Consider the following 45,218-nt stretch of genomic DNA (forward strand, 5'->3'; position numbering starts at 1 on the left):
TCCATTAGGTGATGCTACAGTAGATGTAGAAGAGAATACATTACCAGCAGATATTGATCCAACATTAACAACAACCGGATCAGATCCAGAAACGGTAACAGTAGTTGATGGTACAACAGCATCTACAAACGATGGATATGCACCAATAATGATAGATTCTGATGGTGATGGAGTTTTAGATAGTGTTGAGATTATGAATGGAACAGACCCATCAAATCCATGTAGCTACAATCCGGAAGATGTGACTGAAGTTCAAACCGAACCGTTTTTATCTTTAGATTGTGATGGTGATGGAGTACCTAACGGAGATGAGTTATTCCCACCAGATGGAGAAGAACCAACAGACCCAACAAATCCTTGTGATTTCTTAATAGCTGATGTTTCTCTACCTCAATCACCAGAATGGGTAGAAGGAGATTGTGACAATGATAATGTAAGTAATGGAGATGAATTACCATTTGGTGATACAGATGGAGATGGTTTACCTAACTTTAATGATCCAGATGACGATAATGATGGTGTAGATACTATTAATGAAGATTATGGTAACACAAATCCTGATAATGGTCCTTTTGATCCTACAGGAGATGATGACCCAACAAATGATGATACAGATGGAGATGGTATTCCAGATTATTTAGATGTTGATGATGATAATGATGGTATTCTAACTATGAATGAAGGTCCAGATCCTGATGAAAATGGAATAGGTTTCGGAGGAGATGCTATAGATAGTGATGGTGATGGTTTACCAGATTATTTAGAAGTTCATAACTATGATCCTAATGCAGAAGATGATTTAGAAATCTTTAATTCGGTAACACCAAATGGTGATAATGATAATGATGTGTTTGTAATAAGAAACATAGAGTTATTCCCGAATAATACATTAAAAATCTATAACCGTTGGGGAGTATTAGTGTATGAAACCGAAGGTTACGGCCAGAATGGTGAGTATTTCAGAGGTGAATCTAATGGAAGAGTAACTATCCAGAAAGAAGAGCAATTACCAGTAGGAACTTACTTCTATGTACTAGATTATGTAGTACCTTCAAGTGGAGAATCTAAGTGTAGAGCAGGATACTTATACATTCAACGATAAATAATATATTTTGGAGGTAGTAGTACACTACCTCCAATAAATTTAATTATATACCTAGTTATAATGAAAAATAAAATTTTAATATTAGTAATCATTATTAGTTCTACATTTTGTGTAGACTCTTATGCACAGCAAGATGCACAATATACTCAATACATGTATAATACAATGAGTGTTAATCCTGCTTATGCTGGATCTCGCGATCTATTAAGCTTTACAGGTCTTTACAGAACGCAATGGGTTGGGTTAGATGGAGCACCAGACACATTTACATTTAATGTGCATTCACCAATTGGTCAATCCGAAAAAGTTGGTCTAGGTCTATCTGTAATTCATGACGAAATTGGACCTACACAAGAAACTAATATAGATATCGCTTTCTCTTACAGAGTAAATACTTCAGAATTAGGTGAATTGTTTTTCGGTATAAAAGGAGGTGGACATTTATTAAATGTAGATTATACTAAATTAAACACTTATAATCCTAGTGATGTTTTATTGCAAGAAAATATTGATAACAAATTTTCTCCAAATGTTGGAGCTGGTGTATATTTTAGGCATAATGATAAATTTTATATTGGATTATCTGCACCTAATTTATTAGAGACTAAACATTTTGGAAACAACGATCAACAACAAGCTTCAATAGCAAAAGAAAGAATTAATCTCTATTTAATTAGTGGTTATGTTTTTGATTTAAACGAAGATTTAAAATTTAAGCCAGCTGTATTATTTAAAGGTGTACAAGGAGCACCTTTACAAGCAGACTTAACAGCTAATTTTTTACTGAAAGAGAAATTAACATTGGGAGTTGCTTACAGATGGGATGCTGCATTTAGTGGTTTAATTGGTTACCAACTTTCAGATGATTTGATGTTAGGATTTGCATACGATAGAGAAATTACAGAACTGGGTCAAACTAAATTTAATGATGGTTCATTTGAAATTTTCTTGAGATTTGAATTAAATAAAATTAGTAAAATATTATCACCAAGATTCTTCTAATTATTAAGATAGCATATTATGAAAAAAAATATATTTATATTAACAATAATTTCTTTCTGTCTTGTCTTTAGTACATATGCACAAGATATTCCTAAAAAGACAAAACAGGAATACGAAACCTTGTCTTATGTAAAATCTACTAAAAAGCTTTTAAATTTAGTAGATCAAGGTATAAAAACACAAGAAGTGCTTCAAAAGCTAGGAAACGCTTACTATTTTAATAGTAAAATGGAAGACGCCTCTAAGTGGTATGGAGAACTTTTATCTACTTATGAAGACGTAGATTCAGAGTACTTTTATAGATACGCAATGACACTTAAAGCTATGGGAGAATATACCAAAGCAAATGAGTGGATGGAATATTTTGCACAGTCTAAGCCAGACGATAAAAGAGCAATTTTATACTCTCAATCGCCAAATTACTTATCTACAATCGATAAGATTTCAACTCAATTCGAAATTGAAAACCTAAGTACAAATACAAAATATTCTGATTTTGGTACATCATTCTATAAAGATGGAATTGTTTTTGCTTCTTCTAGAGGAACTGGCGGAAAACTCTATTCTTGGAATGAGCAACCTTTCTTAGACTTATATTATAAAGAGTTTAATAGTGATAAAGTTGTGCCTTTAGATGAGGATGTTAACACAAAGTTTCATGAATCATCAACTTCTTTTACTAACGATGGTACTACAATGTACTTTACACGTAATAATTACTACAGAGGAAAAGAAAGAAAAAGTAACGAGCGAGTTAACGGTTTAAAAATCTATAAAGCTACATTAGAAAATGGAAGTTGGGGAAATATAGTACCAATGCCATTTAATAACGATGATTATAATGTTGCACATCCAGCATTAAGTGCAGATAATAAAAAATTATACTTTGCATCAGATATGCCAGGAACATTAGGTAAATCAGATTTATTTGTTGTAGATATAAATGATGATGGATCTTACGGAGAGCCAAGAAATTTAGGTCCAAGTATAAATACTGAAGGACGAGAAAACTTTCCATATATTAGTAATAATGGAACATTATACTTCTCTTCAGATGGACGCTTAGGTTTAGGTGGATTAGATGTTTTCTTTGTAGATTTAGAAAGCTCAAATTTAGAAGTTAATAATATAGGTAAACCAATTAATGGTCCTAAAGATGATTTTGAATATATAATTGATGAAAATACTTTAACAGGATATTTCACATCTAACAGAAGCGGAGGAAAAGGAGATGACGATATTTATAAATTTGGTCAAATCCCTTGCGATCAATTTGTTTCTGGTACAGTAGTCGATAAAAATACAAATGAAATTATTCCAAATGCAAACGTTATTGTTTACGATTCTGATAGAGTTGAAGTACAAAATATGACTTCAGACGAAAACGGAGCATTTAGCTATGAGTCTAATTGTAAAAAAGAAAATTACCTTGTTATTGCAACCAAAGGAGGATATTTCCCAGATGAAATTCTATTCGAAAACAACACTAATGATGATGTAGTGTTAAAATTAAATTTAGAACCTAAAGTTGTCGCTCCAGTAGAAACAGATTTAGCTGTTTACTTAGATTTAGATCCTATCTATTTTGATTTCGATAAATCGAATATAAGAGCAGACGCAAGAATAGAAATTCAAAAAGTAATTGATTATATGAATGCTTACCCAACAGTTAAAGTTGATGTAAGATCTCACACAGATAGTAGAGCACCAGACCTTTATAACGACGCACTTTCAGAAAGAAGAAACAAATCTACAATCCAATACTTAATCAATAGTGGTATTTCTGCTAGTAGATTAACAGGAAGAGGTTATGGAGAAAACGTTCTAGTAAACGAATGTAGTAATGGTGTTAAGTGTACAGAAGCGCAACACCAAGATAATAGACGTAGTGAGTTTATAGTTATTTCTAACTAATTTATTGCTTCTCTTAAAATTATAAAAAGTGCTCTCCAAACGAGAGCACTTTTTTGTTTTAGTATTTATAACAAATCCTTAACCTATTTTATTAAATTTGTTTAATAATTTTGAATTATAAATGACAGAAGAAAAAGTAATTTTAGTAAACGAAAAGGATGAACAAATTGGCTTAATGCCTAAAATGGAAGCACATGAAAAAGCGCTGCTCCATCGTGCATTCTCAGTTTTTGTTTTTAATAGTAAAAACGAACTTATGCTACAGCAAAGAGCTTTAACTAAATATCACTCTCCTGGACTATGGACCAACACTTGTTGTAGCCATCAACGCGATGGAGAAAGCAATTTAGAAGCAGGTAAACGCCGTTTAAACGAAGAGATGGGATTTATAACACCACTAAAAGAAACTACATCATTTATATATAAAGCACCTTTTGATAATGGCTTAACAGAGCACGAATACGATCATATAATGATTGGCTATTACGAAAACGAACCAATAATTAATACAGAAGAAGTTGCAAGTTGGAAGTGGATGCCGTTAGAAGACGTTAAAAAAGATATTATTACAAATCCAGAGGAGTACACAGCCTGGTTTAAAATAATTTTCGATAAATTTTATAATCATATAAACATTAAAAATGAGAGTGACAGTTAGTAGGAGAGCACATTTTAATGCAGCACATAGGTTGTACAGAAAAGATTGGGATATGGCAAAAAACAATGCTGTGTTTGGTAAATGTAACAATCCTAACTTTCATGGTCATAATTACGAACTTATAGCTAGTGTAACAGGAGAAATAGATCAAGAAACAGGTTTTGTAATAGATGTAAAAATTTTAAAAGACATTATAAAATCTGAAGTCGAAGACGCTTTTGATCATAAAAACTTAAATATAGACGTGCCAGAATTTAAAGACTTAAATCCAACGGCCGAGAATATTGCTGTAATTATTTACAATAAAGTAAAAGCTAAATTAGACAATCACTTAGATTTAGAAATTACACTTTACGAAACACCGAGAAATTTTGTATCCTATTCAGGTAAATAATGACATCTACAAAATTATATCCTCTAAAGTTTCAGCCTATTTTAAAAGAAAAAATTTGGGGTGGAACAAAGCTTAATTCTATTCTTAATAAAAACAGTACATCTAAACGTTTAGGGGAAAGTTGGGAAATTAGCGATGTAGAAAATAGCATTTCTATAATAAGCAACGGAGAACTTAAAGGCACTAGTTTAAAAGCGTTGTTAAAAGCATTTAAAAGCGATTTAATAGGCAAAAAGAATTATAAAGTATTTGGAGATGCCTTTCCTTTATTAATTAAGTACATAGACGCTAAAGAAAACCTATCTGTACAACTACATCCTAACGATGAGTTAGCTGCAAAACGCCATAATTCTTTTGGCAAAACCGAAATGTGGTACGTTATGCAAGCAGATAAAGATGCTGAATTAATAATAGGTTTTAATAAAAAAATACATCAAAAAGAGTATTTACAGCATTTAAAAACAAAAACATTAACTAAAATCCTTCATACGGAACAAGTAAAAGAAGGCGATGCTTATTTTATAGAAGTAGGCAGAGTACACGCTATTGGAGCAGGTGTTTTATTAGCAGAAATTCAGCAAACAAGTGACATTACCTATCGTGTTTACGATTGGGATAGAAAAGACGACTCTGGTAACTCAAGAACATTACACAACGACTTAGCTATTGATGCTATTAATTTTGAAATGAAAAACGATTTTAAAGTTAATTATAGTCATACACCAAACCTCTCCAATCACATGGTTAGCTGTCCTTATTTTACAACGAATATAATTCCTATTGAAGATAAAGAAATTACAAAAACAAACACTTTCGATTCTTTTATAATATATATGTGTGTAGATGGCGAGGCAGAGTTTAATACAGAAATAGGCTTAGAGAATATAAAACAAGGGGAAACCATCTTGTTACCAGCAAAAATAAAGTGCTTTAAAATTAGTGCGAAAAAAGCAAAACTATTAGAAGTTTATGTTTAATTTTGCGAACTATTAAATTATAATATTATGGCAAATAAAAGAGACCTAAAAAAAGACATTAATTATGTTTTAGGTGATATTATCGAAGCAGTTTACGTTTGGGAACTTACTAATCCGGATAAAGACACAAAAAAGAGTGAAGCTATTATAGACGAAGCTATTACTACATTCGATGACTTAATTACTAAGGTAAATGACAAATCTGTAGAAAACAAAAAGGCACATTTTAAATCAATTAATGCAGAGCTTGAAACAAAAGGTAGAGCGTTAATTGATAAAATTAATGCATTGAGCTAATAAAAGTTTGCAAATTAAATTTCAAAATTTATATTTGCACTTCTTTTTTGCCGATGTAGCTCAGCTGGCTAGAGCAGCTGATTTGTAATCAGCAGGTCGTGGGTTCGAGTCCCTCCATCGGCTCTTAAAGCTTTTTCTTAATTGAAGAAGCTTTTTTTTATTCCTATTTTTCTTAAATTATGATATAAAAAAAACACCAATCTTAACAGATTGATGTTCTTCTTTTATATTGTATTATCGTGATAATTTTACTGTTCTTCAGCTTTAATCTTTTCAATAAAATTTTGTAGCTCAATACCATACTTACTAGTTTTAACCTCTTTAGTTAAAGAGTTATTTATACTATCTAACCATGTAATGTTTGCATTGTAGGCTTCAGTTAATGCTAAGTAAGGTGCAACTTCACTATCCTTATTGGTTAAAGCAAAATTAATTGTGTATCTATATTTTTGTTTAATGAGATTTTCTGCTTGTTTTAAAGTATTATTAGCTAATACAGTATCATTATCTTTTTGAGCTTCAAAATTTTCTTTAATGAGGTTCAGGTTTTTATTATTAAATTGAGACATCATTCTTAAATAATCATCTAATAATTTCTGCTGCTTGGAGCCATTTATTTTAGCATCAAATGGAAAGTTCTTTAAAGTCGATTTAATTTCAGTAATCCCTTTATCTGCAAAAAAAGTCACTCTGTTTTCTTCTCCTGTTTGTTTATTTAGATATAAATAATAAATTTCTGGACTTTCTATGTCGCTTTTTAAAGTAAATTGAGAATCCCCTTTTATTACCAAACTATCTACAGTAATAGTTGTGCTATCATTATTTTTTTTAAGGTAAACTGTTCCTTTTTGTAAACCTTTAATATGTCCATTTACAATAAGTTTATCTGTATCTTTTTCGCAGGAAAATAGAACGACTACACAAAGTAAAGCTAATATATTTTTCATATTTAATAAGAAGAATTTTAAGAGCGCAAATATCAAGTATTTTTTAAGAATATACTAACCTCCAGCAGCTAATTGCATTAAAATTGTACAACCAATTGCAGCCAGTGTTCCTACTGCATATCCAAAAACAGCAAGTAAAACACCTACAGTTGCTAAAGAAGGATGAAATGCAGAAGCAACTATTGGAGCAGAAGCAGCACCACCAACATTGGCTTGGCTACCAACTGCTAAAAAGAAATAAGGCGCTTTTATAATTTTTGCAACGCCAATTAATAAAAGCGCATGAATACTCATCCATACCAAACCAATTGCAATTAACCCAACATTGTCGAAAATAGAAGTAATGTCTATTTTCATTCCAATAGAAGCTACTAAAATGTAAATAAAAACACTTCCAAACTTACTGGCTCCAGCACCTTCGTAGTTTTTAGCTTTGGTAAACGACAATAGTATGGCAATTAAAGTGGCAATACTTATCATCCAGAAAAAGGTACTGTCTAAAAATGTAAGTGTATTTTTTAACGTTGGCGACTCAATATCTTTTAAAACATCGGCAAAAAATGGCGCTAAATAATTTGCACCTAAATGTGCCATACTAACAGTGCCAAAGGCAATAGCAGCCAAAATCATTAAATCTGTTAAAGATGGATTTCTTTTTACACTCTCCGAGAATTGAGATACTTTTTCCTTTAAAGCTTCAATAGAAGAGGTGTCGGCTTTTAGCCATTTATTTATTCGATCGCGTTTTCCAATACCTATTAATAAAATAGCCATCCAAACATTAGCAACAACAATATCTACAAATACCATTTTACCATATTCTGCTTGGTTATAACCATAAATCTCTAACATTGCAGTTTGGTTTGCTCCACCACCAATCCAACTTCCTGCAAGAGTAGATAAGCCTCTCCAAACCGCATCTGGACCAACACCACCAACTGTTTCTGGAGAAACTGATGCGATTAATAATATGGCAATTGGACCACCAATTACAATGCCTAATGTACCAGTAAAAAACATTACTAGCGCTTTCCATCCTAAATTAAAAACTGCTTTTAAGTCTATACTCAAGGTCATTAATACTAATGCAGCAGGTAATAAATAACGACTTGCTACGTAGTATAAATTGGTTTTGTGCTTTATTACCTCGCCAGCATCACTAGTTGTTTCCCACTCAGGAGAAATTAAACCAATAGTGGTTAAAAGTGCTGGTAGCATATAAGCCATAAATAAACCAGGAACTATTTTATAAAATTTTTCCCAAAAACCACCTTTTAAGGATTCTGTATAAAATATTAAGCCAAGTGCCAGCATTAATACTCCAAATACTATAGTGTCGTTTGTAAATAAAGGTTCGCTCATTGTATAGGTTTTATTTTCAATGCAAAATAATCAAATATTATGGTTATAAAAAGATTTATAAAATAAGTTTGGCACGAGATTTGTTTAATACTAAACGTAATTACTTACAACGACAATATTTAGAGTGTGGTTACTTTAATATTAGAGTAGTAATTAACATATTTTTGGTTGGTTAGTATGAAAAAGCATCCTTTTTAGGATGCTTTTTCTCGTTATATCATTTTTTAATTAAATTTTAATCTGAAAAATTGAATGAATAAATGTGTTTTTTCTTGTTAACAAAAAGTGCATTTCGTCGATAATTGTATTATTTTCGACTTTAAATGTTAAAAAATAATGTATTTCATCGATTTATAATGTTTTTTAACGTGCAAATTGAAAGATAGTTTTATATTTGAAGTGTACTAAAATAAAATACTTTTTAGTTCAATGGATTAATTAATAATATTTGCAAATTGTTAAATAAATAGACCTAAATCTAAACTAACTTAACACGCAAATTACAGAAAACTGAGGTTGAGGGACCTCAGTTTTTTTGTTTCTAGACCTTTCCTATTTTACAACTCTTGCTATTTAATAATTCTAAAGGTTAAATTTAATCGAGGAGAAATTTTCTTTTTTGTTTTTGCTATTTGATGTAGCCAAAACTCTTGTGTTTGACCTTTCATTATTAATAAGCTGCCATGTTCTAACAAGAGCTTCGCTTTTTGCGATGTGTTGTGCCTATGCTTTAACTGAAAAAATCGTGGTGCTCCAAAGGTAACCGACGCAATTACTGGGTTTTTACCTAATTCTTTTTCATTATCTGCATGCCAACCATTGCTATCATTTCCATCTCTGTATAAATTAGCTAAACAAGTGGTAAAGCTTACATTCTCTATATTTTCAATTTTAGATTTTATAGCTAACAATTCTGGAGTAAAACTATGTGGTTGCATAGTAATATTGGAGTAGGAGTAAGTTTTTCCGTTATTGCCAAATAAGGCTGTTAAACGAGGCTGATTGTAAGTTTTTCCAAATACTGTAATTGTATCTTGTTGCCAAGGAATTGTATCTTTTAAAGTTTTATAATACATATTTGCTTCATTTAAACTAAAAAAATTAGGATAATATATTACCGAAGCATCTTGTATATTAAGTTGTATTTCTTCTGAAGGAAACATAAATTATAAATGGCTATAAGCCCAATACATTAATCCAAATTGTAATGGGATTTTTAAAATTAATATCCATTTTGGCAGTCCTACGGAAGCTTTTTCGCTACTCAACATATAAAAGTGAACTAATAAAAACACAACTAGCATTGCAATAATGCCATAAATAGCACTATTTTTTAATGCAGGAATGCATATTGCTATACCTAAAATAATTTCAGCTAAACCACTTAAATACACTAAAGTTTTGTGTTTTGGCAAATAATGAGGCATTACACGTAAATACAGTTTTGGTTTTACAAAATGCATAACTCCAGCAATTATATAAAGGCTAGCCATTAAGTAAATGTGCCAAGGTGAATCCATAATTAAAAATTATTTTCTCTAAATTAGCACTAAAGTTATAGGTTATGAAATTTAAATTCTTCTATTTACTAACAACTTTATGTTGGTGTGCTTTTGGACAATTACCAGAGGGTTTTGTTTATGTAAATAAATTGATACCAGATATTAAAGTAGAATTGCGGTATTGCCAAGGTAATAATTTTGTTGGAGAGCGAATAGATGGTTATAATGATGAAGTGGTTATACTTACCAAAGAAGCTGCAGTTGCACTAAAAAACGTGCAAGAGGCACTAAAACCAAAGGGATTAGGACTCATGGTTTACGATGCCTATAGACCACAACGTGCTGTTAATCATTTTGTGCGTTGGGCAAAACAGGTTAATGACACTGTGATGAAACAGCAGTTTTATCCTGCTGTAAATAAACGAAATTTGTTTAAACAAGGGTATATTGCCTCAAAATCTAGGCATAGTAGTGGCAGCACAATAGACCTTACAATTGTAGATTTAAAAACAGGTACGCCTTTAGATATGGGAACACCTTACGATTTTTTTGGACAGCAGTCTTGGGTTGCGTATAGCGAAATTAATAAAGAACAACAAGCCAATAGACAATTGTTGCAAGATGTAATGTTAAGTAATGGATTTAGGAATTATCCAAAAGAATGGTGGCATTTTACATTAAGAGGCGAACCTTATAGAAATAAATATTTTGATTTTTTAGTGGAGTAATTTTCTTAGACTACTAGGTATTGTTTAGTGTGCTTTCTAATGCGTCTTTAAATTCATTTTCGTTTTCGTTATTGTAAAAAGGAACACCTGTTATTAAATAGTTGTCTGTATCCAATTTTATAATTTCTTTTTTTGATTGTAATGTTTTTAAAAAATCTTCCTTCCACTTATCGTGTGCTTTTAAATGCTTGCCTTTTGGCTCTATAAATACTTGATATGTGAGCTCTTGTCCCGATTTTTGTTTGCAAAACAACAGGAAATCTGGCTCTAATGCTCTGCCTAGTTTATCAATTATTTTTAATGCTCTTTCGTTTCTAATTAAATAGATGTTTTTAAAATTTGGCTCTATTTTTTCAAAACGTTTGGCAAACATGTTTACAAATGCTTTTTCTTCGCTGGTTCCGTAGTTAGCGTTAAAAACATACCAATCTTTATTAGCTATAAGTGCTTCTTGTCCGTTTGCACGTTCGCTATTTTTGTACACTTTTATTTCTTTATCTTTAAACACCTCGTGTATATATTTGCTTGTGTATTCTGAGCCTTCGTATTGAGTTAGGTTTGTCTTAATTTCAGATTCTATGCTTTGAAGCAATTTTTGAGTAGCTTGTAAATAATCGAGATTTGAAAGTTCTAAAAGCCTTATTTTAGTACCATTAAATGTGATACTTAAACCACCTAAATACGCTTCACTTTCTATAAAGTTTGTAAGCGAATTTAAGTTTGGGAAATAGTGCTCTAAATTAGCAAAATAGAAAAACGGATTTTGAGATAAAGCGTGTCTAACAATATGTTTTGGAATGTTTAAAACGTCTATAGCTTTAGCTTCTGTTTTTTCAGTTGAAGTGTTTTTTTCTTCAGTACTAAAAATAGCAGATTTAACGCCAATACCAGAAGAAAGATTGAATTCAATATTGCGTTTTGCAACACCTAAATCTGAAAAAGACTTTACATTGTTATAACTTTTTTCAATTTTTTTATTGAAGATAACTTTCCCTTTTTTATAAAATTCTGTAGTTTTAAATGAAGGCTTCAACATGAGTTTTTTAGTCTCTAACTTGTCTTCATCTTCATAAATTCCTGATTCTATTAATGCCTTTTTTAGTTCAGAAATGTAGCGGTTATCTTCTTTGGTATGGTAATATAATTCTTCTAAAATTTTTAAATCGTTTGAGGAATCATCGTCATATTTACGTTTATATACGTTTTGATTTTCTTCTATTTTAAAAGGAAAATATCTTGCACCACGACCAATTAATTGTGCTTCAGAGAGTGTTGTTTTACCAATTTTAGTGTTAGAACCACCAGTATTTTGACCTTCGTATAAGCGTACAATGTCAAACAAGTTTAACACATCCCAACCTTCGTTTAATTTTTGTACTGCAAATACTGCTCTAATAGGATTATTGCTGTCTTCTAAGGTGTTTAATTTAATCTGGTTTAACTCTGCTTCCTTGTCATTATTGGCACTAATACAATTTTCTTCTTTAAAATTAGATTGAATGCGTTTAGCAATGTCAACCGAAGAAAGCTTTTTAGCCTTAAAAAACTGAAATGCTTTTTGAACAATTTGCACAGTAGAAGTGTTTTTAATGGCATCAACCATTTCTGCCGAAAACGCTTCTATTAATAGATGAAAGTTCTCTTTGTTTTGCTCAGATTCCTTAATGGTTCGTTTGGCTTTAAAAAGTATTACAGGTTTTAAGTTAATGTTATGTGAGGTGGCTAATTCTTGGCGATATAAATTTAAAATTAAGGCTTGTATAATGCGTTCTTTTTCATCGTAAAGTGATCTTATAAGATTTATTTCTTTTGAATATTTATCGATTCTAAATTGAGCTAAATCGTATTTATAAATTACTTTATCTTGATATTTATTGGTAATGTCTCTACTTTCATAATCTAAAGTTGCTGTAAATTCTAAAAGCAAATTATTTTTATTTTGTTTTAAAATTTCTTCGACAGTGCCTTCCCAGCTTCCAAATAATTTTCCATTGTTTTTTGTAGCAGAACTTAGGTGGTGTGCTTCGTCTGCAATTAATGCGATTTTTTTATCCTTAAAATCTTCGTAAGTAACGCTATTTTCTTTGGTGTTATTTAAATCTAAATGGAGTTGTTGTATAGTAGTGAAATTTATATTTATGTTCTCGTTATCTGCTTCTTCAAAATTTGAAACCTCTTTTATTACTACTTTTTTAGCATCAAAAACTATTGTGTCACTAAATAGGTATTTGGATGCTTGCGGATTTAAAAAATTGTCTTTTGTTTTAGTTATAATAGTGTTTGAATTCACAAAAAATAAAAAGTTTCGATATCCTTTTTTATATAAATAGAGCATTAATCCAGCCATTACTAATGTTTTGCCACTACCAGTTGCCATGTTGTAGAGTAGGTGATAAGGTTGGTTTGGCTTGGATTCAAAATCCTCGTTATAAGTTAGTATAAACCGTTTAAAAGCCTCGGTTTGGTATGGTCTTACCTTATATTTAAGATTGTTTGTAATATCATGAGATACTATAGTTTTAGCCAATCCTCGTTTGCCGAATTCTTGTATTAAGGATTTATATAGAAATGCCATACCTATAAAGTTACTGGTTGAATAGATTGATTAAATGGGTTGTAGAAATTTTTTCTACTTTAAAAGGTACCATTTTTCCCCAACCGCTAATAGTTTCAGATTTACTGCAATCTACAGTTTTTAAATCTCCTATAAAATACTCAGTATCGTTGGTGCAAACCAATAACAATTCTAATCCAGAAAAAATATCTAAAACAATTTCTTTAAAAGAGATGCATTGTCCAATACCAATATAACCAGTAGAGTTGTTTACAAAATTCTTTTCTTCTACAAATAATTTTTTCTTTGTTAAATAAAAATCGAGGTCTGTAAGCGCAAACCCTTTTCCCATATTTTCTCTAAAAAACCGACTTAATGGCGAGGAGTCTTTACTACCTAAGGCGAAGGAATCCACAAATTTACATTGAGTTAATGCTATAATTCTATTTTTAAACTGGCTGTAAGTGATGTTGCCTTTCTCCTGCGTTTTTATATTGTGGACTGAAATGCTTTTTTCATCTTCGGAAAACTGGACGTTAATTACAGAAATCTCAGGGTTTATTTGAGATAAAATTTGCTTGTAATCGTCATTATATTCGCCCTCTATAATCACTAAGTATCGAGAATCTTTATCTTTATTTATGGCTTGTCTACACGTCACAACCCAAATATTTGAAATAAAATTGATGTTATGTTCTATTAAAACAGATGCCAATGTGCTTTTTCTAGAACCAAATATTTCTTTTTTGACGTCTTTCATTCTAGTTGTAAAAACTGTTAGTTATCTTTTTATCTTCTTCAGAAACTTTATAATCTGAATCATTAATAGAAGACACATTAACATACAATTGATTTTTATCTAATAAAGAGATTAAATGCTGTTTTTGAAACTGTAATTCTAAAGCGTTAAAGGCGTCTATATTTTCGTTTTGTTTTTTTAAATCTACATTATAATTTAAAAACGATTTTGCTTTCATTTCTTCCCAAATGCTAAGTAAATCCTCTTTGCTTGTAGCCTCTTTAATACGATCTATAAAATTCTGGTTGTATTTTTTTAATTCAAAATAAACAAAAGTGTCTTTTAAATTATTTTGTTGTAATACGTTTTGATTTCGCTCAATACAAATGTTAATATGGTCGTTTAATTGCTCCACAAGAATAAATTTTCTATTTCCATTATCTACTTTGTTTAATTCTAAAACAGCGTGACCAGTTGTGCCACTTCCTGCATGAAAATCTAAAATAATATCGTTTGGACCAGACATTAGTTTTATGGTGTCTAAAACGGTATAAATAGATTTAGGGAAGCTAAAGTTTTTTCGACCAATTATTTTTTCTAATAAGCGAATACCATTGTGATTGGCATTGTACTTTTTATCGCTCCAAACCGTTGGTACTTTTTGGCCTTTTTCAATTCTATATTTTTCAAAAATAGTAATAGATTCATCTTTGTTTTTTACAGCAATTAACTCGTCTAATTTTTGTTCTGTAGATTTTTTAGACAGTTTCCAAGTTCTTTTTTGTCCTGTTGCAGTAATTGGAAACACTTCAATTGTATTGTCTGTTTTATGTAATGTGATGTTTTTTAAATCTTTACTTACATATAAAGGATACCAAAATGTTGGTTTATTTACTTTAAGATTTGCATTACCTCCTCCAACACGTATAAACTGTTTGAGTTTGTATTTTCCTTTTTGGTCTTCTTTATCAAAGGTTTTTAAAAACTCATCATTTAAAACCACATTATTAAATGTTGCAAATTCATTATTCTTTGCATAGATGAGCATAAAATCGTTAACAGTAGAAAAATACTTGGCTTGGTTTCTACCCATTGGGTTATTTACAACCGAGATGATACCTATTCTATTTTCTTGTCCAAAAATTTCATCTGCAAGAGTAATTAAATACCCTAATTCGTAATGATCAATAGCTATTGCAATAAACCCATCTTGTTTTAAAAGGGTTTTTGCGATGGTTAATCTGTTTTTCATAAACGTTAACCAGGTAGAATGATTAAACGTATTGTTATAGGTAAAAATATTAGCGTCGCCTCCTGTATTATAAGGAGGATCTATGTATATTAACTTTACTTTTTCTGTAAATTCTTTTTTTATGGAGTGTAGTGCGAGTAGGTTATTGCCTTTAATTATTAGGTTATCTGTAATTGTGTTTTTTGGGAGGTTTCTTTTTTTGTTGAGTTCAAGATTTCTTGAAAAAAGAGATTCTTCGCTACGCTCTGAATGCCATAGTGATTCTACAGTATCTTTACTGAAGCATTTAGCATTGGTTAGGACTTTTGGTTCTAAAAGCTGTGTAATTTCGTCTTGAGCCAATATTTCATTAAAAAATATCTCGTCGCGTTTGTCCTCTTCTGTGCTTTGTCCTCCCTCTAAAACACAATCTTTAAATGGCCAAACTAAAGCCACATCGTTATTCTGTTTTAAGTATTTTTGGTTTACAGTAAGTCCTACTTTGTTTTTGTATTGCGTATAACTATCGTTTAAATAATTTTTTTGTTCTAAAAACTGTATAAATAGGTTTTGATTAAAAACTAGCGCATCTTTTATTTTAATGAAAAATTTTTCTTTTAAATCTTTATTATCGAGCAATAATTCTAATAAAACAGGATCAAAATTTTGAGCTTTATGTATTACAACCCATTTTTTTAATTGGTTAGTATCCGAAACAAAGTCGTTTACCTTTTTGAGTTGATTTTCTAATACGTCGTATAGTTTCATTCTTTCTGCTTTCAATACACGAAACTACCCTTTTTTAGCCTTAAAAACAAACTCAATTAGGCTTCTAAATTCTTAATACGTTGTAAGAGTGTTGGATGCGAATAATGCATAAAAACATAAGCAGGATGTGGTGTTAAATTGCTTAAACTGTTTTTGTTTAGTTTTTTTAAACCACTAATTAAAGGCGCTGATTTATAGGTGTTTTTAGCATAATCATCGGCTTGGTATTCAAAAACTCGAGACATATAGTTCATTGCTAACCCTGTAAGTTCAGAAAAGGGAGAGTATAAAATACCAAAAGCAATTAATCCAATATGAAAACTAGGTATTTCTATACCTAAAGCCTGTGAAAGCAATGGATTGGAAATAAACAATGAGAGTAAAAACAACATTAAACCTGTAAGTAAAACGGAAGCCACTAGATTGTAAATAATATGTTTTCGTTTATAATGGCCAACTTCGTGCGCCAATACCGCAACTATTTCATCTTCTTCTAAGTCATTAATTAAGGTGTCGTAAAGTGTCACGCGTTTTTCGCTACCAAAACCAGAAAAATATGCATTGGCTTTGGTGCTACGTTTAGAGCCATCAATCACAAAAATTTTATCTAAATTAAAACCTACTGTTTTGGCATAATTAGCAATAGCAGTTCTTAGGTTGCCTTCTTCCAAAGGTGATTGTTTATTAAATAGCGGGACAATTAATTTTGAGTAAAACAAATTCATAAAAAGGGTAAATACTGTAACTAAAATCCAAGCATAAACCCAAAACTTATTTCCTGTTTGTTGGTAAAACCAAGTTAATAGAGCTAATATACAGCCTCCAACAATAATTGTCATTAGCCAGCCTTTAAGTTTATCGATAAAAAAAGTAGCTATCGTGGTTTTATTAAATCCAAATTTTTCTTCAATAACAAAAGTTTTGTAGTAAGAGAAAGGAGTTGTAATAATGTCGCTACCCAACATAATTATACCAAAGAAAATTAATGTAATTAGTATAGAATTGTCGCTAAGTGAACGTGCTAAATTATTGACATAAGCAAAGCCATCAAAAAAGAAAAAGGCCAACGTTAAGAGTAAAGAAAACGTAGAGGTTATTATGCCAAATTTATAGTTGGTTTTTTTATAGTCTTGCGATTTTTTATAGTCTTCTTCTGCATAAACATCTTTAATGTCTTCTGGTATAGCATCATTAAAATGTTTAGCATTTAGAGCGTCTATAATTTTATCTATTATAAAGCTAATCACTAAAATGGCTATAAATATGTAAAATAGAGTAGTTGGTGTCATTTATTTTTGCGTAATTTCTTGTCCAACACGTTGGTATTCTTCTCTTATAAATGTTGGCATATTTCTGGCTCCAATAGAGTTAGAATCATCAAAACCACTTGGCCAAAAGTACCCAATTAAAGCAATTGTTTTTGGTTCTGTTTTAGCCAATTCATAATAACTAATAAATACATCTTTCATTTCTAATAATGAAATATTAGCCAAGTCTTCATGTATGCTTTGTATAAAATGTGTGTCTATTATGAAAACTATTTTTTGATTTGCATTAGAGAGTTTGCTTTTTAAAATAGTCAATTCGTTTAAAAATACTAGATCATTTTTTGGGTCTTTAATAAAATAATGATCAAATGCTACCCAATCTACACTTGTAGGAATAATTAATTCATTTAAAGCTGGATATGCCTCTACAATTAAAATTGGTATTTGAGAAAGTGTTGATTTTATATAATCTGTTGCTGTTTTTAAATCTGTGAATGAAATGCCATTCCAGGTTGGTTCTTCTCCAACATAAAAAGCTTGGATTTTGTTGGTATTGTTTTGTAAATTATTTGTGGTAACAAAACTGTTCCAACGCTGTTGGTAATCAGTTCTTAAATTATAATTAGTACCACTTGGAGCATTGGTTCCGGATTGTTCAAAGAAAAGTTCACTAATATGTAAATATGCTTTTACATCTTGATTGTTCATAATATCTAATCTGTTTACAATATTATCTGTTGGATTTAAAACAAGAATATCTGCAATATTAGAAAATGCTGAAACTTCATTAATATAATTTGTTGTTGTCGAAGGATCGTCTGTTGGGTCATCCCAAAAAACATCTATTAAACTAAAACCAAAATATTTTATATGCGATTCTGGTTGACTGTTATTTATGTTATTGTTATTATCACAACTAAAAATAGCAGCAAGAAAGAATAATAATATAGTTTGTTTTTTATTCATTATTATTTAAAGTTTCGTTGCCTTTTGGCTTCAAAAATTAAAATTCCAGCAGCTACAGAAACATTCATAGAATCTATTTCGCCTTGCATTGGGATTTTAATATTTTGTGTAGAGGCTGTTCGCCAAGCGTCGCTTAACCCTTCAGCTTCTGTTCCAACAACCAAAGCACAAGCTTTTGTGTAGTCTTGAGTATGATACTCTTTGGCTTCTTGCAAAATAGCGCTATAAATAGCAATGTTTTTTTTGTTTAAAAAGTTAATAATTTCGCTAGTAGTTCCTGTGGCTATTTGATTTGTAAATACACAACCAACACTAGAGCGAATAATATTAGGGTTGTACAAATCGGTTTTAGGGTTTGCAATAATTACTGCATCTACATTTGCTGCATCTGCAGTACGTAAAAATGCACCAATATTGCCTGGTTTTTCAGGTGCTTCTGCTACTAAAATCAATGGATTTTTTGTGTTAAAAGCTAAAGCTTCAATGGTATTAGATTTACTTTTTGCTATGGCAATAATCCCTTCAGTAGTACTTCTGTGTGCTAATTTTTGAAACACAGGTTTAGAGATTTCAATAATTTCAGTGTTAGTACTTACTAAAGTACGAATGTTTTCTTCCGAAATTAATTCAGCATAAAACAAGATTGTAGTAATTGTATAGTTTCCTTTTATGGCTAAGGTTAATTCGCGTTGTCCTTCAATTAAAAACGTTCCGGATTTTTTACGATCGCGCGCTTTTTCTTTTAACTGAAACAATTCTTTAATAAATTGATTTTGAACACTTGTAATTTCTTTAACCACTTAAATAGAGTACTTTTGGATTTTAAATACAAATTTACAGCATCATGACACAAAAACTACTTTTTTTTATTACTTTAATTTTATCTTTTTCGGCTTTTGCTCAAGACGACGCCTCTTTTACATTATCACCAACTTGCGATGGCGCTATTGTACTTACTGTAGCAACTCCTGGAGGAACTTACATGTTTAATCCAGAGCCAACAGATGGAGCTATTATTAATACTAATACAGGCACAGTAATTAATGGGACTTCCAATGTAAGTTACACTATAGAGTACACAACTAATGGCTCGCAACCTGCAACGAGTTCAGAAACATTTACTGTATTAAATTCTCCAGTAGCTGGAGCACCTATTAGCAACGAAGTTTGTGATGATAATAATGATGATTTTGCCATATTTGATTTGACTACAAATGATGCGTACTTTTCAGGAGGTTCATCTAATTTCATTGTGAGTTATTTTGTATCTCAAGCAGATGCCAATAGTAATTCTAGTCCAATTATAAATTCAAATACTTATACAAATATTACTAACCCTCAAACGTTATTTGTTAGAGTGGAAGATGCAACAACAAACTGTTTCGTGACATCTACATTAACAATTAGTGTTTTACCTTTACCTACGCCTTCTCAAAACATACCAGTTCTGGAGGTTTGTGATGATGATAATGATGGGTTTTCAACATTCGATTTAACCATCAATGAACTTTATATAGCAAATGGAGAGCCTTACTCTTTTTCTTACTTTGAAAGTTTAGCTGAGGCTGAAGGAAATTTTAATCAAATATCAAATCCAACTAATTATTTTAATACAGCAAATCCACAAACCATTTTTGTAAGAGTAGAAATTAGTAATTCAGGTTGTTTTACAATTGTAGATTTTGATATTGTTGTAAATCCAATTCCTTTGCATTCGGTAATTACAGATTTTATAATTTGTGAATTGAATACAGATGGATTTGCAAACTTTGATTTAAACACTAAAACAAATGAAGTTTTAAACAGTCAAGATCCTACAATACACTCTGTGAGTTATTACGAAACTCAAGCAGATGCAAATAATGGAACAAATTCTATTTTTAGTCCATATTTTAATGTGAGTAATCCACAAACTATTTATGTAAAAATCACAAATAATAATACAGGATGTAGCAGTACAGTATCAACTTTTGATTTAGTTGTAGCAGAAACTCCACAAGCAAATTCTGTTTTTTACGAATTATGCGATGATAATGTTGAAACAGATAACGACCCAACAAACAATAGCTCTCAGTTTGATTTAAGCACGCAAAATGCAATAATTTTAAATGGTCAAGATCCATCTGTTTTTAACATAAATTATTTTGAAACTCAAGCAGATGCCGATTTTAATGTCAACCCTTTACCATTATTATATTCAAACACTACAAACCCACAAGTTGTTTTTGCACGTGTTGATAATTCTCAATGCTATGAAGTTACAACACTTACATTAAATGTAAATGCCTTACCAGCTTCAATGCTTCAAAACGAAGTAGAATATTGCGCAGGAGAAACCACTGTATTAAATACAGCTTTAAACACTAGTAGTTATGCTTTTGAGTGGGCTTATAATGGTGTTGTTTTAATAGATGAAACTAACGAAACCCTTACAGTAAACCAAGCAGGAGTTTACGATGTTGTTATTTTTGATTTAAATACAGGTTGTTCTCTTTCTAACACTGTTTCTGTTACCGAAGTTAATTGTGTAGATTCTGATGGAGATGGTGTTGATGATAGTGATGAGGATGTAAATGGAAACGGAAATTTAGACGACGATGATACAGATATGGATACGATACCTAATTATTTAGACGAGGATGATGATGGCGATAATGTACCTACAAGTATCGAGGTTGAAGCAGCATTTGGTAGAACCACTTTGCACATTTTTATTGATACAGATAATGATTTAATTGAAAATTATTTGGACGATGATGACGATGGAGATGGTGTTTTAACCATTAACGAAGATTACAATAACAATGGAGATCCAACAGACGATGATACCGATTTTAGTGGAGCACCAGACTACTTAGAAGCTAATGTGGCATTAAGTATTAACGAGTTTTCTAGTTATAATTTTAAATTTTATCCAAATCCTGCAAATAACCAAATTACTATACAATTAAATACTAATTTAAATGAAGAATGCTTAGTAGAAATTATTAATCTTCAAGGCAAGAAAATTATAGAGAAAAATATAAAAAGCGAAACATCAAACATTAATTTAAATGTTTCTAATTTACAATCTGGTTTATACTTTGTTAAGCTGAAGCTGAAGAATAAGCAAGCAATTAAAAAACTAATAATTGAATAGAAGTATAAGTACCTATTACAAAAGCTTCAGTTTTAAACTGAAGCTTTTGTAAGCTAATTTTAAAATTTCCGACCTAAGAATCTTATAAAATTAACTTTAAAAATAAATGAAAAACCTTAGTGTTATTGCCTTGTTAATATTTACTATAACAGCTTGTAAGCAAAATGAAAAGCCTGTTGAAGTTGTTGACTATTCAAAAGAAAACCTAGAAATTACCACTTCAATTTATCCAGAAAATATTACTAAAGTGTTTGAAGCTCATGGAGGTTTAGAGCAGTGGAATACTATGCAGTCCTTAGCCTTTACTATGGAAAAACCAGATGGAGATGAACTAACAATAACTAATTTAAAATCTAGAGAATCGTACATAGACATGCCAAAACATACTATTGGGTTTGATGGAGAAGAGGTTTGGATACTAAATAAAGGAACAGAAGATTATAAAAGTAACCCTAAGTTTTACTATAATCTTATGTTTTACTTCTATGCCATGCCTTTTGTATTGGCAGACGATGGGATTATATATACTGATGTGGAGCCTTTAGTTTTTGAAGGCGAAAGCTATCCAGGAATTAAAATTAGTTACGAAAGTGGAGTAGGAGAGTCTCCAGAAGATGAGTATATACTTTATTATAATCCAAATACGTTTATTATGGAATGGCTAGGTTATACAGTGACTTATTTTTCTAAAGAAAAAAGCAAAGAATTTCATTTTATAAAGTATAGCGAGTGGCAAACTGTAGAAAATTTAAAATTACCTAAGGTTTTAACGTGGTACCATTATGAGAATAATAAACCTACCAAAAAGCGTAACGATTTACTGTTTAAAGATATAAAAATATCTATAGAAGCGCATTCAATAAATACGTTCAAAAAGCCAGAAAGCGCTACAGTAGTGGAGTAAAAAAAGAGAGCTAATAGCTCTCTTTTTTTATTTAAAATATAATTAATTATATTATTTCTTTTTATTATTTAGTATAAGTTGGTTATCCTGAAACGGATTTATAGAATTGCCAGTAAACATAATACGTTGCATTTCTAGATTTAAACTTGGTCTTGAATCTAACTCTAAGCCTTCAAACGATTTCCCTAAATTTCTGGTATCCACTAAAATTTGACCTTGTCGCATTTCATCAAAACCTCTAATTACAGTTGTAGTTTGATTTATGTTATTACTAAGCGCTTTTAGATTATCATAAACTGAATTAAATCCTTTGTAGTTTAATTTTTTATAATCAAATTTATAATTATTAGTTGTTGTAGTATTTTCCTGCGAATAGCCTAAAAAACTTATAAATAAAATACTAAGTGTTATAAATGCTTTCATAGTTATAATTTTTTAAATTGTGACTAAAATTATTTTTTATACTTATTAGAGTAACGCTCATATAGCTTGGTTTGGTGTGTGTCTAAACTAATATTGCGACCTTGTACAAAGGCCTGTATTAATTTATTAGTCCTCATATCTAAAGCATCACCTTCACTAATAAATAGTGTAGCGTCTTTACCTACGTCTAAGGAGCCACAAAACTCATCGATACCTAAAATTTTTGCTGTATTGAGTGTAATTAACTGTAAAGCTTCTTCTTTACTTAAGCCATACGCAACACAAGTTCCTGCTAAAAAAGGAAGGTTTCTTGTATTCATACGTTCCATACTTCCAGAATTTTCTAAACCTACTAAAACACCACTTTTAACTAGTTTGTTAGCTAGCTTAAAAGGCAGGTCATAATCTTCGTCTTCGTTTTTAGGCCTAGAGTGTACACGTTGTAATAACACAGGAATATTATGTTGTTTTAGTAAATGTGCAACGTTATTAGCTTCATAACCACCAACTATTACTTTGTTTTTAATATTTTGATTATCACAAAAATTTACAGCATCTATAATTCCTCTTTCGTTATCTACATGAATAAATAAAGTTTTTGAGCCATCGAATATGCCTTTTAAAGCTTCAAAAGGTAAGTTTTTGGTTTCACCACTTTTAGCATACGCTTTACTATTATTAATAAATGAGTGGAGTTCTTCTACTTGTTTTGTGTAGTCTTTGTTTTCTTTTAAAACATTAGGTTCTCCAAGCCACCAACGACCACGAGAATAGGTGTTTGGCCAATTAATATGTATGCCATCATCCTCTTTAATTACAGCATCTTCCCAATTCCAAGCATCGAGTTGCACAATGGATGAAGTGCCAGAAATACGACCACCACGAGGTGTAATTTGAGCCATTAACACACCATTTGGTCGCATAGATTCAACTACCTTAGACTCTGTATTATAAGCTATTAAACTACGAATGTGAGGATTCATAGCGCCAACTTCATCTACATCATTTGTTGCGCGTACAGCGTCCACTTCTACTAAACCTAATGTAGAATTTGGTGCTATAAAACCAGGATAAACGTGTTTGCCTTTAGCGTCTATAATTTTTCCTTTTCTAGCAATTTTGGTCATTGCAGAGCCAACGAAAGTAAGTTTGCCGTTTTCAAACATTATGAGAGAATTCTCAATAACCTGACCATTACCTAAGTGAGCCGTTGCACCTTCGATACATATAGGACCACTTTGTTTAGATACTGGTGTTTGTTGTGCATTAGCAGAATAAAGAGCTAATGTAAATACAGTAATTATATATAGTTTTAAAGTCTTCATTATTCTAGTGGTTTTCATTATCAATTGTATCGCAATGCATTACTTCTTTTTCTTTTTTCTCTATAGGTTTTGTTTTTAACCCATCGTTTTTTGCCTGTAACATTAAGTTTGTAAGTTCGTTTTTTTCTTTTTTAATAGCCTCTCTTAATTGTTGGTCTCTTTCTATATCAAAATAAACAACACCTTCTATAATTGTTTTTTCTGCTTTGGCATAAATAGACATAGGATGGTCGCTCCATAGTACAACATCTGCATCTTTACCAACTTTTATACTACCAACACGATCGTCTAAGTGTAATAGTTTCGCAGGATTTAGTGTTACGAATTTCCATGCTTCTTCTTCGCTTATGTTTCCATATTTAACAGACTTTGCTGCTTCTTGGTTTAAACGTCTAGACATTTCGGCATCGTCACTATTTATAGCTACTGTAACTCCTGCATTATGCATAATTGCAGCATTATAAGGTATGGCATCATTAACTTCGTATTTATACGCCCACCAATCACTAAATGTAGAGCCACCAACACCATGAGCCACCATTTTATCTGCTACTTTATAGCCTTCTAAAATATGAGTGAATGTATTGATGTTAAAATTGAATTGTTCTGCCACCTTCATCAACATATTAATTTCACTTTGTATGTAAGAGTGGCAACTAATAAAACGCTCTTTATTTATAATTTCGGCTAGCGTTTCTAACTCAATATCTTTTCGATAGGGTTTGCCACTTTTCTTTAAAGCATCGTATTCTTTTGCACGCTGAAAATAATCGATAAAAACTTGCTCAACTCCCATTCTTGTTTGTGGAAAGCGTACTTTGTTATTGTCGCCCCAATTTGATTGTTTGACGTTTTCACCTAAAGCAAATTTTATAAATTTTGGACTGTTTTTATATATTAACCCTTCTGCAGTTTCACCCCATTTTAGTTTAATTATTGCAGAGCGTCCACCAATTGGGTTTGCAGAACCATGTAATATTTGAATGCTGGTAACTCCTCCAGCAAGGTTTCTGTAAATATTAATGTCTTCAGCATCGAGAACATCTTCAATAGTGACTTCTGCTGTACTATTTTGTCCTGCTTCGTTAACTGAAGAAGTTGCAATATGCGAATGCTCATCTATAATTCCTGCTGTTAAATGTTTGCCAGTACCATCTATTATTTTTGCACCAGAATTGGATAAATTAGATCCTATTTTACTAATTTTTCCATTTGTAATTAAAACGTCTGTATTTTTAATAATTCCTTCTTTTTCATTAGTCCAAACGGTTACATTTTTAAACAGAAGGGTTTCTTGTTTTGGTAAAGATGTAAAACCATAAGCCGAATTTGGAAATGTAACAGGATAAATTTTATTTACTTTATCGTCGTCTTTTTTGTCTTTCTTTTTGTCGTCTTCAGCTTCATCATCTTTGTCTTCGGAAATAGCACTGTTTGATTTTGTTGCAAAAAAAGTGGTTTCATTTCCATTTGGAAAATAGGCTTTACCATTAATATTGTTTTCATTTTTAACATTAGCAATTAGTCTAATAAACTCTTGTTTGGTAGTGTCTGTTGAGGTTATTGTGAGGTTTAGCCAATTGTCTTTAAAACTTATTTTGGAACCTAGTTTTTTATTATCTGCCTTAACTTTTGATTTTAGTTTTTTTGCTTTGCCAGAAATTTCTAATTCGTAGTCTATATTAGCGAGCTTAAACGTATAGTTTCCTTTTAAATCCTTTACATCTTTGTTTTCGTAAACTGTTTTGTTACCTAAAACCCAATGCTCATAAATAGTAGTTTTTTTATCAAATACATCTCCAGAGGTGATTATGAAATTAGCATAAGCACCTTTGTTTAATGAGCCTATTTCATTTTGTTTACCTAAAATTTTTGCAGGTACTGTAGTTAAAGCTTCTAGTGCTTTAGTTTTGTTTAAACCATATTTTATTGCTTTTAATAAGTTAGGCATAAACTCTTCTGGTTTTTTTAACTTGTGTGTGGTTAGTGCAAATAACACGTTATTATCTGCTAAAACCTTAAGGTTTGTTGGGCTTTGATTCCACGCTTTTAAATCTGCTAAACTCACTCCTTTAGCTAAATACGGATCTGTCATATCAAAAGCATCAGGAAAATCTAAAGGGATTATATATGTGGCATTTGTGTTTTTAATAGCATTAATACGCTCGTACTCATCTCCACCACCAACAATAGTGTATTGGATATTAAATTCGTCTCCAAGTTTATCAAAACGCAAAGCGTTAACCTTACTACCTGCTTCTAATATTTGAGGCTTATTTTTATTTGTTATATAGGCTTCTAAAGCTCTATCTTTTCTGTCGGACAGTCCTTTTGCATACCATTTCGCATCATGATTAACTTGCCTTAAAAGTGCCATAGTTCCCATTAAGGAAGTAGGATAGGCTTGTCTAGAGGTTTTACTCTTACTAGTCCCTAAATATTGAGCAGAATGCATGTCTAAAATGCGTTTTGCATTAGAGCTTTCTTCGTCTAAAGCCACTAGAGTTCCTGTACCTCTAATAATTCCATCTTCAATGTGCGTATTTACAACACCAAAGCCAGCTTTTTTTAAAGCCTTAGCTTTTTCATTATCAAATTTTAGGTGGTCGATTGCATTTTGGTCTGGCCTAATATGGTCGTTCCAATAAAATCCATCCCTTCCTGCATCATATTGCGGTCTATTAGAATGGTCAGAATCTGCTTTTGGAGTTGCCACTCCAAACGTAGAGTACACATCTATAAACGAAGGATAAATGGATTTACCACTTAAGTCTATTGTAATACTGTTTGTTGGAATTGATATGGATTTTCCAACTTGCACTACTTTGCCATCTTTAATTAATAATGTGCCATTATCAATTAGTTGTGTTGGTGTGACATAGATTTTAGCGTTTGTTAATGCTGTGTAATTAGATGTGGAAGTTTTTACACCATCGTTTTTTGGGAAATAGTCTTGTGCACTAACAATAATAGAACACAAAAATAAGGTGATTAGAAAAAAGCGGTTTTTCATATTTTTTTTGATGTTTAAGCATTAAAGATACTAATAAGCTTAAAGTGAAAAAAAAATAGAGCTAAATTTTAACGTTTAAAGCGATTTGTTTTTTAGGTGATTTACTAACAACGCAACTACATAGCTGTAGCTTTGCATGCCTTTTTCTTGATTGTTTGCTTTTAGATAGCCATTGTAGGTTTTCTTAAAATAAGGTTCTGTTGGGTTTTTATAACTATTCCAAAACGCTTGTACATCTTTGTAATTAAGTATTATACCTGTATTTATACTTTCTAAAAGTTCAAAATAGAGTGTTTGGTCACGCTTATAAACCTCTCGAAGACAGTGTTTTAATCCGAAAGTGTAGCCAGAATATTTAAAATATAAGTTTGGATTGTGTGTTGCTGCCAAATACCCAATAAAATTAGCTTCGTTTTCGGCTGCGTAACCTAATTGGTGGGCGATTTCGTGCGATGTTGTGGTTGGTAATTTATATTTTGGGATTAAACTATTTACCTGTGCTTCGTTTGTAATGGGATTTAAATAACCACTAAAACCCATTATGGAAAGTGGATAGGTTAATAACGATTTTTTAATACTTTTTGGACTGTATTCCAACTGTGGATATTCGGTTTGTAAATTCTTATAACCTTCAGGAGCACTTGCTAACAACTCATTTTTGCTAAACGGAAATGTGATTTTAATCGAATCATGTTCAGCTAAATTATTATGAATACTATTAGATTTACTAATAAGCTTTTTAGTAACTGCAACTAACTCTTGGGTAGTATATTCTGCACTTAAATTTAAGTTTATGTGTAAAGGTTGTCTGTAATAATTAAAAGCCCAAAATAAGTGAAACGCAAAATAGATAATTGTTACAGCAGAAATGACATCAATTAGCCAATTAAAGAAGTCTTTATAGAGGCGTTTTACATTTAATATTATCCATCGTAAACAGTATAGTATTAAGACTATGTACATTACATCACCAAACGAAAAAGGCAACCAGCCTAAAGTATAACGTGTAAGTTTAGAGGTGTAAATATAAAGACCATTACTATAATAATTTTCAACAAACTCAGGATATAGCTTTAGTTGCTTTGTTAATAAAATTAAAGGAATAATTAACAAAGCAATAACCGCTTTTTTGTTTTTTAGCATAACCAAAAATAATAAAAAGAATGTACCTTTGCTAAACTAAAAATTTACAAAATGAGTTCAGAAATAAGAGAATTACAACCTAAAGCACTGTGGAATAAATTCGCAGACTTAAATGCAGTCCCAAGACCTTCTAAAAAAGAAGAACGCGTGATTAAGTTTATGAAGGATTTTGGAGCAAGTTTAGGTTTAGAAACAATTGAAGATGAGGTAGGAAATGTAATTATTAAAAAGCCTGCAACGGCTGGAATGGAAGACCGAAAAGCCATAGTTATGCAATCGCATTTAGATATGGTACATCAAAAAAATAACGATACCGTTTTTGATTTTGATACCCAAGGCATAGATATGTTTGTAGAAGGCGATTGGGTAAAAGCAAAAGGGACAACTTTAGGAGCAGATAATGGCTTAGGTGTTGCAACTATAATGGCAATTTTAGAGAGTACAGATATTGCACATCCTGCAATTGAAGCCTTATTTACTATTGATGAAGAAACTGGGATGACAGGAGCAATGGGTTTAAAAGGAGGTTTGCTTAATGGCGAAATACTTTTAAATTTAGATACTGAAGAAGACGATGAAATTGGAGTAGGTTGCGCTGGTGGAGTAGATGTTACAGCAACTAGAACGTATGAAGAAGAAGAAACACCTGAATTTAAAATGGGTTTTAAAGTTACGGTAAAGGGCTTACAAGGTGGTCACTCCGGAATGCAAATTCATGAAGGTTTAGGAAACGCAAATAAAATAATGAACCGTTTATTATTTGATGGTTTTGAGAATTTTGGTTTGCGTATTTCGGAAATTGATGGAGGAAGTTTACGTAACGCCATTCCAAGAGAAAGTAATGCTACTGTAGCCATTGATGCTGTGCACGAAGCGGCTTTTAAAAGCGAAATGAATGACCTTGCAGCTACCATAAAAATAGAGTACAAAACAATGGAGCCAGATATGGTTATAGAGGTGACTAAAGTTGATGCGCCAAAAAAGATAATGAATCTTGGTGTACAAGAAGGGTTAACTAGAGCGCTATATGCAGCATTAAATGGTGTATATAGAATGAGTGCAGATATCCCAAATTTAGTTGAAACTTCAAATAACATTGCACGCGTAATTGTAAAAGAAGGCAATATAAAAATTGGTTGTTTAACCCGAAGCTCTGTAGAAAGTTCTAAATGGGATTTAGCAAATATGTTACGTGCTACTTTTGAGTTAACAGGTTGTGAAGTAGAGTTTAGCGGAGATTATCCTGGTTGGAAACCAAATATGGATTCCGATATTTTAAAAGTTATGGTGCCTATTTACAAAGCATTAAATAATAACGAAGAGCCTTATGTTGCTGCTTGCCATGCAGGTTTAGAATGTGGAATTTTAGGCACAAACTACCCAGAAATGGATATGATAAGTTTTGGTCCTAATATTAAAGGAGCGCACTCTCCAGATGAAAGAGCACAGATTTCTTCTGCTCAAAAATACTGGAAGTTTGTTTTAGAAATTTTGAAAAACATACCAAAGAAATAAGACTCTATATGGAGATTGTAGAATAAAAAAAAGCATCTATTTTAATTTAAAATAGATGCTTTTTTATGAGTTATAGTTTAAAGTATTATTTAATACTTACTAATTCCACATCAAAAACTAAATTTGAGTTGGCAGGAATTGGACCATTTGGTTTAGAACCATAACCTAAATAAGAAGGGATAAACACTCTCGCTTTATCTCCAATATTCATTTTTAGAAATGCTTCTCTAAATCCTGGTATTAATCCAGCACTAGTGTTGTATTTTCTATCAAAAGGTTTGTAAGCACCTTGCTCATCTGCACGCTCATCATAAATTCCGTTAGCTTTAGCAACATCTTTCCAAGTGGTGTAAAATAGTTTTCCATCTTCTAAATAACCAGCGCAGTGAATGTAAACATTATCTGAGGGTTTTGGTTTAGCACCATTTCCTTTTTTAGTAGAAACCATTATCATTCCAGTAGGAGATTCAAAAACTTCTCCTTTATCTTTATTTTCTTTTAAAAATTGTTGTGCAGAAGCTTTAGATTGTTCTTTTAAAACCTCTAGTTCTTTAGCTCTGTTTTCTTCGGCAATTTTTTCTTGTTGCTCTCTAAGTGTTTTTAATTTCTCTAAAAGTAAAGGCTCTTGGTTATTAAATACAGCAACAGCATCAAAGGCTTTTGCATTTGCTCCTTTTCTAATTATATTTATTTTTTGAATCACAACATCCTCTAAAGGTTTGTTTAATGTTCTACGTTCTTTAGAAACTGGAACATTAGAGATGCTGTCTTGGACTTCTAATCCTAAAACTAATTCTCCAAAAACACTGTGACAACTCACACCTCTTTGTTCGCAAGGCTTTACGCTTCCGCTAGAATCAAAAGCATCTCCTCTAGGATATGGTACTTCAGTTATAAAAAACTGACTTCCATTAGTGCTAATTCCTCCAGAATTTGCCATGGATAATATTCCTGCTTTATCGTGTTTTAATGAAGGGTCAAATTCGCTAGTAAATTTGTATCCAGCACTTCCCATTCCTGTTCCTGTTGGATCTCCTCCTTGAATCATAAAATTATCCATAACTCTGTGAAAAATAATTCCGTTGTAAAATGGTTTTCCTTTTAAAGAGTCGGCTAGTTTTGGGTGGTTACCTTCGGCTAAGCCAACAAAATTAGCAACAACAACAGGAACTTTATCATAATGTAGTTTAGCAACCATTGTGCCTTTGGTGGTTACAATTTCGGCATATAATCCATCTTCTAAATTTGGATATTGACTTTGGCAAGCGTTAAGACTTAGTAGTAGTGTTAAGAAAAAAATCTTCATAGTAATTTTTAAAATATTCATAATTAATTATTTGTCTTGTTTTGATATAGAGTTTACTGTCACATCACATATTAATGGAACACTAGTTCCAATCTTATTTTCATCGCCATAATAACCAAAGGCTTTTTGCGAGGGAAATAAAAAGGTTATAGATTCTCCTGGTTTCATTAATTTTAAGCCTTCTCTTAAACCAGAAAACAATTCTTGCTTATCCATAACATAGTCTCTGTCTTTGGATTCGCCATAAACAGATTGTTCATTTAAAGTTTTTAAATTGTATTTAAAATTTACAATATCTCCAAAATCTGGTGTTGTTTTTGTACTATCCACTTGGGTTTGATATTGGTACCAAAATCCATTTTCAGAAGCAATAAAATTACTGTTTGGTTTAGACTCTATATAATCTAAAATTTGTTGAGTTTCTGCTTCGTTAAGTTTTTTATTTCTTTCTACAGAGGCATCAATAAAAGATCCTGTTTTTACAGAAACGGGTTTACGTGCTTCTGGTGTTTTGCAACTTATTGCAAATAATATAATTAGTAATAACGATACTTTGTTACGCATTATTTAGAGCTTTAGAATAGTCTGGTAATATACTAATAAATTTTTCAATTGTGGTTTTAAGGTCATCATCACTCTTGCCTCCAGCAGCATTAGTATGGCCTCCACCACTAAAGTGTGCTCTCGAAAATTCGTTTACAGAAAACTCACCTTTACTACGTAACGAAATTTTTATGATTTGATTTTGTTTGTCTTCAATAAAAATAGCTGCAAACACAATATTATTTAAGGAGAGTGCGTAATTTACAAAGCCTTCAGTATCTCCTTTTTTGTAATCAAAACGTTGCAATTCGTCTTGCGATAAAGTAATATAAGCTGTTCTATGCTCTAGAAGTACTTTTAAATTACTTAAAGCACAACCTAATAATTGCATACGATTATAACTATTAGTATCGTACACATTATTATGGATTTCATTATTTTGTGCGCCTTTATCTATTAATTCGGCTACAATGCGATGTGTAGTACTTGTTGTAGATTTAAACCTAAAAGAGCCAGTATCTGTCATAATACCAACATATAAACAGGTGGCAATAGTTTGATTAATACTTTTAGTTTCGTCTAATTTATCTAAAAAGTGATACACCATTTCGCAAGTAGAACTCATAGAGACATCGCTAAACATATACTTAGCATAATCATCTGGTTGCTGGTGATGATCTATCATTATTTTAATAGCATTACTTTGTGCTAAAATAGATTCCATATCGCCTGTTCTATGCAGTGCATTAAAATCTAAAGTAAAAATAATATCTGCAGAGTTAATTAGTTGTTCTGCATCCTCTTTTTGTGTGTCGTATTTTAAAATAGAATCTTCACCTGGTAACCATTTTAAAAAATCCGGATAATCATTTGGTGCAATTATAGTTGCTTGATGCGAGTGTTGTTTTAGAAAATGATATAAACCTAAAGTAGAGCCAATAGCATCTCCATCTGGGTTTTTATGAGGTACAATCACAATTTTTTTTGCAGAAGAAAGTAATTTTTTTATGTCTAAAATATCTTGTTTTGTCATAGCGTACGAAGATACAATTTTTTAATATTGGTTTATATGGTATTTATTTAGAAATGCATTACTTTTGCCAAAATTTAAAATAATACAATGGCAACAAATAGAACATTTACAATGCTTAAGCCAGATTCTGTTGAAAAAGGGAATATTGGTGCAATACTAGAAAAAATTACAGCTTCAGGATTTAGAATCGTAGCTTTAAAATTAACACAAATGACAAAGGCAGATGCTGAAGCTTTTTATGCTATACATAACGAGCGTCCTTTCTTTGGTGAGTTAGTAGAATATATGACTAGAGGTCCAATAGTCGCTGCAATACTTGAAAAAGAGAATGCAGTTGAGGATTTTAGAACGTTAATTGGAGCAACTAATCCTGCAGATGCTGCAGAAGGTACTATTCGTAAACTATATGCAGCTTCTATTGGAGAAAATGCTGTACATGGTAGTGATAGTGACGAGAATGCAGCTATTGAAGGTGCTTTCCATTTTTCTGGAAGAGAAATGTTTTAAACATTTTAACCGATAAATAATACACTTAAACCTGAATTTTAACAAATTCAGGTTTTTTTATACCTGATAATCAACTAACTTAACGCTTTTAGAAAAATAATATAAAATGAAAAAAATTACTTACCTCTGCGCTTTTACTTTGCTTTTTGTAACTAGTATTTTTGCGCAATCTAATGCTAAAACCATTGAACGTTTTTACAATAAAACAAAAGCTACTATCAGTTTTAACGAAACTAATACTACCATAAATTTTATTAAATTTCCTAATCAAAACCCCTTTGAGTCTAATGGGAATAGTCTAAAAGATAAAGTAAGTAATTTTTTAGATACTAACGCTTCTCTTTTTAAAATGCCTAATGGTAATGCCTTTGTTTTCGATAAACAAAATACAGATAGTTATGGTTTTAATCATTTAAATTACCAACAGCATTATAATGGAGTGCCTGTTTTTGATGCAAAGCTAAAGTTTCATTTTAATAAAGATGGGAAAATAACTGCTATTAATGGTAACGTAATTCCTAATATAAAAGTTAATCCTATTCCAACAATCAACTCTTCTTCAGCAAAAAATAAAGCAATAGAGGTTATTAATAAGCAAAATTTAAATTATTCAGGAACAGACTTGTTTATTGAGCAAAGTAAATTAGTTATTTATCCAAAAGGCCTTATTCAAAATAAAACGATTATAAATCACTTAGCCTATTATATTGAAGTAAGAAATAATGTCGATGTTAGAGAGTATGTGTTTATAGATGCGCATACAGGAAATCTTATCGAACAGTTTACAGGAATAGCTCATGCGTTAGATAGAGTAGTTTATGAAGGAAATACCAGTACTGTTGTTTGGCAAGAAGGCGATGTTTTTCCTGGAGACTTAACTGTTTGGCAACAAAATGAAGTAGAAACTTCTGGGCACATGTATTATTTTTTTAATAATACTTTTGGTTATGATTCTTATAATGGTTCTGGTGCACAAATGAGAACTATAAATAATAATCCTAATGTGGGAAATGCAAGTTGGAATGGAGTAACTACAAATTATAGAGATGGAACTGCATCAGACGATGTTATTGCTCATGAATGGGGACACGCTTATACAGAATATACTAGCGGTTTAATTTATGCATATCAATCTGGTGCTATAAATGAATCCTATTCAGATATTTGGGGAGAAACTATAGATTTATTAAACAATTACCAAGATGAAGGCGAAGACCTGTCTTTAAGAACAGCCTGTCAAAGCTCCGATAGATGGAGAATGGGAGAAGATGCCACATTTTTTAGTGGCCCTATCCGAGATCTTTGGGATCCTACTTGTAATGGTCATCCAGGAAAACTAACAGATGGACAATATTGGTGTGCAGAGTCTGATTCTGGTGGAGTACATGTAAATTCAGGAATTCCAAATCATGCTTACGCTTTATTAGTAGATGGTGGCAGTTATAATGGACAAATAATTGCAGGAATTGGTTTTACAAAAGCTGCGCATATTTTTTGGAGAGCTCAGAGCGTATATTTAACCTCTACAAGTGATTTTAGTGATTTGGCAGATGCTTTAGAAGCTTCTGCTAATGATTTGTTAGGAATAAATTTAGAAGGATTATCTTTTACAGTTATACCTTCTGGATTGTCTGGAGAAATAATAACACCAAGTGATGTTAACCAATTAGCTAATGCCTTATTGGCTGTAGAATTACGCACAGATAATAACTGTAATTTCACACCTGTTTTAGCAGAAATTTCTCCATTATGTGACTCTGCAACAGCAAATCCAATTTATTTTGAAGATTGGGAAAGTGGTATGGGTAACTGGGTAGTTAACCAAACACCATCAAACCCTGCAACTTGGGAGTCTAGAGATTGGACAATAAGTAACACATTACCAAAGGGTAGAGCAGGAAGTGCTGTTTTTGGTGTCGATCCTATAAATGGTAATTGTGGATCGGATTTACAAAATGGAATTATTACTTTAGAAAGTCCTGTTATAACACTTCCTGATTTTTCTGAAGGGACTTACGAAATGTACTTTAATCATTATGTTTCAACTGAAGCAAATTGGGATGGAGGAAATATTAAATATAAAATTAATGCTGTTGGAGATTGGATGATTTTGCCTGATACTGCATTTTTAGAAAACGCCTATAACAGTGTATTAAACTCACAAGCTCAAGGCAATGATAACCCAATGGAATCTCAACCTGTATTTACAGGTTCTGATCAAGGTACAACTAGTGGAAGTTGGGGAACAAGTGTTATAGATTTATCAGTGCTTGGAGTAAGTGCTAACGATAGTGTACAATTTAAATTCGATTTAGGAACAGATGGTTGTAACGGAAGAGAAGGTTGGTATATTGATGAGCTTGCAGTTTATAATTGTGCCTTAGCTTTATCTGTAGAAGAGTTTGCAAATTTAGATCAAACAGTTTCTATTTATCCTAACCCTTCTAGCGGTGAATTTAATATCGTTAAATTGAAGCAAGTGAATTTAAAACAAGCTCAGGTTTATGATATTAACGGACGATTAATAAATACGATAGATTTAAATACAGTTAATAATGAAACGACATTAGATATTACAGATGCAGCAACAGGTATGTACTTTATTACTATTACTGCAGAAGATAATGCAAAAACTACTTTTAAAGTACTTAAGCAATAAGTGTTGTATGTAAATGATGAAAAAAAATTATATTAAATAAAAAAAGCCTCTTCAAAATGAAGAGGCTTTTGCTTTAAAAACGTGTTGTAGTATATATTAAATTACTTTTACATTTACTGCGTTTAGTCCTTTTTTTCCTTCTTGTAAGTCGAATTCTACTTCGTCGCCTTCGCGAATTTCGTCAATTAAGCCCGAAATGTGTACAAAATGGTCTTTGTCTACACCTTCTTCAGTGATGAAACCAAATCCTTTAGTGTCGTTGAAGAATTTTACTGTGCCTTTACTCATTGTAATAAATTTTATTGTTAATTATTATATTAATAACAAAGATGATGCCAGTAATTTATGCAGTAACTAATAAGAAGGTTTTATTAGGTATAAAAAAAGCTCACTAAATAAATAGTGAGCTTTCTGTGTAATAAGGTAAATAGAAAATATATAATTATACTACTTTTACGTTTACTGCGTTCATACCTTTACGACCTTCTTGAAGATCGAATTCTACTGCATCTCCTTCACGAACTTCGTCGATTAAACCAGAGATGTGTACGAAATGGTCTTTGTCTGATCCTTCTTCAGTTATAAAACCGAAACCTTTTGAATCATTGAAAAATTTTACTGTGCCTTGAGCCATTTTAAAAAAATATTAATTTATAATTACTGCAAATATATAATTTAAAATAATAATTCCTCGTTAATTATAAAAAATTTATTTTAATCTGTCAATTTTATTAATAAGTGTAATTACCTCAAAACTAACTTTTTAATTAAAGGTTTACCAAGGGCTTCGTTTAGCATCGCAATTATTTTTTCTTTGCCATAACTTAGCTCTTCGCGTAAAACACTAGAGGATAATTGTATGTATAACGTGTCTCTTTTTAACTCAATGGCTGTGGTGTAATTACTTACGCCATTTCCCATTAAGCTATTCCAAGTGTCTCTTACATTAACACTATCCAAACCAGCTTCTAACTTATTAGTTTCAACAAAATCTTTTAAGGCATCTGCAATGCTTAAGTGTTCATTATTTCGTTTTGCCATATTTATTTTCCGAGAAAGCGGTAATCTTATTAATTAAGGTTTATAGGTATGTATCGTTTATAATAATATACATTATTATTTTCGTTAATGAGTTCTAAATGGTCTTTATTAGCTCTTAAAACAGTTTCTTTCCATGTATTATAAGGTGTTTTATAATATATGTTTAAACTGTCGTTTTCAATTTTTAGTGTTAATGCTTCTAAATCGTTAGAGGCTTCAAACGTACCATTAAATGTGGGAGATAATTTTTTTCTAAATCCAGTGAGCGAATCATTTATCTCAAAAAAATCAATATTTTGATTTATTGTGTATTCTCTTTTTTCGCCATTGGCTAATTTTACAGCTTCAATTTCCCAATAGCCATTTATATGCTCAATAAAGGGTTTTGGGTTTTTAGAGCAGCTTGTAGTTACGATAATAATACTAAGTAATACTATCGTTTTTACTGTATTTTTTAAAATTAAAAATTTACAATCTAAATATTTCATAGGATTGGTGTACTTGTTTAACAGCTTGTTCTGTGCGTTCTGCATGTGTATCGCTTATAAATAATTGTCCAAAGTTTTCATCATCCACTAATTTAATAATTTGTGCAACGCGTTGCTCGTCTAATTTATCAAAAATATCATCGAGTAACAAAATTGGATTTACACCACTTTGTGCTTTTATAAAATCAAATTGCGCCAACTTTAAAGCGATTAAAAAGGATTTTTGTTGTCCTTGGCTTCCAAATTTTTTAATTGGATGTGTGTCTATATTAAATAGCAAGTCATCTTTATGTATCCCAACGCTAGTGTACTGTATAGCTTTATCTTTATTAATTGCTTTTTTTAGTAAAGTTTCTAAATCATTATCGTACAAATCACTTTTATACACTAAATCTACAGCTTCATTTCCATTACTGATGGCTAAATATCTAGATTTAAAAATAGGAATAAAAGTTTCTAAAAATGTTTTTCTTTTTTCAAAAACAACTGTACCATACTCATTTAATTGGCTGTTGTATATAGATAATGTATCGTTATTAAACGTATTGTTTAGCGCAAAATATTTTAAAAGCGAGTTGCGTTGTGCGAGTGTTTTATTATACTTTATTAGCGTGTTTAAGTAATTGGTATCACTCTGTGAAATTACACTATCTATAAATTTTCGTCTGGTATCGCTACCTTCAATTATTAAGTCTCTATCTGCTGGCGAAATAATGACTAAAGGCAAAAAACCAATGTGCTCACTAAATTTTTCGTAAGCCTTACTATTGCGTTTTATTATTTTTTTCTGACCTCTTTTTAAGCTAACTACAATTTTTTCAGCTTTGCTATCTTTTTCATATTCACCATTAACCACAAAAAAATCTTCGTTGTGTTTAATATTTTGGCTAGCAATTGGATTAAAATAACTTTTCCCAAACGAGAGGTGATAAATAGCGTCTAAAACATTAGTTTTCCCTATACCATTGTTACCAACAATACAGTTTATTTTGTTGTTAAACTCGAAAGTTTTACTGTCGAAATTCTTATAATTTAGAAGAGAAAGAGATTTTAAAATCATATATTTTTTTAGCTTCAACGTTATTTATAAAAAGCTACGAATAAAAGGACTTGCAAATTATTGAAAAATATCAAATAAAACCCCTTTTATTTACTAAGAAAATTATATTTTTGTGCGCATTAATAAAATTAAAGATGGCAACATACAAGAAAAGAGGATATAAACCAAAAACGAAAGTAGAGAAGGAAGTTGTAGTAGAAGAAAACTCAACAACTGCAGAAGTATTTAATACTTTAGACGAAACAGCTTCTAAAACTGAAGACTTTGTAGCAAAAAACCAAAAGTACATTTTTATAATTATTGGTATTGTAGCAGCTGGTGTTTTAGGCTATTTAGGTTATAACGAGTTTATTGCTAAGCCTGCACAGCAAGTGGCAACTAACGATATGTTTCAAGCTCAAAAATACTTTAACGAAGCAACAACTGGAGTAGCACAAGATTCTTTATATAACTTAGCGTTAAATGGAGGAGAAGGGAAGTATGGTATGTTAGATATTATTAAGGAGCACAGCGGAACACCTGCTGCAAACCTTGCTAATTATTATGCAGGAATGGCTTACTTAAATACAAAAAAATATCAGGAAGCTATTTCTCATTTAGATAATTTTAAAAGTGACGATGCAGTAATAGCTGCAAAAGCTAAAGGCGCTATTGGAGATGCATTTGTACAATTAAACCAAAAAGAAGATGCTTTAGGTTATTACGAAAAAGCAGCGACTATGCGTACTAACGAATACACAACACCTATGTATTTATATAAAGCAGGTATGATTGCTTTAGACTTAGAACAAACAGATAAAGCACTTGGCTTTTTAAATACAATTAAAGATAACTATCCTAAATCTCCAGAAGCTAGTAATGCTGAGGTATTAATAGGAAAAGCACAAGCAATGGCTAAATAGTATGGCTACAGAAAATAATAATTTATCAGAATACGATAAAGCATCAATCCCAAACGCGAAAAATTTTCGGTTTGGGATTGTTGTTTCAGAGTGGAATGAGAACATTACACAAGGGCTTTTAAAAGGAGCCAAAACGACGCTTTTAGAACATGGAACAGAATCTAAAAACATTACAGTTTGGGACGTTCCTGGAAGTTACGAGCTTATTTATGGCAGTAAAAAAATGCAACTTCAAAACGTAGATGCAGTAATCGCAATAGGTAGTGTTATCCAAGGCGAAACCAAACATTTTGATTTTGTGTGCGAAGCTGTTGCACAAGGTATTAAAGACTTAAATGTACAGTCTGATGTACCAGTTATATTTTGTGTGTTAACAGATAATAACTTACAACAAGCCATAGACCGTTCTGGTGGTAAACATGGTAATAAAGGAACAGAAGCTGCTGTTGCTGCAATAAAAATGGCTGCTTTGCGTAAAAACACCAAGTAACTAACACCATTGTATTACAAAAAAAGAATGTATTGTTAACAATTTTTAGCATTACACTTCCCTTATTTTATAGTATTTTAAGTACTTTTGAGAATAGTCTTTTAAGTGAAATATACTATTGTGTTTAACCAAAGAAAAAATAAAAAATTTAATTATAAACCTCGATTTTCTAAATCAGAAAGTGAAGAAACTAAATCGCAAATTGATTTTAATTGGAAATCTGCCAGAAAAACTAAAAGAGGAAAAGTTCGTACCTTACCAATGCTAGTCATTATATTAGGTATAATAATTGCTGTAATGTATTACTTAGAACTTAAAATGGATTAATTATGGGACTTTTAAAGAAAAGAAAGAATAAGCGTTTTAGTTATACACCTCGTTATTATAAAGGAGACAGCAGTCCTTTTGAAATGAAACATAAGTTTGATGAGTATAGGAGTACAGTTGGAGGAAACAACAGTTTAAAAGGAAAATTTAACGCTGCTTTAAACGATTATAAACACAATACTAATAAGCAAGCAAATAAAACAGTACTTATAATAGCATTATTTTTAGTATTTGTATTCTTATACATTATCGATTTTGATTTATCTATTTTCTTTCCAGGATAATACATGGCAGATATCATTCAACTCTTACCAGATCACGTTGCTAATCAAATAGCTGCAGGCGAAGTTGTACAACGACCAGCTTCAGTTGTTAAAGAATTACTAGAAAATGCAATAGATGCAGGAGCAACAACCATAAAATTATTAGTAAAAGATGCTGGCAAAACCCTTATTCAAGTTATAGATAACGGAAAAGGAATGAGCGTTACAGATGCACGTTTAAGTTTTGAGCGACATGCCACTTCAAAAATAAAATTAGCAGACGATTTATTTAATATAAATACCAAAGGATTTAGAGGCGAAGCCTTGGCAAGTATTGCTGCAATTGCTCATGTGGAATTAAAAACAAAACAAGAGCAAGACGAATTAGGTACAGAAATAGTAATAGAAGGCAGCGAAATTGTCTCTCAAAATGTTGTAGTTACTCCAAAAGGGACTTCAATTTCAGTAAAAAATTTATTTTTCAATATTCCTGCAAGACGAAATTTTTTAAAGTCTAATGCTGTGGAATTACGCCATATTATAGATGAGTTTCATCGTGTTTCCCTAGCGCATTCAGACTTAACATTCGCTATGTATCACAACGGAAGCGAATCGTTTAACTTGCCAGAAAGTAATTACAGGCAACGTATAGTAAATATTTTTGGCACCAAAACTAACGAGAAATTAGTACCTGTTGAAGAAGATACAGAAGTGCTAAAAGTATCTGGTTTTGTTGGTAAACCAGAGTATGCTAAAAAAACCAGAGGTGAGCAATTCTTTTTCGTTAATAATAGATTTATAAAAAGTGCGTATTTAAATCACGCAATAGCATCTGCTTTCGATGGCTTATTAAAAACAGGCACTCACGCTAGTTATTTTTTAAACCTTACTGTGAATCCGCAAACTATAGATATAAATATTCATCCTACAAAAACAGAAATTAAGTTTGACGATGAGCATACATTATATGCCATTTTACGTTCGGCAGTAAAGCATAGCTTAGGACAATTTAATATTGCTCCTGTTTTAGATTTTGAGCGCGATGCTAATTTAGACACGCCTTACGATTATAACAAAAAGCAAATGGCAAATACACCAACTGTTGAGGTGAATAGTAATTTTAATCCCTTTTTAGAAGAAAAACAAAACACCTCAAGAAACACGCAACGTTTTAAAAAGGATAATGCAGGAAGTTGGGAAGGCTTGTACGTTGGATTAGAATCCAAAAGTAATACGAATACAGACGATTTTAGTGAAGTTCATTTTGAAAGTGATGCCACAACAGCCTCTATGTTTGAAGCTAAACAAATAGAAAATAAGCAAAGTACCTATCAGCTTCATAATAAATACATAATTAGTACTGTTAAATCTGGGATGTTGGTGATTGATCAAAATAGAGCGCATCAACGTATTTTATACGAGGATTTTTTACAAAATATAACAGTTAAAGTAGGTGTTAGTCAACAGTTGTTATTTCCTTTAGAATTGCACTTTTCTTCACAAGAAATTGAAATAATTAAACAATTAAAAGACGATTTAGAGCATACAGGTTTTGTGTTTAAACGTATTGAGCAAGACCATTTAGAAATTACAGGAGTTCCTGTTTGTGTACCAGAAAGTGAAGTGTCCATAATTTTAGAGCAACTAATAAACGATGTAGAACACGAAGTGCCAGACAGCCATTTTAGTGTAACCGATTTGTTAGCCAAATCGTTAGCTAAAAGTTTAGCCATAAAAACAGGCCAAATATTAACCAGTGCAGAGCAAGAGCATTTAGTAAATTCGCTTTTTGCTTGTAAAGAACCAAATGCTTCTCCAACACACAAAACAACATTTGTAACTGTTGGAATAGAAGAAATAGAACGAAAATTTTAAGATTGATTGACTATGATGAATAAGTTAACAGATACTGTAAAACACCTACTTATAATAAATGTACTTATGTTTATTGGTACACTTACTATTGGAGGAGGAAATGCGTTTTACGAGTGGTTCGCACTATACTTTCCAGAAAACGAATTGTTTAAGCCTTGGCAAATCATTACGCACATGTTTATGCATGGTAGTCCTACTCATATTTTGTTTAATATGTTTGCGCTTTGGATGTTTGGAGTAGCAGTAGAAAGTGCTTTAGGTTGGAAGAAGTTTCTATTCTTATATATTTCTGCTGGTTTAGGAGCAGTTGCTTTTCAATTAGGTTACTATTATTTTAATTATTTGCCTTTACAAGAAGGGTTGCTTAATTCAGGATTAACCAACAGCCAATTAGTACAAATGTTTACTACAAACAAAATGATTCCAGGATTAACAAATGACCAAATGATAATGTTAAGGGAAGCCTTTCCAATGTTTAATGCTTCAATGGTTGGAGCCTCTGGCTGTATTATGGGAGTTTTAGCCGCTTTTGGAGTGATGAACCCAGAAGCTAAGTTGATGCTAATCTTTTTACCAATACCAATTAAAGCCAAGTATTTTATACCAGGAATTATATTATTAGATGTTATTTCTGCATTTACAGGTCAATCCTTTTTTAGTCCAAGTAATACAGCATATATGGCTCACGTTGGAGGCGCAATTGTTGGTTTTATTATTATGTGGTACTGGAAAAAAAATAGCATGAATAAATACCGTTGGGATTAATGAGTTTACAAGAAGACATAAAATTTAAACTGGCAAGGCTAAATGTTTTAGAAAAAATTATTGCTATTAATGTAATTGTATATTTAGCAACATTAATTTTTAAAGCTTTAAACGTTAGTTTTTTTAGTTATTTCTCTATTCCACCTTCCTTTACAGGCTTTTTTTATAGACCTTGGAGCATTATTAGTTATGCATTTATTCATTTCGATTTTATACACCTGCTATTTAATATGTTGTGGTTGTATATTATTGGACGTCTGTTTTTAACGCTGTTTTCTCCAAAAATGGCACTCAACATCTATTTTTTAGGCGCTATTGTTGGAGGTGTGTTTTTCTTAATGGGTTACTCCTTATTTCCTTCATTTTTTAAAGAGAGTTTATATCCATTGGTTGGTGCTTCTGCAGCAGTAAGAGCCTTACTTATATTTTTATGTGCTTATATGCCAAGTAAAGAAATGCGCTTTTTTACCTTTAATTTAAAACTTTGGTATCTTGGTGTAGCATTAGTTGTTTTTGATGTTTTAGGACTGTTTGGAGGCAATGCTGGCGGAAACTTAGCGCATTTAGGAGGTGCTTTTTTAGGCTATATGTATGCTAAACAATTACTTAAAGGTAAAGATATTGGTAAAGGTTTTGAGCGCATTTTAGACACTGTTGCAAGTTGGTTTACTTTCTCTAAAAAATCTAAAATGAGAACTGTACATAAAAAAAAATCTAAAGTTGGAGGTTATACTAAAGGCGAATTTAGTGAGTTTAATAAACAAAAAAAGATAGACGTTATACTCGATAAAATAAGCAAAAGTGGTTATGATATTCTTACAGCCGAAGAAAAAGAATTTTTATTTAGAGCTGGTAAATAATAAGCAATTACCTTCGTTGTGTATAGTAGCTTAGAACAATAGTGATGAAAAACCTTAAGTTTTTTGAGAAGATTATATTTTTCTTCAACTCCTTAGCAGCATTTATGTTGCTGTTGTCTTATGTGTTGCCACTAATGCCACCAAAACAATTCTCACTACTTTCTGTACTTAGTTTAGGAGTTCCTTTTTTAATTTTACTCAACGCGCTTTTTGTGCTTTATTGGCTTGTAAAGCTTAAAAAACAACTCATACTTTCGCTTTTAGTATTAGTAATTGGTTACTTTTTGTTTGGATCGTTATATAAATTTTATCAATCTGAAGATATTGAAAGCACCACTAACATTTCAGTAATGAACTATAATGTGAGGCTTTTTAATCTCTATAACTGGATTGAAGAGGAAGCAATAGACACTAAGATAGTAGAGTTTATTAAAACGGAAGCTCCAGATGTTTTATGCATTCAAGAATACCATCCAAACAAGAATGTTGATTTTTCTTTTTATAAATATAAATATGAAAAGCTATCAGGACAAAAAATTAAAAACGGACAAGTTATTTATTCGAAATTTCCAATAATTAATTCTGGCTCTGTGGAGTTTCCTAACACGTCTAATAATGCGATTTATGCAGATATAGTTACAGGAAAGGATACGATTAGAGTTTATAATATCCATTTACAATCATTACGAATAGATACTAATGTCGAGAAGCTAAAAAACGAAGATTCCGAACGTTTAGTAAAAGGTATTGGTAAAACGTTTGAACTGCAACAACAGCAAGCTGAATTGATTTTAGAACATAAAAAACAGTCTCCACATAAGGTAATAATGACTGGTGATTTTAATAATACTGCGTTTTCTTATGTTTATAAAACGATTAAAGGTAATTTAAATGATGCTTTTATAGAAGCAGGAAATGGTTTTGGACGTACCTACGATTTTAAGTTTTTTCCAACACGTATAGATTTTATTTTTTCTGATCCTGAGTTAACTGTTAATGGGTTTAAAACGTATAATAAAAAATATTCCGATCATTATCCTATAAAGGCAGTGTTTAGCTTAGATTCTTCGCTTTGATTTGAATGACAGTTGTTAAGATTCTTCGCTTTGATTTGAATGACAGTTAAGATTCTTCGTTTTTATTTGAATGACAGTTGTTAAGATTCTTCGCTTTGCTCTGAATGACAGTTGTTAAGATTCTTCGCTTCGCTCTGAATGACAGTTGT

43 protein-coding genes and 1 tRNA gene are annotated in these 45,218 nt (G+C 31.3%); 22 read left to right on the plus strand and 22 right to left on the minus strand.

Annotated features, from left to right (window positions below; all coding sequences use genetic code 11):
* The 8 genes from ACVC5O_RS15530 to ACVC5O_RS15565 all read left to right on the plus strand — a co-directional run.
* The coding region (locus ACVC5O_RS15530) for a T9SS type B sorting domain-containing protein (RefSeq protein WP_452222394.1) at positions 1-1,102 on the plus strand (1,102 nt) is incomplete at its 5' end.
* A 63-nt stretch (positions 1,103-1,165) separates the two neighbouring features.
* On the plus strand, positions 1,166-2,107 hold the full coding sequence (locus tag ACVC5O_RS15535) for a PorP/SprF family type IX secretion system membrane protein (RefSeq protein WP_452222395.1): 942 nt from the start codon (positions 1,166-1,168) through the stop codon (positions 2,105-2,107).
* A gap of 18 nt (positions 2,108-2,125) precedes the next feature.
* Complete coding sequence (locus tag ACVC5O_RS15540; RefSeq protein WP_452222396.1) at positions 2,126-4,021, plus strand: OmpA family protein; 1,896 nt, start codon at positions 2,126-2,128, stop codon at positions 4,019-4,021.
* 121 nt (positions 4,022-4,142) lie between these two features.
* Positions 4,143-4,679 (plus strand): isopentenyl-diphosphate Delta-isomerase, encoded by a 537-nt coding sequence (gene idi, locus ACVC5O_RS15545; protein ID WP_452222397.1) that lies wholly within the window; start codon positions 4,143-4,145, stop codon positions 4,677-4,679.
* Positions 4,663-5,073, plus strand: a complete 411-nt coding sequence (locus tag ACVC5O_RS15550; protein ID WP_452222398.1) for a 6-pyruvoyl trahydropterin synthase family protein — start codon at positions 4,663-4,665, stop codon at positions 5,071-5,073. Before idi ends, ACVC5O_RS15550 begins: the two co-directional genes overlap by 17 nt.
* Positions 5,073-6,050: a type I phosphomannose isomerase catalytic subunit gene (locus ACVC5O_RS15555; protein ID WP_452222399.1), complete on the plus strand. Its 978-nt coding sequence runs from the start codon at positions 5,073-5,075 to the stop codon at positions 6,048-6,050. Before ACVC5O_RS15550 ends, ACVC5O_RS15555 begins: the two co-directional genes overlap by 1 nt.
* Positions 6,051-6,077: 27 nt before the next feature.
* Positions 6,078-6,347, plus strand: coding sequence for a hypothetical protein (locus ACVC5O_RS15560; RefSeq protein WP_452222400.1), 270 nt, complete (start codon positions 6,078-6,080; stop codon positions 6,345-6,347).
* Between the two features lie 49 nt (positions 6,348-6,396).
* Positions 6,397-6,470, plus strand: a tRNA-Thr gene (locus tag ACVC5O_RS15565).
* 125 nt (positions 6,471-6,595) lie between these two features.
* On the opposite strand, the gene ACVC5O_RS15570 is transcribed toward ACVC5O_RS15565, so the two are convergent.
* From ACVC5O_RS15570 to ACVC5O_RS15585, 4 genes are all read right to left on the minus strand, one after another.
* A complete protein-coding gene (locus tag ACVC5O_RS15570; RefSeq protein ID WP_452222401.1) occupies positions 6,596-7,294 on the minus strand; it encodes a DUF4369 domain-containing protein in 699 nt (232 codons plus the stop codon).
* 54 nt (positions 7,295-7,348) lie between these two features.
* Positions 7,349-8,656 carry a DUF819 family protein gene (locus ACVC5O_RS15575; RefSeq protein WP_452222402.1) on the minus strand — a complete coding sequence of 436 codons (1,308 nt, stop codon included), beginning with the start codon at positions 8,654-8,656 and terminating at the stop codon, positions 7,349-7,351.
* 569 nt (positions 8,657-9,225) lie between these two features.
* Positions 9,226-9,819 carry an alpha-ketoglutarate-dependent dioxygenase AlkB family protein gene (locus ACVC5O_RS15580; protein WP_452222403.1) on the minus strand — a complete coding sequence of 198 codons (594 nt, stop codon included), beginning with the start codon at positions 9,817-9,819 and terminating at the stop codon, positions 9,226-9,228.
* A 3-nt stretch (positions 9,820-9,822) separates the two neighbouring features.
* On the minus strand, positions 9,823-10,176 hold the full coding sequence (locus ACVC5O_RS15585) for a DoxX family protein (protein ID WP_452222404.1): 354 nt from the start codon (positions 10,174-10,176) through the stop codon (positions 9,823-9,825).
* 44 nt (positions 10,177-10,220) lie between these two features.
* On the opposite strand from ACVC5O_RS15585, the gene ACVC5O_RS15590 reads away from it, so the two are divergent.
* Positions 10,221-10,886: a M15 family metallopeptidase gene (locus tag ACVC5O_RS15590; RefSeq protein ID WP_452222405.1), complete on the plus strand. Its 666-nt coding sequence runs from the start codon at positions 10,221-10,223 to the stop codon at positions 10,884-10,886.
* A 13-nt stretch (positions 10,887-10,899) separates the two neighbouring features.
* On the opposite strand, the gene ACVC5O_RS15595 is transcribed toward ACVC5O_RS15590, so the two are convergent.
* Genes ACVC5O_RS15595 through ACVC5O_RS15620 form a run of 6 tightly spaced genes read right to left on the minus strand, consistent with a single transcriptional unit; the run spans position 10,900 to position 19,212 of the window.
* A complete protein-coding gene (locus ACVC5O_RS15595) occupies positions 10,900-13,461 on the minus strand; it encodes a DEAD/DEAH box helicase family protein (protein WP_452222406.1) in 2,562 nt (853 codons plus the stop codon).
* A 10-nt stretch (positions 13,462-13,471) separates the two neighbouring features.
* Positions 13,472-14,200: a hypothetical protein gene (locus tag ACVC5O_RS15600; RefSeq protein ID WP_452222407.1), complete on the minus strand. Its 729-nt coding sequence runs from the start codon at positions 14,198-14,200 to the stop codon at positions 13,472-13,474.
* A 1-nt stretch (position 14,201) separates the two neighbouring features.
* Positions 14,202-16,178 carry a DNA methyltransferase gene (locus ACVC5O_RS15605; RefSeq protein WP_452222408.1) on the minus strand — a complete coding sequence of 659 codons (1,977 nt, stop codon included), beginning with the start codon at positions 16,176-16,178 and terminating at the stop codon, positions 14,202-14,204.
* Positions 16,179-16,234: 56 nt separating this feature from the next.
* A complete protein-coding gene (locus ACVC5O_RS15610; protein ID WP_452222409.1) occupies positions 16,235-17,467 on the minus strand; it encodes a M48 family metallopeptidase in 1,233 nt (410 codons plus the stop codon).
* Complete coding sequence (locus tag ACVC5O_RS15615) at positions 17,468-18,412, minus strand: hypothetical protein (protein ID WP_452222410.1); 945 nt, start codon at positions 18,410-18,412, stop codon at positions 17,468-17,470.
* 2 nt (positions 18,413-18,414) lie between these two features.
* Positions 18,415-19,212 carry a TrmH family RNA methyltransferase gene (locus ACVC5O_RS15620; RefSeq protein ID WP_452222411.1) on the minus strand — a complete coding sequence of 266 codons (798 nt, stop codon included), beginning with the start codon at positions 19,210-19,212 and terminating at the stop codon, positions 18,415-18,417.
* A 44-nt stretch (positions 19,213-19,256) separates the two neighbouring features.
* Between ACVC5O_RS15620 and ACVC5O_RS15625 the strand changes: the two genes are divergently transcribed.
* Together ACVC5O_RS15625 and ACVC5O_RS15630 are read left to right on the plus strand one after the other, a co-directional pair.
* Positions 19,257-21,551, plus strand: coding sequence for a T9SS type A sorting domain-containing protein (locus tag ACVC5O_RS15625; RefSeq protein WP_452222412.1), 2,295 nt, complete (start codon positions 19,257-19,259; stop codon positions 21,549-21,551).
* A gap of 106 nt (positions 21,552-21,657) precedes the next feature.
* Positions 21,658-22,455, plus strand: coding sequence for a DUF6503 family protein (locus tag ACVC5O_RS15630; protein WP_452222413.1), 798 nt, complete (start codon positions 21,658-21,660; stop codon positions 22,453-22,455).
* Between the two features lie 51 nt (positions 22,456-22,506).
* Here ACVC5O_RS15630 and ACVC5O_RS15635 read toward each other — a convergent pair whose 3' ends face one another.
* The 4 genes from ACVC5O_RS15635 to ACVC5O_RS15650 form a co-directional block, all read right to left on the minus strand.
* The gene (locus ACVC5O_RS15635; protein ID WP_452222414.1) at positions 22,507-22,878 is read right to left on the minus strand and encodes a hypothetical protein; all 372 of its coding nucleotides are present in this window, start codon (positions 22,876-22,878) and stop codon (positions 22,507-22,509) included.
* 29 nt (positions 22,879-22,907) lie between these two features.
* A complete protein-coding gene (locus ACVC5O_RS15640) occupies positions 22,908-24,203 on the minus strand; it encodes an amidohydrolase family protein (RefSeq protein ID WP_452222415.1) in 1,296 nt (431 codons plus the stop codon).
* A gap of 4 nt (positions 24,204-24,207) precedes the next feature.
* Positions 24,208-27,216 (minus strand): amidohydrolase family protein, encoded by a 3,009-nt coding sequence (locus ACVC5O_RS15645; RefSeq protein ID WP_452222416.1) that lies wholly within the window; start codon positions 27,214-27,216, stop codon positions 24,208-24,210.
* A 75-nt stretch (positions 27,217-27,291) separates the two neighbouring features.
* Positions 27,292-28,359 carry a DUF3810 domain-containing protein gene (locus ACVC5O_RS15650; RefSeq protein ID WP_452222417.1) on the minus strand — a complete coding sequence of 356 codons (1,068 nt, stop codon included), beginning with the start codon at positions 28,357-28,359 and terminating at the stop codon, positions 27,292-27,294.
* A gap of 51 nt (positions 28,360-28,410) precedes the next feature.
* Here ACVC5O_RS15650 and ACVC5O_RS15655 point away from each other — a divergent pair, with 51 nt between their 5' ends.
* The gene (locus ACVC5O_RS15655) at positions 28,411-29,874 is read left to right on the plus strand and encodes an aminoacyl-histidine dipeptidase (RefSeq protein WP_452222418.1); all 1,464 of its coding nucleotides are present in this window, start codon (positions 28,411-28,413) and stop codon (positions 29,872-29,874) included.
* Between the two features lie 85 nt (positions 29,875-29,959).
* Here ACVC5O_RS15655 and ACVC5O_RS15660 read toward each other — a convergent pair whose 3' ends face one another.
* From ACVC5O_RS15660 to ACVC5O_RS15670, 3 genes are read right to left on the minus strand one after another with little or no spacing between them, the layout of a single operon-like run.
* Positions 29,960-31,201, minus strand: a complete 1,242-nt coding sequence (locus ACVC5O_RS15660; protein WP_452222419.1) for a peptidylprolyl isomerase — start codon at positions 31,199-31,201, stop codon at positions 29,960-29,962.
* A gap of 6 nt (positions 31,202-31,207) precedes the next feature.
* On the minus strand, positions 31,208-31,744 hold the full coding sequence (gldI, locus tag ACVC5O_RS15665; protein WP_452222420.1) for a gliding motility-associated peptidyl-prolyl isomerase GldI: 537 nt from the start codon (positions 31,742-31,744) through the stop codon (positions 31,208-31,210).
* The gene (locus ACVC5O_RS15670; RefSeq protein WP_452222421.1) at positions 31,737-32,756 is read right to left on the minus strand and encodes a DHH family phosphoesterase; all 1,020 of its coding nucleotides are present in this window, start codon (positions 32,754-32,756) and stop codon (positions 31,737-31,739) included. Before ACVC5O_RS15670 ends, gldI begins: the two co-directional genes overlap by 8 nt.
* 87 nt (positions 32,757-32,843) lie before the next feature.
* Here ACVC5O_RS15670 and ACVC5O_RS15675 point away from each other — a divergent pair, with 87 nt between their 5' ends.
* Together ACVC5O_RS15675 and ACVC5O_RS15680 are read left to right on the plus strand one after the other, a co-directional pair.
* Complete coding sequence (locus tag ACVC5O_RS15675; protein WP_452222422.1) at positions 32,844-33,263, plus strand: nucleoside-diphosphate kinase; 420 nt, start codon at positions 32,844-32,846, stop codon at positions 33,261-33,263.
* A gap of 106 nt (positions 33,264-33,369) precedes the next feature.
* The gene (locus ACVC5O_RS15680) at positions 33,370-35,922 is read left to right on the plus strand and encodes a M4 family metallopeptidase (RefSeq protein ID WP_452222423.1); all 2,553 of its coding nucleotides are present in this window, start codon (positions 33,370-33,372) and stop codon (positions 35,920-35,922) included.
* Positions 35,923-36,018: 96 nt separating this feature from the next.
* Here ACVC5O_RS15680 and ACVC5O_RS15685 read toward each other — a convergent pair whose 3' ends face one another.
* From ACVC5O_RS15685 to recF, 5 genes are all read right to left on the minus strand, one after another.
* Positions 36,019-36,210, minus strand: coding sequence for a cold-shock protein (locus ACVC5O_RS15685; protein WP_299890629.1), 192 nt, complete (start codon positions 36,208-36,210; stop codon positions 36,019-36,021).
* Between the two features lie 154 nt (positions 36,211-36,364).
* A complete protein-coding gene (locus ACVC5O_RS15690; protein ID WP_452222424.1) occupies positions 36,365-36,556 on the minus strand; it encodes a cold-shock protein in 192 nt (63 codons plus the stop codon).
* Between the two features lie 110 nt (positions 36,557-36,666).
* Entirely contained in the window at positions 36,667-36,963 is a 297-nt protein-coding gene (locus tag ACVC5O_RS15695; RefSeq protein WP_452222425.1) for a DUF721 domain-containing protein, read from the minus strand.
* 29 nt (positions 36,964-36,992) lie between these two features.
* Complete coding sequence (locus ACVC5O_RS15700) at positions 36,993-37,451, minus strand: lipocalin family protein (RefSeq protein WP_452222426.1); 459 nt, start codon at positions 37,449-37,451, stop codon at positions 36,993-36,995.
* Complete coding sequence (gene recF, locus ACVC5O_RS15705) at positions 37,432-38,511, minus strand: DNA replication/repair protein RecF (RefSeq protein WP_452222427.1); 1,080 nt, start codon at positions 38,509-38,511, stop codon at positions 37,432-37,434. Before recF ends, ACVC5O_RS15700 begins: the two co-directional genes overlap by 20 nt.
* Positions 38,512-38,645: 134 nt before the next feature.
* On the opposite strand from recF, the gene ACVC5O_RS15710 reads away from it, so the two are divergent.
* The 8 genes from ACVC5O_RS15710 (at position 38,646) to ACVC5O_RS15745 (ending at position 45,069) form a co-directional block, all read left to right on the plus strand.
* Entirely contained in the window at positions 38,646-39,413 is a 768-nt protein-coding gene (locus ACVC5O_RS15710) for a tetratricopeptide repeat protein (protein ID WP_452222428.1), read from the plus strand.
* 1 nt (position 39,414) lies between these two features.
* Positions 39,415-39,903 carry a 6,7-dimethyl-8-ribityllumazine synthase gene (gene ribH / locus ACVC5O_RS15715; protein ID WP_452222429.1) on the plus strand — a complete coding sequence of 163 codons (489 nt, stop codon included), beginning with the start codon at positions 39,415-39,417 and terminating at the stop codon, positions 39,901-39,903.
* 105 nt (positions 39,904-40,008) lie between these two features.
* Positions 40,009-40,230 carry a hypothetical protein gene (locus ACVC5O_RS15720; RefSeq protein WP_452222430.1) on the plus strand — a complete coding sequence of 74 codons (222 nt, stop codon included), beginning with the start codon at positions 40,009-40,011 and terminating at the stop codon, positions 40,228-40,230.
* 2 nt (positions 40,231-40,232) lie between these two features.
* Positions 40,233-40,514 (plus strand): riboflavin synthase subunit beta, encoded by a 282-nt coding sequence (locus ACVC5O_RS15725; protein ID WP_452222431.1) that lies wholly within the window; start codon positions 40,233-40,235, stop codon positions 40,512-40,514.
* Positions 40,515-40,517: 3 nt separating this feature from the next.
* A complete protein-coding gene (gene mutL / locus ACVC5O_RS15730) occupies positions 40,518-42,368 on the plus strand; it encodes a DNA mismatch repair endonuclease MutL (protein WP_452222432.1) in 1,851 nt (616 codons plus the stop codon).
* A 15-nt stretch (positions 42,369-42,383) separates the two neighbouring features.
* Positions 42,384-43,133, plus strand: coding sequence for a rhomboid family intramembrane serine protease (locus ACVC5O_RS15735; protein WP_452222435.1), 750 nt, complete (start codon positions 42,384-42,386; stop codon positions 43,131-43,133).
* Positions 43,133-43,993, plus strand: coding sequence for a rhomboid family intramembrane serine protease (locus ACVC5O_RS15740; RefSeq protein WP_452222433.1), 861 nt, complete (start codon positions 43,133-43,135; stop codon positions 43,991-43,993). The genes ACVC5O_RS15735 and ACVC5O_RS15740 overlap by 1 nt, the downstream gene beginning before the upstream one ends.
* A gap of 44 nt (positions 43,994-44,037) precedes the next feature.
* Positions 44,038-45,069 (plus strand): endonuclease/exonuclease/phosphatase family protein, encoded by a 1,032-nt coding sequence (locus tag ACVC5O_RS15745; RefSeq protein WP_452222434.1) that lies wholly within the window; start codon positions 44,038-44,040, stop codon positions 45,067-45,069.
* Positions 45,070-45,218: the final 149 nt, after the last annotated feature.

Source organism: Lacinutrix salivirga (assembly GCF_053604675.1).

Excerpts from the sequence above, each read along its gene's own strand:
- ACVC5O_RS15535 (WP_452222395.1), top strand. The coding sequence starts at position 1,166 with ATGAAAAATAAAATTTTAATATTAGTAATCATTATTAGTTCTACATTT.
- ACVC5O_RS15540 (WP_452222396.1), top strand. The coding sequence starts at position 2,126 with ATGAAAAAAAATATATTTATATTAACAATAATTTCTTTCTGTCTTGTC.
- idi (WP_452222397.1), top strand. The coding sequence starts at position 4,143 with ATGACAGAAGAAAAAGTAATTTTAGTAAACGAAAAGGATGAACAAATT.
- ACVC5O_RS15550 (WP_452222398.1), top strand. The coding sequence starts at position 4,663 with ATGAGAGTGACAGTTAGTAGGAGAGCACATTTTAATGCAGCACATAGG.
- ACVC5O_RS15555 (WP_452222399.1), top strand. The coding sequence starts at position 5,073 with ATGACATCTACAAAATTATATCCTCTAAAGTTTCAGCCTATTTTAAAA.
- ACVC5O_RS15560 (WP_452222400.1), top strand. The coding sequence starts at position 6,078 with ATGGCAAATAAAAGAGACCTAAAAAAAGACATTAATTATGTTTTAGGT.
- ACVC5O_RS15570 (WP_452222401.1), bottom strand. The coding sequence starts at position 7,294 with ATGAAAAATATATTAGCTTTACTTTGTGTAGTCGTTCTATTTTCCTGC.
- ACVC5O_RS15575 (WP_452222402.1), bottom strand. The coding sequence starts at position 8,656 with ATGAGCGAACCTTTATTTACAAACGACACTATAGTATTTGGAGTATTA.
- ACVC5O_RS15580 (WP_452222403.1), bottom strand. The coding sequence starts at position 9,819 with ATGTTTCCTTCAGAAGAAATACAACTTAATATACAAGATGCTTCGGTA.
- ACVC5O_RS15585 (WP_452222404.1), bottom strand. The coding sequence starts at position 10,176 with ATGGATTCACCTTGGCACATTTACTTAATGGCTAGCCTTTATATAATT.
- ACVC5O_RS15590 (WP_452222405.1), top strand. The coding sequence starts at position 10,221 with ATGAAATTTAAATTCTTCTATTTACTAACAACTTTATGTTGGTGTGCT.
- ACVC5O_RS15595 (WP_452222406.1), bottom strand. The coding sequence starts at position 13,461 with ATGGCATTTCTATATAAATCCTTAATACAAGAATTCGGCAAACGAGGA.
- ACVC5O_RS15600 (WP_452222407.1), bottom strand. The coding sequence starts at position 14,200 with ATGAAAGACGTCAAAAAAGAAATATTTGGTTCTAGAAAAAGCACATTG.
- ACVC5O_RS15605 (WP_452222408.1), bottom strand. The coding sequence starts at position 16,178 with ATGAAACTATACGACGTATTAGAAAATCAACTCAAAAAGGTAAACGAC.
- ACVC5O_RS15610 (WP_452222409.1), bottom strand. The coding sequence starts at position 17,467 with ATGACACCAACTACTCTATTTTACATATTTATAGCCATTTTAGTGATT.
- ACVC5O_RS15615 (WP_452222410.1), bottom strand. The coding sequence starts at position 18,412 with ATGAATAAAAAACAAACTATATTATTATTCTTTCTTGCTGCTATTTTT.
- ACVC5O_RS15625 (WP_452222412.1), top strand. The coding sequence starts at position 19,257 with ATGACACAAAAACTACTTTTTTTTATTACTTTAATTTTATCTTTTTCG.
- ACVC5O_RS15630 (WP_452222413.1), top strand. The coding sequence starts at position 21,658 with ATGAAAAACCTTAGTGTTATTGCCTTGTTAATATTTACTATAACAGCT.
- ACVC5O_RS15635 (WP_452222414.1), bottom strand. The coding sequence starts at position 22,878 with ATGAAAGCATTTATAACACTTAGTATTTTATTTATAAGTTTTTTAGGC.
- ACVC5O_RS15640 (WP_452222415.1), bottom strand. The coding sequence starts at position 24,203 with ATGAAGACTTTAAAACTATATATAATTACTGTATTTACATTAGCTCTT.
- ACVC5O_RS15645 (WP_452222416.1), bottom strand. The coding sequence starts at position 27,216 with ATGAAAAACCGCTTTTTTCTAATCACCTTATTTTTGTGTTCTATTATT.
- ACVC5O_RS15650 (WP_452222417.1), bottom strand. The coding sequence starts at position 28,359 with ATGCTAAAAAACAAAAAAGCGGTTATTGCTTTGTTAATTATTCCTTTA.
- ACVC5O_RS15655 (WP_452222418.1), top strand. The coding sequence starts at position 28,411 with ATGAGTTCAGAAATAAGAGAATTACAACCTAAAGCACTGTGGAATAAA.
- ACVC5O_RS15660 (WP_452222419.1), bottom strand. The coding sequence starts at position 31,201 with ATGAATATTTTAAAAATTACTATGAAGATTTTTTTCTTAACACTACTA.
- gldI (WP_452222420.1), bottom strand. The coding sequence starts at position 31,744 with ATGCGTAACAAAGTATCGTTATTACTAATTATATTATTTGCAATAAGT.
- ACVC5O_RS15670 (WP_452222421.1), bottom strand. The coding sequence starts at position 32,756 with ATGACAAAACAAGATATTTTAGACATAAAAAAATTACTTTCTTCTGCA.
- ACVC5O_RS15675 (WP_452222422.1), top strand. The coding sequence starts at position 32,844 with ATGGCAACAAATAGAACATTTACAATGCTTAAGCCAGATTCTGTTGAA.
- ACVC5O_RS15680 (WP_452222423.1), top strand. The coding sequence starts at position 33,370 with ATGAAAAAAATTACTTACCTCTGCGCTTTTACTTTGCTTTTTGTAACT.
- ACVC5O_RS15685 (WP_299890629.1), bottom strand. The coding sequence starts at position 36,210 with ATGAGTAAAGGCACAGTAAAATTCTTCAACGACACTAAAGGATTTGGT.
- ACVC5O_RS15690 (WP_452222424.1), bottom strand. The coding sequence starts at position 36,556 with ATGGCTCAAGGCACAGTAAAATTTTTCAATGATTCAAAAGGTTTCGGT.
- ACVC5O_RS15695 (WP_452222425.1), bottom strand. The coding sequence starts at position 36,963 with ATGGCAAAACGAAATAATGAACACTTAAGCATTGCAGATGCCTTAAAA.
- ACVC5O_RS15700 (WP_452222426.1), bottom strand. The coding sequence starts at position 37,451 with ATGAAATATTTAGATTGTAAATTTTTAATTTTAAAAAATACAGTAAAA.
- recF (WP_452222427.1), bottom strand. The coding sequence starts at position 38,511 with ATGATTTTAAAATCTCTTTCTCTTCTAAATTATAAGAATTTCGACAGT.
- ACVC5O_RS15710 (WP_452222428.1), top strand. The coding sequence starts at position 38,646 with ATGGCAACATACAAGAAAAGAGGATATAAACCAAAAACGAAAGTAGAG.
- ribH (WP_452222429.1), top strand. The coding sequence starts at position 39,415 with ATGGCTACAGAAAATAATAATTTATCAGAATACGATAAAGCATCAATC.
- ACVC5O_RS15725 (WP_452222431.1), top strand. The coding sequence starts at position 40,233 with ATGGGACTTTTAAAGAAAAGAAAGAATAAGCGTTTTAGTTATACACCT.
- mutL (WP_452222432.1), top strand. The coding sequence starts at position 40,518 with ATGGCAGATATCATTCAACTCTTACCAGATCACGTTGCTAATCAAATA.
- ACVC5O_RS15735 (WP_452222435.1), top strand. The coding sequence starts at position 42,384 with ATGAATAAGTTAACAGATACTGTAAAACACCTACTTATAATAAATGTA.
- ACVC5O_RS15740 (WP_452222433.1), top strand. The coding sequence starts at position 43,133 with ATGAGTTTACAAGAAGACATAAAATTTAAACTGGCAAGGCTAAATGTT.
- ACVC5O_RS15745 (WP_452222434.1), top strand. The coding sequence starts at position 44,038 with ATGAAAAACCTTAAGTTTTTTGAGAAGATTATATTTTTCTTCAACTCC.